Origin of the sequence: Thermoactinomyces sp. CICC 23799 (assembly GCF_016055145.1) — a bacterium.
GTDB lineage: Bacteria > Bacillota > Bacilli > Thermoactinomycetales > Thermoactinomycetaceae > Thermoactinomyces > Thermoactinomyces intermedius.
In genome coordinates, this window is record NZ_JAECVV010000007.1 from 57,672 (window position 1) to 115,342 (window position 57,671).

57 protein-coding genes and 1 riboswitch (1 of these 58 only partly in view) are annotated in these 57,671 nt (G+C 48.2%); of the genes, 24 read left to right on the top strand and 33 right to left on the bottom strand.

Going from position 1 to position 57,671, the window contains the following annotated elements; translation table 11 throughout:
- Window positions 1-5 precede the first annotated feature (5 nt).
- Entirely contained in the window at window positions 6-800 is a 795-nt protein-coding gene (locus I8U21_RS10460) for a DUF2797 domain-containing protein (protein WP_309544835.1), read from the top strand.
- A 6-nt stretch (window positions 801-806) separates the two neighbouring features.
- Here the strand turns inward: I8U21_RS10460 and I8U21_RS10465 are convergent, their stop codons facing one another.
- The 3 genes from I8U21_RS10465 to I8U21_RS10475 form a co-directional block, all read right to left on the bottom strand.
- The gene (locus I8U21_RS10465; RefSeq protein ID WP_181731556.1) at window positions 807-1,364 is read right to left on the bottom strand and encodes a glycerol-3-phosphate acyltransferase; all 558 of its coding nucleotides are present in this window, start codon (window positions 1,362-1,364) and stop codon (window positions 807-809) included.
- Between the two features lie 31 nt (window positions 1,365-1,395).
- Window positions 1,396-2,439: a YkvI family membrane protein gene (locus I8U21_RS10470; protein ID WP_198053863.1), complete on the bottom strand. Its 1,044-nt coding sequence runs from the start codon at window positions 2,437-2,439 to the stop codon at window positions 1,396-1,398.
- Window positions 2,440-2,529: 90 nt separating this feature from the next.
- Window positions 2,530-5,088: a transglycosylase domain-containing protein gene (locus I8U21_RS10475; protein ID WP_198053864.1), complete on the bottom strand. Its 2,559-nt coding sequence runs from the start codon at window positions 5,086-5,088 to the stop codon at window positions 2,530-2,532.
- Window positions 5,089-5,236: 148 nt separating this feature from the next.
- Between I8U21_RS10475 and I8U21_RS10480 the strand changes: the two genes are divergently transcribed.
- The gene (locus tag I8U21_RS10480) at window positions 5,237-5,398 is read left to right on the top strand and encodes a hypothetical protein (protein WP_181731553.1); all 162 of its coding nucleotides are present in this window, start codon (window positions 5,237-5,239) and stop codon (window positions 5,396-5,398) included.
- Between the two features lie 116 nt (window positions 5,399-5,514).
- Here the strand turns inward: I8U21_RS10480 and I8U21_RS10485 are convergent, their stop codons facing one another.
- The 3 genes from I8U21_RS10485 to I8U21_RS10495 all read right to left on the bottom strand — a co-directional run bounded on the left by I8U21_RS10485 (window position 5,515) and on the right by I8U21_RS10495 (window position 9,311).
- Window positions 5,515-6,276, bottom strand: coding sequence for an SDR family oxidoreductase (locus tag I8U21_RS10485; protein WP_181731552.1), 762 nt, complete (start codon window positions 6,274-6,276; stop codon window positions 5,515-5,517).
- Window positions 6,277-6,586: 310 nt separating this feature from the next.
- Window positions 6,587-8,191, bottom strand: coding sequence for an esterase/lipase family protein (locus I8U21_RS10490; RefSeq protein ID WP_198053865.1), 1,605 nt, complete (start codon window positions 8,189-8,191; stop codon window positions 6,587-6,589).
- A gap of 205 nt (window positions 8,192-8,396) precedes the next feature.
- Window positions 8,397-9,311 carry an RluA family pseudouridine synthase gene (locus I8U21_RS10495; RefSeq protein WP_198053866.1) on the bottom strand — a complete coding sequence of 305 codons (915 nt, stop codon included), beginning with the start codon at window positions 9,309-9,311 and terminating at the stop codon, window positions 8,397-8,399.
- A gap of 152 nt (window positions 9,312-9,463) precedes the next feature.
- Window positions 9,464-9,574, top strand: a riboswitch (TPP riboswitch).
- A gap of 77 nt (window positions 9,575-9,651) precedes the next feature.
- On the opposite strand from I8U21_RS10495, the gene I8U21_RS10500 reads away from it, so the two are divergent.
- From I8U21_RS10500 to I8U21_RS10515, 4 genes are read left to right on the top strand one after another with little or no spacing between them, the layout of a single operon-like run.
- A complete protein-coding gene (locus I8U21_RS10500) occupies window positions 9,652-10,641 on the top strand; it encodes an ABC transporter substrate-binding protein (RefSeq protein ID WP_198053867.1) in 990 nt (329 codons plus the stop codon).
- 1 nt (window position 10,642) lies between these two features.
- Window positions 10,643-10,942: a thiamine-binding protein gene (locus I8U21_RS10505; protein WP_181731548.1), complete on the top strand. Its 300-nt coding sequence runs from the start codon at window positions 10,643-10,645 to the stop codon at window positions 10,940-10,942.
- Window positions 10,929-11,693: an ABC transporter permease gene (locus I8U21_RS10510; protein WP_232333928.1), complete on the top strand. Its 765-nt coding sequence runs from the start codon at window positions 10,929-10,931 to the stop codon at window positions 11,691-11,693. The genes I8U21_RS10505 and I8U21_RS10510 overlap by 14 nt, the downstream gene beginning before the upstream one ends.
- Window positions 11,690-12,439 (top strand): ABC transporter ATP-binding protein, encoded by a 750-nt coding sequence (locus I8U21_RS10515; RefSeq protein ID WP_198053868.1) that lies wholly within the window; start codon window positions 11,690-11,692, stop codon window positions 12,437-12,439. Before I8U21_RS10510 ends, I8U21_RS10515 begins: the two co-directional genes overlap by 4 nt.
- 44 nt (window positions 12,440-12,483) lie before the next feature.
- On the opposite strand, the gene I8U21_RS10520 is transcribed toward I8U21_RS10515, so the two are convergent.
- The 7 genes from I8U21_RS10520 to I8U21_RS10550 form a co-directional block, all read right to left on the bottom strand.
- On the bottom strand, window positions 12,484-14,175 hold the full coding sequence (locus I8U21_RS10520) for a transglutaminase domain-containing protein (RefSeq protein WP_198053869.1): 1,692 nt from the start codon (window positions 14,173-14,175) through the stop codon (window positions 12,484-12,486).
- A 134-nt stretch (window positions 14,176-14,309) separates the two neighbouring features.
- A complete protein-coding gene (gene ligA / locus I8U21_RS10525; protein WP_232337620.1) occupies window positions 14,310-16,334 on the bottom strand; it encodes an NAD-dependent DNA ligase LigA in 2,025 nt (674 codons plus the stop codon).
- Window positions 16,335-16,356: 22 nt separating this feature from the next.
- Window positions 16,357-18,540, bottom strand: coding sequence for a DNA helicase PcrA (gene pcrA, locus I8U21_RS10530; RefSeq protein WP_198053871.1), 2,184 nt, complete (start codon window positions 18,538-18,540; stop codon window positions 16,357-16,359).
- Between the two features lie 4 nt (window positions 18,541-18,544).
- A complete protein-coding gene (gene pcrB / locus I8U21_RS10535; protein WP_198053872.1) occupies window positions 18,545-19,255 on the bottom strand; it encodes a heptaprenylglyceryl phosphate synthase in 711 nt (236 codons plus the stop codon).
- Between the two features lie 118 nt (window positions 19,256-19,373).
- The gene (locus I8U21_RS10540) at window positions 19,374-19,694 is read right to left on the bottom strand and encodes a YerC/YecD family TrpR-related protein (protein WP_181731541.1); all 321 of its coding nucleotides are present in this window, start codon (window positions 19,692-19,694) and stop codon (window positions 19,374-19,376) included.
- Window positions 19,695-19,776: 82 nt separating this feature from the next.
- Window positions 19,777-20,871 carry a DUF3048 domain-containing protein gene (locus I8U21_RS10545; protein ID WP_198053873.1) on the bottom strand — a complete coding sequence of 365 codons (1,095 nt, stop codon included), beginning with the start codon at window positions 20,869-20,871 and terminating at the stop codon, window positions 19,777-19,779.
- Window positions 20,872-20,927: 56 nt separating this feature from the next.
- A complete protein-coding gene (locus tag I8U21_RS10550; protein WP_198053874.1) occupies window positions 20,928-21,806 on the bottom strand; it encodes a LysR family transcriptional regulator in 879 nt (292 codons plus the stop codon).
- Between the two features lie 134 nt (window positions 21,807-21,940).
- On the opposite strand from I8U21_RS10550, the gene I8U21_RS10555 reads away from it, so the two are divergent.
- Window positions 21,941-23,164 (top strand): MFS transporter, encoded by a 1,224-nt coding sequence (locus I8U21_RS10555; protein ID WP_232337621.1) that lies wholly within the window; start codon window positions 21,941-21,943, stop codon window positions 23,162-23,164.
- 36 nt (window positions 23,165-23,200) lie between these two features.
- Here I8U21_RS10555 and I8U21_RS10560 read toward each other — a convergent pair whose 3' ends face one another.
- Window positions 23,201-23,890, bottom strand: coding sequence for an LrgB family protein (locus I8U21_RS10560; protein WP_198053875.1), 690 nt, complete (start codon window positions 23,888-23,890; stop codon window positions 23,201-23,203).
- Entirely contained in the window at window positions 23,814-24,257 is a 444-nt protein-coding gene (locus tag I8U21_RS10565; protein WP_198053876.1) for a CidA/LrgA family holin-like protein, read from the bottom strand. The genes I8U21_RS10560 and I8U21_RS10565 overlap by 77 nt, the downstream gene beginning before the upstream one ends.
- Before the next feature lie 216 nt (window positions 24,258-24,473).
- On the opposite strand from I8U21_RS10565, the gene I8U21_RS10570 reads away from it, so the two are divergent.
- Window positions 24,474-24,743: a hypothetical protein gene (locus I8U21_RS10570; protein WP_198053877.1), complete on the top strand. Its 270-nt coding sequence runs from the start codon at window positions 24,474-24,476 to the stop codon at window positions 24,741-24,743.
- A 63-nt stretch (window positions 24,744-24,806) separates the two neighbouring features.
- A complete protein-coding gene (locus I8U21_RS10575; protein WP_198053878.1) occupies window positions 24,807-25,244 on the top strand; it encodes a peptidylprolyl isomerase in 438 nt (145 codons plus the stop codon).
- Between the two features lie 58 nt (window positions 25,245-25,302).
- On the opposite strand, the gene I8U21_RS10580 is transcribed toward I8U21_RS10575, so the two are convergent.
- The 4 genes from I8U21_RS10580 to I8U21_RS10595 all read right to left on the bottom strand — a co-directional run bounded on the left by I8U21_RS10580 (window position 25,303) and on the right by I8U21_RS10595 (window position 29,098).
- Window positions 25,303-25,887, bottom strand: a complete 585-nt coding sequence (locus I8U21_RS10580; protein ID WP_198053879.1) for an N-acetylmuramoyl-L-alanine amidase family protein — start codon at window positions 25,885-25,887, stop codon at window positions 25,303-25,305.
- Window positions 25,888-26,093: 206 nt separating this feature from the next.
- The gene (locus I8U21_RS10585) at window positions 26,094-26,702 is read right to left on the bottom strand and encodes a nitroreductase family protein (protein WP_198053880.1); all 609 of its coding nucleotides are present in this window, start codon (window positions 26,700-26,702) and stop codon (window positions 26,094-26,096) included.
- A 324-nt stretch (window positions 26,703-27,026) separates the two neighbouring features.
- Entirely contained in the window at window positions 27,027-27,917 is an 891-nt protein-coding gene (sigJ, locus tag I8U21_RS10590; protein WP_370527071.1) for an RNA polymerase sigma factor SigJ, read from the bottom strand.
- Between the two features lie 2 nt (window positions 27,918-27,919).
- On the bottom strand, window positions 27,920-29,098 hold the full coding sequence (locus tag I8U21_RS10595) for an NAD(P)/FAD-dependent oxidoreductase (protein WP_198053881.1): 1,179 nt from the start codon (window positions 29,096-29,098) through the stop codon (window positions 27,920-27,922).
- A gap of 135 nt (window positions 29,099-29,233) precedes the next feature.
- Here I8U21_RS10595 and I8U21_RS10600 point away from each other — a divergent pair, with 135 nt between their 5' ends.
- Window positions 29,234-30,364, top strand: coding sequence for an NAD(P)/FAD-dependent oxidoreductase (locus I8U21_RS10600; protein ID WP_198053882.1), 1,131 nt, complete (start codon window positions 29,234-29,236; stop codon window positions 30,362-30,364).
- Window positions 30,365-30,589: 225 nt separating this feature from the next.
- On the opposite strand, the gene I8U21_RS10605 is transcribed toward I8U21_RS10600, so the two are convergent.
- From I8U21_RS10605 to I8U21_RS10620, 4 genes are all read right to left on the bottom strand, one after another.
- Complete coding sequence (locus I8U21_RS10605; protein ID WP_198053883.1) at window positions 30,590-31,597, bottom strand: FecCD family ABC transporter permease; 1,008 nt, start codon at window positions 31,595-31,597, stop codon at window positions 30,590-30,592.
- Complete coding sequence (locus tag I8U21_RS10610; RefSeq protein WP_198053884.1) at window positions 31,594-32,601, bottom strand: FecCD family ABC transporter permease; 1,008 nt, start codon at window positions 32,599-32,601, stop codon at window positions 31,594-31,596. Before I8U21_RS10610 ends, I8U21_RS10605 begins: the two co-directional genes overlap by 4 nt.
- A 64-nt stretch (window positions 32,602-32,665) precedes the next feature.
- Window positions 32,666-33,571, bottom strand: coding sequence for an iron-hydroxamate ABC transporter substrate-binding protein (locus I8U21_RS10615; RefSeq protein ID WP_198053885.1), 906 nt, complete (start codon window positions 33,569-33,571; stop codon window positions 32,666-32,668).
- Window positions 33,525-34,367 carry an ABC transporter ATP-binding protein gene (locus I8U21_RS10620; RefSeq protein ID WP_198053886.1) on the bottom strand — a complete coding sequence of 281 codons (843 nt, stop codon included), beginning with the start codon at window positions 34,365-34,367 and terminating at the stop codon, window positions 33,525-33,527. Before I8U21_RS10620 ends, I8U21_RS10615 begins: the two co-directional genes overlap by 47 nt.
- Window positions 34,368-34,569: 202 nt before the next feature.
- Here I8U21_RS10620 and I8U21_RS10625 point away from each other — a divergent pair, with 202 nt between their 5' ends.
- The gene (locus I8U21_RS10625; protein WP_198053887.1) at window positions 34,570-35,583 is read left to right on the top strand and encodes a S66 family peptidase; all 1,014 of its coding nucleotides are present in this window, start codon (window positions 34,570-34,572) and stop codon (window positions 35,581-35,583) included.
- A gap of 53 nt (window positions 35,584-35,636) precedes the next feature.
- Here I8U21_RS10625 and I8U21_RS10630 read toward each other — a convergent pair whose 3' ends face one another.
- The 3 genes from I8U21_RS10630 to I8U21_RS10640 all read right to left on the bottom strand — a co-directional run bounded on the left by I8U21_RS10630 (window position 35,637) and on the right by I8U21_RS10640 (window position 38,289).
- The gene (locus I8U21_RS10630; protein WP_198053888.1) at window positions 35,637-36,488 is read right to left on the bottom strand and encodes a DegV family protein; all 852 of its coding nucleotides are present in this window, start codon (window positions 36,486-36,488) and stop codon (window positions 35,637-35,639) included.
- 149 nt (window positions 36,489-36,637) lie between these two features.
- A complete protein-coding gene (locus I8U21_RS10635; protein ID WP_198053889.1) occupies window positions 36,638-37,891 on the bottom strand; it encodes an alkaline phosphatase in 1,254 nt (417 codons plus the stop codon).
- A 170-nt stretch (window positions 37,892-38,061) separates the two neighbouring features.
- A complete protein-coding gene (locus I8U21_RS10640; protein WP_181731525.1) occupies window positions 38,062-38,289 on the bottom strand; it encodes an AbrB/MazE/SpoVT family DNA-binding domain-containing protein in 228 nt (75 codons plus the stop codon).
- A 189-nt stretch (window positions 38,290-38,478) separates the two neighbouring features.
- Here I8U21_RS10640 and I8U21_RS10645 point away from each other — a divergent pair, with 189 nt between their 5' ends.
- From I8U21_RS10645 to I8U21_RS10685, 9 genes are all read left to right on the top strand, one after another.
- Window positions 38,479-39,318, top strand: coding sequence for a LicD family protein (locus tag I8U21_RS10645; RefSeq protein ID WP_198053890.1), 840 nt, complete (start codon window positions 38,479-38,481; stop codon window positions 39,316-39,318).
- A gap of 291 nt (window positions 39,319-39,609) precedes the next feature.
- Window positions 39,610-41,475 (top strand): phosphotransferase, encoded by a 1,866-nt coding sequence (locus I8U21_RS10650; protein WP_198053891.1) that lies wholly within the window; start codon window positions 39,610-39,612, stop codon window positions 41,473-41,475.
- Entirely contained in the window at window positions 41,472-42,461 is a 990-nt protein-coding gene (locus I8U21_RS10655) for a DMT family transporter (RefSeq protein ID WP_198053892.1), read from the top strand. The genes I8U21_RS10650 and I8U21_RS10655 overlap by 4 nt, the downstream gene beginning before the upstream one ends.
- Window positions 42,458-43,138 carry an NTP transferase domain-containing protein gene (locus I8U21_RS10660; protein ID WP_181731521.1) on the top strand — a complete coding sequence of 227 codons (681 nt, stop codon included), beginning with the start codon at window positions 42,458-42,460 and terminating at the stop codon, window positions 43,136-43,138. Before I8U21_RS10655 ends, I8U21_RS10660 begins: the two co-directional genes overlap by 4 nt.
- A gap of 340 nt (window positions 43,139-43,478) precedes the next feature.
- A complete protein-coding gene (locus I8U21_RS14975) occupies window positions 43,479-44,984 on the top strand; it encodes a DNA/RNA non-specific endonuclease (protein WP_232337623.1) in 1,506 nt (501 codons plus the stop codon).
- Window positions 44,985-45,461, top strand: a complete 477-nt coding sequence (locus tag I8U21_RS10670) for an antitoxin YezG family protein (RefSeq protein ID WP_037993051.1) — start codon at window positions 44,985-44,987, stop codon at window positions 45,459-45,461.
- 138 nt (window positions 45,462-45,599) lie between these two features.
- Window positions 45,600-46,079, top strand: a complete 480-nt coding sequence (locus tag I8U21_RS10675; RefSeq protein ID WP_198053893.1) for a hypothetical protein — start codon at window positions 45,600-45,602, stop codon at window positions 46,077-46,079.
- Between the two features lie 76 nt (window positions 46,080-46,155).
- Window positions 46,156-46,644: an antitoxin YezG family protein gene (locus I8U21_RS10680; RefSeq protein WP_181731519.1), complete on the top strand. Its 489-nt coding sequence runs from the start codon at window positions 46,156-46,158 to the stop codon at window positions 46,642-46,644.
- A gap of 161 nt (window positions 46,645-46,805) precedes the next feature.
- Window positions 46,806-47,288: a hypothetical protein gene (locus I8U21_RS10685; protein WP_181731518.1), complete on the top strand. Its 483-nt coding sequence runs from the start codon at window positions 46,806-46,808 to the stop codon at window positions 47,286-47,288.
- A gap of 260 nt (window positions 47,289-47,548) precedes the next feature.
- Here the strand turns inward: I8U21_RS10685 and I8U21_RS10690 are convergent, their stop codons facing one another.
- On the bottom strand, window positions 47,549-48,664 hold the full coding sequence (locus I8U21_RS10690; protein WP_181731517.1) for an acyltransferase family protein: 1,116 nt from the start codon (window positions 48,662-48,664) through the stop codon (window positions 47,549-47,551).
- A gap of 478 nt (window positions 48,665-49,142) precedes the next feature.
- Window positions 49,143-49,805, bottom strand: a complete 663-nt coding sequence (locus tag I8U21_RS10695; RefSeq protein WP_198053894.1) for a class I SAM-dependent methyltransferase — start codon at window positions 49,803-49,805, stop codon at window positions 49,143-49,145.
- Between the two features lie 199 nt (window positions 49,806-50,004).
- Here I8U21_RS10695 and I8U21_RS10700 point away from each other — a divergent pair, with 199 nt between their 5' ends.
- Both I8U21_RS10700 and I8U21_RS10705 read left to right on the top strand, forming a co-directional pair.
- The gene (locus I8U21_RS10700; protein WP_198053895.1) at window positions 50,005-50,583 is read left to right on the top strand and encodes a TetR/AcrR family transcriptional regulator C-terminal domain-containing protein; all 579 of its coding nucleotides are present in this window, start codon (window positions 50,005-50,007) and stop codon (window positions 50,581-50,583) included.
- Window positions 50,584-50,934: 351 nt separating this feature from the next.
- Window positions 50,935-51,798 carry an AraC family transcriptional regulator gene (locus I8U21_RS10705; protein WP_181731514.1) on the top strand — a complete coding sequence of 288 codons (864 nt, stop codon included), beginning with the start codon at window positions 50,935-50,937 and terminating at the stop codon, window positions 51,796-51,798.
- Window positions 51,799-52,154: 356 nt separating this feature from the next.
- Here I8U21_RS10705 and I8U21_RS10710 read toward each other — a convergent pair whose 3' ends face one another.
- The 5 genes from I8U21_RS10710 to I8U21_RS10730 form a co-directional block, all read right to left on the bottom strand.
- The gene (locus I8U21_RS10710) at window positions 52,155-53,402 is read right to left on the bottom strand and encodes a DUF4153 domain-containing protein (protein ID WP_198053896.1); all 1,248 of its coding nucleotides are present in this window, start codon (window positions 53,400-53,402) and stop codon (window positions 52,155-52,157) included.
- A gap of 62 nt (window positions 53,403-53,464) precedes the next feature.
- Window positions 53,465-53,689, bottom strand: coding sequence for a helix-turn-helix domain-containing protein (locus I8U21_RS10715; RefSeq protein WP_181731512.1), 225 nt, complete (start codon window positions 53,687-53,689; stop codon window positions 53,465-53,467).
- A 10-nt stretch (window positions 53,690-53,699) separates the two neighbouring features.
- The gene (locus tag I8U21_RS10720) at window positions 53,700-54,152 is read right to left on the bottom strand and encodes a DUF2975 domain-containing protein (RefSeq protein ID WP_181731511.1); all 453 of its coding nucleotides are present in this window, start codon (window positions 54,150-54,152) and stop codon (window positions 53,700-53,702) included.
- 357 nt (window positions 54,153-54,509) lie between these two features.
- Complete coding sequence (locus I8U21_RS10725) at window positions 54,510-55,346, bottom strand: nucleotidyltransferase domain-containing protein (RefSeq protein ID WP_181731510.1); 837 nt, start codon at window positions 55,344-55,346, stop codon at window positions 54,510-54,512.
- A gap of 88 nt (window positions 55,347-55,434) precedes the next feature.
- The gene (locus I8U21_RS10730; protein ID WP_198053897.1) at window positions 55,435-56,172 is read right to left on the bottom strand and encodes a MerR family transcriptional regulator; all 738 of its coding nucleotides are present in this window, start codon (window positions 56,170-56,172) and stop codon (window positions 55,435-55,437) included.
- A 372-nt stretch (window positions 56,173-56,544) separates the two neighbouring features.
- Here I8U21_RS10730 and ahpC point away from each other — a divergent pair, with 372 nt between their 5' ends.
- Window positions 56,545-57,108, top strand: a complete 564-nt coding sequence (gene ahpC, locus I8U21_RS10735; RefSeq protein ID WP_181731508.1) for an alkyl hydroperoxide reductase subunit C — start codon at window positions 56,545-56,547, stop codon at window positions 57,106-57,108.
- 14 nt (window positions 57,109-57,122) lie between these two features.
- Window positions 57,123-57,671 carry the start of an alkyl hydroperoxide reductase subunit F gene (gene ahpF / locus I8U21_RS10740; RefSeq protein WP_198053898.1) on the top strand. It continues 978 nt past the right edge of the window, so 549 of the gene's 1,527 nt are visible here — the first part of the coding sequence; its start codon is at window positions 57,123-57,125; its stop codon lies off the right edge, out of view.

Genomic DNA, 57,671 nt, shown 5'->3' on the forward strand with positions numbered 1-57,671 from the left:
TTACAGTGAAATGCACCGGATTTTTAGAGCCGCTGAAGCATCGCCCTTCCCGGCCTGTACAATATGAGCTGAAAGTGGATGACCAAGTCATCCCTTTGAACGATTATTTGGGCAGGGAAATGGAAATCCGATTTCTGGATGAGTTAAGATGCCGGTATTGCGGTCGGAAAACCAAAAAATTTTACGGCAACAACAGCTCATGCTTTCCTTGTTTTAAAAAACTCCCGATCAATGACCTTTGCATCGTCAAGCCGGAATTGTGCCATTTCCAGCAGGGAACTTGCCGGGACAACGCCTTCGGTGAGCAACATTGCATGTGCCCCCATATTGTTTACCTCGCTTTATCCAGCGATATCAAAGTCGGCATCACGCGAAAAAGCAACCGGTTCAACCGCTGGATCGATCAAGGGGCGGTACAGGCATTGCCCATTTTGGAAGTGGCCACACGCAAAGACGCCGGCGAAGCGGAAATCTTCCTTTCCCAATTCATCACGGACAAAACCAACTGGCGCAAAATGCTGAAAAATGAAATCAACGATGCGGATTTGTATGAAACCCGGAAAGAACTGATCAAAAAACTGCCGGAACGATTCCAGCCTTACATTCTTCCTGAGACGGAAATTCATGAATTCACTTATCCCCAGCTTCAAGTTCCCGATAAAATCACTTCCCTGAACTTTAAAAAACAACCGGCTTTCCGCGGGACATTGATCGGCATCAAAGCACAATACTTAATCTTTGACACCGGAGTGTTTCAGGTGCGCAAACATGCCGGATACAAAATTTCCATTTCGCTTTGAGCATTTTTAATGTATCCGGCGAAAGAACTTTTTAAACCGGTACGGCGGTTCCAAATTCCGGCGGATGTGCCGCCAATTCGGCTTCATCCTAAAGAGAATGAGGCTACCCAAAACCAAAATGACCAGCCAGGCATAAAAATGGGTCACCAGAATCAATCCGAGAACAATCATCGCCATGGTTGTAAGCAATGTGGACAAAAACAGATAACGGGTAAACAGCAAACTGAAAAAATAAATAATGATTCCCACCAAAACCAGCACAGGGCTCAAAATCAGCAATGCTCCCGCGGCGACGGTCAATCCGTAATTCCCTTGAAAACCCAAAAACACAGAATACATGCTGCCGGCGACAACCAAGACCGCCGCCAGGCACGCTCCCGGCCAACCTCCCAAAGCCATGCCGAAAAGGGTGGCCGCCATTCCTTTTACCAAGTCGATCACAATCATTAAAAAATATTCGCGCGGCTGCAATCGGGACCGGAACGGATGCTTTCCCAAAGCCCAGAGATGAAGCGGCAAAGCCCCCATCAGATAAGCGCCGGCCACGATATACACAAAATGCATGCCGTCCCCTCCTTCCCCGCTTTTTAACAATTTATGCTGGCAAACGGCAAAGTGCCAACCGGATCAGGGTCATCAGCCCGGCATAACCGAAAAAAGGGTACAAAAACCCGATCAACACCGGAAAACCGAACAAGGAAAACAGATAGCCCAATCCAAAGATCACGGCCATCACGGTCGCCGGACGGTACGGAATCCATGGTTTCAAACTGACCGTCAACCCGTATACATTACCGATGAGAGTTGTCAAAATCTCCGCCCACATCACCAACAAAAAAAAGTATTTGAGCCCGGCACCCAAACGGCTGATGACAAAAGCCATGGGAATCTTCAGATGAGACACATCCGTCCAATATATCTGCATGGCGAGGTTGCTGGCAAAAAGCATCAACCCCAATCCCAAGCCGCCCAACAGCCCTCCCGCCATCACCACAGGCTCATCGGCCACTTTGGCCCCCAACGGAATCAAGACCGCCTGCATCAACGACAAATTATAAGCCACGTAAATGAGGGACGGCACCAGCCAATGATAGCGGGACGGCCCCAATGGAAAGGGCATATAAGAAGACCAATCCGCTGTCTTCCAGGTATGAAGCGCAACCATTCCGATAAACAGAAGCATCATGGGAACGACCAGGGAATTGACCGACAAGATGCCGTCCATTCCCCTTAAAATCACGACATATGCAATGAAGATCGTCGCCAGGACCCCCAGATGAAAAGACAAGCCAAGTTGTTCTTCAAACAAAGCTCCCGAGCCGGACAACATGGCGGTTGTGATGCCGAATAACATGAGACTGATCAACCGGCTCATCCATTTCCCCCAATATTCGCCAAACAAATAACAGTTGAAATCTTCATAAAAAGGGGTGCCCAACCGGCTTCCCAAAAGAAGCATGCGAACCCCCAGCCACGAAAACATCCCGACGGCAAACAGGACTGCCCAAATGCTGTCTTTCCCATGAGAAGTAAAAAACTGCATGATTTCCTGTCCGGAAGCAAATCCGGCCCCCACCGCGGTTCCCGCATAGACAAAACTGATCCGGAGAACCAAACTCCATCGCCTCAGTGACCACATACAACCCTAACTCCTTTGTCCGACTGTCAGGACTAGTTTATGATCACAGGCATAAGAAAAGACCAGCCAAAAACTTGGCTGGTCTTTGGATTACCAGGGCCATCCCCCTTTGTTGTCATCTTTGTTGCCATTGTCACCGTTATTTCCGTTATTTCCGTTATCTCCCTGGTCATCGCCGTTGCCGGGTCCGGGGAACGGGAAGTTATTATTGTCGTCTCCATTGCCCGGATTATTCGGATCTTCCGGTTTCTCCCCATCATCCGGTTTTTCTCCCCCTTGCGGGGCCAGCGTAACGGAAACGACACCGGATTCTTTTTGTTCGTTTTTCTCCGTGTCAATGGCCACCACTTTATAGCGGTAGGTTTTGGAGGCAGGTTGCCCTCCTCCGCCGAAGATATTATCCAGGAAGTTTCCTCCTTGCGGCGGTTGCACGGGATCTTTATATTCTCCCACGGTTCCGGGCAATTCTTTAATCATCTGGAAGTCTTGCCCTTCTTCTGCACGCCATACTTGGAATTTGACGCGGTCTCCCTGGGCACCCCACTTCAAGAGAATACCGTCACTTTGTTGTGACGCACTTAATTGAGGTTGTTTCAACTCAAACGGCGGTTGCGGTTCAGGTGCGTTAAACTGGAATTTCTGAGGTTTCTCCCCTTCCAGTGCTTTGTTCATCACATAACCGAAGATTTTCGCCGGTGCGCTTCCCCCGGTCAGGTATGGGTTGTCCTGTCCGCCTTGGGGATAGAACACGTTGACGGCCATCACCATATTGGGGGTGTACCCGACAAACCATCCGGCTTGCCCGCCTTGGATCGTACCGGTTTTTCCGGCAACATCCCAGTCGTTATGCAAGGCGGCTTTTTTACCGGAACCTTCGGTAATGACATTCTTCAACATGCGGGTCATCCAATAAGCGGTCTTTTCATCAAAGACTTTGGTTTCTTTTTCATCTTTTTCTTTTTTGGGCTCCAACTCTTTGTCACCTTGCACCACTTTCCGGATGGTGTACGCCTGCTTGTAAGAACCTTTATTCGGGAAGACGGAGTACGCTTGCGCCATTTGCTTGGAAGTAACCCCTTTGTTCAAACCTCCCAGAGCAAGCGGTGCATATCCTTTATCCGCCGGTTGCAAATCCAGGCCCAGTTTTTGCCCGTAATTATAGGCCCGTTCCAGTCCGACTTCTCTCAGCAAGTGAATCGTCGACAAGTTCAGCGAGTTGGCCACCATGTATTTCATGCTGACCTCGCCCTTGGGACCTCCCGAGTAGTTGCTCGGATTCCAGTCGCCGGCAAAGTCCACCTTTTTGTCTTCAACCGTGAAATATTCATTATAACCAAGATCCTGAATCGCCGGGGAATAAACGGTCAACGGTTTGATCGTCGATCCCGGTTGCACTGGATCGGCCACCGCTCGGTTCCGGTATCCCGGTTTGTATTCACGGCCTCCTCCCACGGCCCGGATCAGCCCCGTTTTGGGATCAATAATGGTAATCCCGGCGTCGGCCCCCTTCAAGGATTCTCCTTCATTATTGGTAAACAGCGAATCATCTTTCAGGGCCTCTTCCACCGCTTTTTGGGCTTTCAAATTCAAACCGGTATAAATATTGAGTCCCAGTTGTTCCAAATCTTCTTCATTCAAGCCGTATATTTCTTCCAATTCATCAATGACCAAATCTTTATAAGCATCAAACTCGTTTTGTTTCAGATATTCTTGTTCACACTCTTTACAAGTATCCAGTGGCTTTTGTGCCAGCCTTTTGGCCTCTTCTTCCGAAATCATCGGCTCCATCACGTCATCCAACGGCATGACCATCGTCAAGACGACGTTCCGGCGCTCGATGGCTTTTTCCGGATGTTTCAGCGGATTATACTTGTTGGGCGCTTTGGGCATTCCGGCCAGCATGGCCACTTCTTGCGGCTCCAGTTTTTCTTTAACCGGATCCTTGCCGAAATACACCTTGGAAGCCAGACGCACACCGGCTACCCGGCCACCGAACCCGATAAAGTTCAAATAAGCTTCCAAAATATCATCTTTGCTGTATCTCTTTTCCAGATTCAGCGCACAACCCAGTTCCTTGATCTTCCGGGTCATGGTCTTTTCGGCATTTTCCAAGATAATGTTTTTACAAACCTGTTGGGTGATGGTACTTGCCCCTTCGGCCGCACCCATGGCGATGATGTTTTTGACCACAGCCCGGGACAAACCTTCAAAGTCAACCCCGATATGTTTATAGAAACGACGGTCTTCCGTTTTGACAAAAGCGTCGACCAGCATCGGGTTTTTTGCTTTTAACTGTTCAATATCCGCCCACTCACGCTGTTTCGTACCAATGGTGGCAATCACTTCATCATTGGCATCATACAGCTTGGAACTAAATGGCATATTTTCTTTTTGGATTTTTTTCAAATCATAAGTGCCTTCGCTTAACATAATGGCTGAACATCCGCCCACCATCAGGAGCAAAGATGTCACCAATACCAATACAAGCCATTTCCAAGAAAGAAATCTCTTCCACCCGGTTTTGGGCGGTTTGCGTCCGCCGCCGCCACCTGAACGGGAACGCGAACGGGGACCCACTCGTTCACTGCGTGAGCGCGGGGGCATCGGGCTATAACCACTTTTCATGCTCACCCTGCGAAAATCATCCATCGATTACCCTCCCGAAACCATTGTTCTATCCAATCCATGCTTCCACCTTTAAAAAAGCACGAAAACCAATAGATAATTTGACAATAAGACTGACCAATTCCTGCACATCCGCTTTTGTGCTATGATAAACGAAAAGGTGGTGAGCGTCATGCACAAAAAAGCTGCGGTTTTTTCCAGTCGGTTGACCGGGATCATCAGCCTTTTCCTTACTTTCTATTTATGGAAAGTTGCAGGAATCACCGGTCTGATCGGCGGACTGGTCAGTGCCGGCTGTTGGTTTGCTTGGAGTTGGTTTCTCCAAAAGAAGTAAATCTTTGTTCTCTCGAATACTTACCCATTATAACGTAAGAGCCTGCAAAATGGTTTGTCATTTTTAAAAAATATTACAGCAATATTACACGAATCTTATGCTCATTCTACATAATATCACGTGTTGATGAAACCCCCAGTCACTGGAATCATGGCACCGGTGATAAAATCGGAATCGGGATGGACCAAAAAACGGACCACACGTGCCACATCCTCCCCGGTGCCCGGCCTTCCGACCGGGGTGCGTTGGTCTTCCTTCCCCCTCGCTTCGCAAATAGGTGCTTCTTTATAAGGATCGCGAATATCCCCGGGCAGAATCATATTGACGGTAATTTGATGGGCCGCTTCCTCACGGGCCAGCGTTTGCGTCAACACCGCCAATCCCGTTTTTGCGGCGGCATAGGGCCCGTAACCGGTCCAGCCGAACACTTTATCCGCTTCCGGATACCCGAAGGTAATGATCCGCCCTCCTCCCTGCCTGCGCATCATCGGAATCACTTCCCGCACCAGATAAAAAACGCCGGATAAATTGCCGTCGATCATGTCACGCCAATGTTCATCCGTAAAATCGATCACGGGCGTTTTCTTGAAAATAAACGGTCCGGCTGTGCAGACAAGGGCATCGATTCTTCCCAAATCTTCACGGACCTTACCGACCATGCGCCGGATATCCTCTTTGTTGCTGATATCGCCTTGGAGAATGATCGCTTCTCCTCCATTTTTTTCGATCTCTGTTTTCAATTTTTGCGCCGCACTCCGACTTTGTCGATAATTGATCACAATCCGGTAACCATCCTCAGCCAGCCCTTTGGCCACCATCACGCCCAGGCCTTTGGGGCCACCGACAACCCAGGCTACCGGCTTTTCTTTTTGCGCCATGAATCATTCATCTCCTTATTCAAAACATTTTTATGTCCGGTCATTTGGAAATTATGATAGCATCCCCGGTCACCCCGGTCGCAAATTTTGTCTCTTATTATAATACATGGCTGTAATACATGGCGTTTTGAGTCCCCTCCGAAAATTGCCCGTTTCTCCCGGCCGGAAAACCGGTTCATACAAAAAAGACAGCAGGCAACAATTGGATACATTGCCCGCTGTCTTGCGCGGTTTGTTTTAAAACATTCCCTGCTGACGCCGCCAAAATTCTCCGGATGCCAGCTTACAGACGCGGCCACCACCCGTCCGCTCACGGATGCCCGATGTAAACCGACCGGATGATGGTGCGTGCAAAAGGCGTTCCGTCGGCTTTGGTTCCCTGAAGATCGATGGTGACATTGTAGGTGCCCGGCTCTTTCAACCCGATACGGTCAGTCAGATCCGGTACATTTTTCCGGATTTGTCCGACGGTGATGTTTTCGGTATGCATTTTCTCCCCCCGCGGGGAAATCACTTGGATGGATGCTTGCAGTTGTTTCAAATCCGGGTTTTTCCAATTCATCTGTAAAGGGATACGGCCGGAAGCGGCTTTGGCCGGAAGGGCGAACGAAAGGGTATCTGTTCCGGAATAGGTGGTGATCAAGAGATAAGCATCGGTTTGCGGACTGTTCATTTGCATCGTCCAGTTTCCGCTTTCCACCTGGTTTCCTTTCAAATGAAACATCTGCACGGTCGCCCCTTGAAAGAAGGTTTCATCCGTTGCTTGGGAAAATACGCTGCTGGTTTCGGTGTAAACTTTACCCGATGGCGAGGTCAACCGGACTTCCACTTCAGGGGATTTGGTAAGCACGGTAAAAAGGATTTCTTGCGAACCGGCATCCACCGGAATCGTTTCTTCCGCTTGCGTTCCTGCCGTCAACGGCCCCCCTCTGACAAAATGGTCGGCGCTTTCTTCCTTCATCCGGGGAACATCCGCCCGGGTTTGCACCACCTGACCGGAGCGAAGCACGGAATCGATTTCCGCAAAGGCGACGGTTCCGGTCCGGATGGCATCATGATCCACATCCTTGGTAAACAGATGGTTTCCGTAAGGAAGTTCGGTACTCCAGACATTCACCAACCCGTCATTGTCTCCATGGGAAGACAAGTAGAACCCGCCAAACCACAAGGCCGACAAACCGGGTCCCCAATTGGTGCCCGCGGCGGTGTAATAAACGTTTTTATTTGCATCGGGATGACTGTCGGTTTGTTCGCGATACTTTGCCATTTCGCCCGTTTGCAAGGAATAAGTCGCATCCGACCGCTGTCCCAGCAACTCTGCCAGCCACCCGGCCCAGGAACTGTGTGCCAAATCCGCCAGATGCGAACCGTGATGCGGGGAGCCCAAGGTGACCACTTTGGAAACATACGGATACGCGCCATAATGAATCAAGGCCGCCTGCGTGTCGGGACCGCCTTTGCTGTGAGCGACAATATTCACCTTTTGTCCGAAATGATCATAAATTTCCTTCAACATCCGGGCCAGCAATTCCCCGTTATCCCACTGGCTGGACGGCTTTCCGCCGGCATCATACAATTGGACAAAAGCGGTCCGGTAACCGTGGTTGTATGCGGTTTCATACATGTCATTCAACCCGTGGTAATTGGTCTCACTCCACCAGTTTTGAGCTTTTCCGTTCATTCCTTGGACAAAGACGACGGGAAGCTTGTTCGGGTCGGCATTTGGCGGGGTGGCTCCCAAAAACCAGGTTCCGGGGGTGGTGTCTTCAGAAGGAGGGGGCAACTGATTGCTGATCACATTTCCCATCGGTTGGGGAGGGGGAATTTCCTCACTTTCGGCCCCGACCCATCCGGCGGGCAAAAACATGCTGAAGGCCAACAACAGACAAAGCAGAAAACACCAAGGCCGGCGCAACACAATCTCCTCCTTTTTTATTATACAGAAGATTGCGACATTTATTTTCTGAAACCGTTGCCTTTCCAAGAGAACATGAGATCTTGCAAACCATTTTTCAATATTGATTATATCGTATTCTATAAAATTCCACAAATAAAATTTTGAATATTTGAAAATTTAACAAGATGCAGACCCGGCTTGGTCCCTGCCAAGTCTGCATGCTTCAACACACTCCGGCTTTCAATGTTTCGAGCAGTTGCCGGATATCCTCCGGAAGCGGGGACTCCCATTCTTTCCATTCATGCCACCGGGGATGAAGCAAACGGAGGTAAGAAGCGTGCAAGGCTTGCCGCCCGATCAGATGTTGGTCATCCCCGGTCCCGTACAAGGGATCGCCAATGATGGGATGCCCGATGGATGCCAAATGAATCCGGATCTGATGCGTGCGGCCGGTTTCCAACCACAAACGCAACAAGGTGGCTTCCCGGAAGCGCTTGACGACCTGAAAGTGGGTGACGGCCCGGACGCCTTCCTCAGAAACGACGCGTCCCCCTTTTTCCTCCGGCAATATTTGAATGGGCTTGTCGATGGTGCCGCTGTCAGTTTCCACCTGCCCGTGGACAACGGCATGATAGCTTCGTTCATAATGTTTTTTTTCCATTTGGGCCGCCAAAAAAGCATGCGTGTATGCATGTTTGGCCACCACCATCAGTCCGGATGTGTCGCGGTCCAGCCGGGTCACCGGCCGGAACTTTCTTCGTTCCCCTCTTTGTTCCCAATGGTAAATCAACCCGTTGGCCAAAGTGCCTTCCTTATAGCCGCGCGTGGGGTGGACCACCAGACCGGGCGGCTTGTCAATCACGATCAAATCTTCATCTTCTTCGACAATGTCAAAAGGAACGGGTTGGGGGAGCACGGTTTCCGATTCCTCTTCCATATAGCGGATTTCAATCCGGTCCCCTTCTGTGACCCGGCTCGTAAAATACCGCTCTTCGCCGTTGACCGTGACCAACCGGTTCCTTTTCAGGCGGGTCATCATTCTTTTGGAAAAACGGTACTTGTTGCGGAGAATTTGTTTCAGCATTTTCCCGTCTTCTTCTCCGGAAACGACATGGGTGAATTGAATCTGGTTCTTCATGAAACACCTCAAAAAGACATGATGATTCCAAACGTTTCTAGTATAGCACGGGTAAAATCCACGAGAAAGAATCCCTTTTGTAAATAATTGTAATCATATATAATAGACAATGATTTCATCCATTCGTTATAATGATGCCAAAACCACAAAAAATACCTGCAAAGGGGAGCCGGAGATTGGCCGGCTGAGAAAGTGTACCGATACACTGACCCTCACAACCTGATCCGGATTATGCCGGCGTAGGGATTGCGCATGGTTTCAGACAAGAACAAGCATCCCTTCATCAGGGGTGCTTTTTTGTGTCTTCCCCTTTGCATGCAACCAGGAAGGAGTAAAAAACATGAAACAACGTCTGGTGCTCACGGCACTTTTCACCTTGTTCGCCTTGTTACTTTCGGCATGTTCCGGAACCGGGGTCCCTTCCAAACAAACGGTCAAAATCGTGCTCGACTGGACCCCGAACACCAATCACACCGGACTGTACGTGGCAAAAGTAAAGGGCTATTTCAAAGAACAAGGGCTTGATGTTCAAATCATCCAACCCGGCAACAACGGCGCAGAGCAAATGGTCGCTTCCGGGCAGGCCGATTTTGGCGTCAGTTTTCAAGAAAACGTCACCCATGCCCGGACCCAAGGGATTCCGATCGTTTCCATCGCGGCCGTGTTGCAACATAACACTTCCGGCTTTGCCTCTCTCCGTGACAAACAGATTCAACGACCGAAAGATTTTGAAGGCAAAGTCTACGGCGGCTTCGGTTCGCCGGTTGAAAAACAGATGCTGACTTCTTTGATGGAAAAAGATCAGGCCGATGCAAACAAAGTCAAAATCATCAACACCGGAAACGTCGACTTTTTCCAAGCGTCCAAACAAAACATCGACTTTATGTGGATTTATTACGGATGGACCGGCATTGAAGCCGAATTGCGCGGCGAAAAGCTGAACATGGTCTACCTGAAAGATTATGACCGTGCTCTGGACTACTACACCCCGGTTCTCATCACCAGCGAAAAACAAATCAGCCAAAACAAAGAAACCGTTCAATCCTTTATGAAAGCCGTCAGCAAAGGTTACCAGTTTGCCATGGACCATCCTGATCAATCGGCTGACATTCTGATCCGGGAAGTGCCGGAATTAAATCCCGAACTGGTGAAAAAAAGCCAGGCGTGGATCAGCCCCCGTTATAAGGATGATGCCAAAGTTTGGGGATGGCAAAAAGAAGAAGTCTGGGCAGGCTATGCCAAATGGCTGAGCGATCATCACCTTTTGGAAGGTAAATTCGTACCAAAAGAAGCCTTTACCAATGAATTTTTGCCGGAAGGAGGAAACTGAATTGGCCCAAGCACTGGTCAGCCTTCAAATCCTGCCGCGAACCCCCCGCGGGGAAAATGTGATTCCTTATGTGGACCGGGCGATTGAACTGATCGATCAATCCGGAATCCGTTACCGCGTCGGCCCTCTGGAAACCACCATGGAAGGGGAATTACCCGAACTACTGAAAATCGTTGAGAAAGTCCATGAAGAAATGGTGAAAATGGGTTGCGGCAGCGTCCTGGCCCAAGTGAAAATTTTGTACCAGCCGGACGGTATTTCGATAAGCGAGTTGACGAAAAAATATGATGAACATCGTTAAACGGTGCATGCCTGTCTGTTTCGTTCTTTTTCTGTTGTTCTTATGGGAAATGTCGGTTTCCCTGTTTCACATTGAACCTTGGGTGCTTCCGTCCCCTTCGGCAATCGGCAAAGAATTTCTCACATCGGCCCGGCAATTGCCCGCTCCCGTTTGGGCAACTGCGAGCATTGCCATCAGCGGCCTTTTCGCCGGGACAGTCATCGGCATTTTGACCGCCGGCGTGCTTCATTTATTTTCAACCCTGCGCCGGATGGTTTATCCGCTGATCATCTTGTCGCAAAATATCCCGATGATTGCGTTGGCGCCATTGCTTGTGATGTGGTTCGGGTTTGGCGTCTTTCCAAAAATTCTGGTGGTTGCCTTGATCTGTTTCTTCCCTGTCACCGTCTCGCTGTTGGGCGGATTGGCTGAAACGGATCGCACCCTTCTGACCTATTTGAAAATGGCCGGCGCTTCCCGGATGCAAATTTTTTTCAAATGTGAATGCCCGTCGGCTTTGCCGGCCTTTTTTTCCGGTTTGAAATTATCGGCCACCTACAGCGTGATGGGAGCGGTCATCGCCGAATGGCTGGGAGCGGAAAACGGGATCGGGGTGATGATGCAGCTGGCTTCGTCCACTTTCCGCACCGACCGTGTCTTTGTGACCATTTTGTTGGTCGCCGGATTAAGCCTTTTCTTTTTCGCTTTGATCACGCTCTTTGAACGGGCGGTAACGGTGTGCAAAGGGAATCAAAGGAGGGCTTCCCGATGACTTTGGAAGTGAAAAACATCACGTTTTCTTATGGCAACGGACCGGTCATCGCCGGCCTTTCCTTACGGGTCGAAGAACAGGAATTCGTTTCCTTGATCGGGCCGTCCGGGAGCGGAAAAAGCACCTTGTTCCATCTGATCGGAGGCTTGGAAAAACCGGCGGAAGGTGAAATCACTTGGAACGGGCAGTCCATCGTCGGCAAACGCGGCAACTTCGCTTACATGCCGCAACAGCCGTCCCTCTTCCCGTGGCGGACCGTGTCGGAAAACATCGCTCTTCCCGGTGAATTGAACCATCAAAAAATGAAACCGGAGCAAATCCGCCGGTATTTGGAAAACGCGGGCTTGAGCGGGGCGGAATCGCTGTATCCCCATGAACTGAGCGGGGGAATGCAACAACGGGTGGCATTTTTGCGCACCTTGGCCAGCGGAAAGGACTGGCTGCTTTTGGACGAACCTTTCGGCGCATTGGATGCCCTGACGCGAACCCACATGCAAAAATGGCTTGATGCTTTGTTGAAAAAAGAACGGCGCACCGTCCTTTTCATCACACACAGCATTGAAGAGGCGTTGCTCCTTTCTGATCGTATCTATGTTTTGACGAAACGCCCGATGCAGGTGTATCAAGAGTTGAAGGTCCCATTCCCCAGGGAAAACCGTTTTTCCCTCCGGGGAGATAAAACATGGGAATCCCTCCGGAAACAGCTGGAAGACTGGTTGTTGCCGGATGCGTCGGGAACGGATTAAATAAACGACGGGGAACGGCATGCGCGTCCGTTCCCTGTTTTTTGTCAATAAACAATGCCCGTGCGGCGGTGCGTTTTGTCCAACAAGGAAGAAGGAGGATCAAAATAACGCGAATCATATCTTTTTTGAAACGTTCCCTCTTTCGTTATGTACCCGGAACCCCATGTCGGATCCATCACCAGCCAGCGCCCGTTTACCCGGACTTCCACCCAGGCATGGCGTTGGCCCCCCGCTTTTCCTTCCACAAAACGGGCCGGCAAACCGGCAGCTCTTAAAAGCGCAATCGTCAAAAACACATAATCCTGGCAAATGCCTTTTTTTGTGCGCAACGACTTGATCGCGCTGTCCGACCATTGGAATTCATTTTTCCGATACTTTTCCATGTCGTACATCATGTTTTTGGCAACATAATCATAGATGGCCTTTGCCTTTTCCCTCGGTGTGGAAGCTCCGTTCACCAGTTGCCTGGACCGGTTTTGAATCTCCGCACTGTCGGATTCGATGCCCCTGGACGGAAGCAAATACCGGAGATCCTGCTTTGCCGAACTGTTCACCTCAAACCGGGCCACTTTAAAAAAACGGAAATAATCCCGTTTCTCCGTTGTGATTTCCGGAACATACAGGTTCACCTCATATTTTCCGGGGCCAAACCGGAGCCATATCCGGTCATCAAAGCGGAAATCATTCACCGGCAGAAAATAGGTTGCCTCTTCTCCCTCTTTTTTGGTTTTGACAATCAGATGGGTGGTCTCTTTTGCATAAGGTGCCGTCGCATCAATCCGTCCGGCAATGCGGTAGGACAAACCGGCCGTATCGCCGCTGGCCACCGGCGTTTCCAATTGGATGCCCCTTTGGGCATAAAGTTCGGTATAGGCAACCGGTTCACGCTCGATGTTTTTCGTGTGATCAACATACAGCGTGGCTCCTTCCCGAAACAACCCCCATTTTTCCCGGTCGGGAACCAACACCTTCAGCTGATGCACCCCCTGCCCGAACAGCAAAGGGATTCGCTCCTCAAACTTCCCGTTGGTCACCCGGATGACCCGTTCCCAGGAATGATTTCCTTTTTTCAATTGCACCAGCAGTTTTTTCACGGATTTTTTGACCTCTCCGCGGATCCGGACGTCCTCATCCGACCTGACATACCCTGACAGCGGGGAAGAGAGCTTCAGTCCCGCTTCCCGGGCTTGCATGCTGTATGCCACATCCCGTGCCAACGTGTCGGAAGCATTGCGGACGGTAAAAGCCGCCATCAAATAAAAGTATTCTTTTTCTTCCCGGTCCGGAAGCCGGAGATAAACGCGATAATCCCCTTTCCCCTGAAACAGCCGGAGATTTTTCCTGAACCGCCCGTTTTCCACGGGAATGTATTCATCGTGTGTTTTGGGCAATCCCGGTTTGGGCTTTCCCTGATACTCGATGTGCACCCACAGGTACGGAACTGCCAAGTTTTCTGTCTTCCCGATGCTTCCGGAAACCGTAAAAACGGATTCGGCCTGCACCAGTTCCCATTGAGGCTGATCCAGTTTGGCATTCAGTTTTTGGGCATAATCCTCCAACCGGATTTTTTCTCCGCCTTGAACTTCCAAACCCGGATTGGCCTGTTTGCTGAACACCAGTTTTTCCGATCCCCGGCTCCATGTCCGGTCCCATGCCTCTTTTTCCTGATATGCGGCCACTCCGAGCAGACAAGCCGTCAACAACGCACAACCTGCCGAAAACCACTTCCAACTCATACCTTCTCCGGCCTTTCACAATTTTTTCCTTTGCTATTCCATTTTCTTTTGCATTGTGAAAAACCCTTCTTTTTCGCCGCCGGTTTAAACCAAAAAAAGCAAAAAGGCCGGGGTCTTTGAGACCCCGACCTTTTTTATACCCGCACTTCTTCCGGCAAATGGCTCAACAACGTTTCTTCATCCCAAATCGTCACATCCAATTTTTTCGCTTTGTCCAGTTTGGAGCCCGCTTTTTCGCCGGCGACCAACAAATCGGTCTTCTTGCTGACGCTTCCCGTGACATTGGCCCCCAACGATTCGAGCAGTTCCGTGGCTTCTTTGCGGGACATCCTCTGCAATGTTCCCGTGATGACGACCGTCTTTCCGGCCAGCGGTGATGCGGCAACGACTTTTTCTCCATCCGCCCCCGGCCCTTTGTACTCCATATTCACGCCGGCTTCTTTCAAACGGCTGATCGTTTCCCGGACTTCGGGTTTTTCCATGTAGGTGACCACACTGTCGGCCATTTTCGGTCCGATCTCATCCAAGGCGAGCAAATCTTCCACACCCGCCTCCATCAGGGCATCCATGTGCTTGAAGTGTTGCGCCAGAATTTTGGCCCCTTTGGCTCCGACAAAGCGGATCCCCAGTCCGAACAACAACCGTTCCAGCGAATTCTTTTTGCTTTCTTCAATCGCGTCCAACAAGTTTTGGACCGATTTTTCCCCCATTCTCTCCAGCTGTAACAAATCTTCTTTTTTCAGGTAATAAAGATCCGCCACGCTTCGCACCAAGCCGTGATTAAACAGCTGGGTCACCACTTTTTCACCCAGCCCTTCGATATTCATCGCACCCCGCGAAACGAAATGAATGATGCCTTCCCGCGTCTGCGCCGGGCATTTGGGATTGATGCAGCGAAGCGCCACTTCGCCTTCAAGGCGGACCAACCCGCTGTCACACTCCGGACAGCGTTCCGGCATGGAAAACGCCTTTTCTTCACCGGTGCGTTTTTCGGTGAGAACGCCCACCACTTCCGGAATAATGTCTCCTGCTTTTTTCACCACCACATAATCATGGATCCGGATATCTTTTTCCCGGATCAAATCTTCGTTATGCAAAGAAGCCCGTTGGACGGTGGTTCCGGCCAGGCTGACCGGTTCCAACACGGCCGTCGGGGTCACCACCCCGGTCCGGCCGACATTCAACGTAATGTCCAAAAGGCGGGTGACGGCTTCTTCTGCCGGGAATTTATAGGCAATGGCCCAACGGGGGCTTTTGGCGGTGGTCCCCATCTGTTGTCTTAACGCAAGGTCATCAACTTTGATCACAATGCCGTCAATCTCGTAAGGAAGATCCGGGCGGTTCTTTCCCCACTTTTCGATGAAAGCCAGCATTTCCTCCACGGACTCCACCGTCTGCCGGGCCGGATTCACCTTAAAGCCCAACGCTTCCAAAAATTGAAGCCCTTCGGTGTGGGTTTGGACGGTATGGCCTTCCAACCGTTCGATCTCATAAACAAACAAATCCAGCGTCCTCCGGGCCGCCAATCTGGGATCCAGCTGGCGAAGCGAACCGGCTGCCGCATTGCGCGGGTTGGCAAACAAAGGTTCCCCGTTTTCGGCCCGTTCCCGGTTCAAACGTTCAAAAGCCCGCCGTGGCATGTACGCTTCCCCGCGAACTTCGATGGAAAGTGGTTCGTTGATGCGCAAAGGCAGGGACCGGATCGTTTTTAAGTTTTGCGTGATATCTTCCCCGGTGATGCCATCTCCCCGGGTGGATCCCAAGACAAAACGGCCGTCTTCATATTGGACGGAAACCGCCAACCCGTCGATTTTCAACTCGCAAACATAACGAACATTTTGGCGGTCGGCCACTTTTCTCACACGCTCGTCAAAGTCACGCAAATCCTGCTCGTCAAAAGCGTTCCCCAAACTGAGCATCGGAGTGGTGTGCTCGACTTTTTCAAAATAAGGAAGCGGTTCTCCGCCAACCCGCTGGGTGGGGGAATCCGGGGTTTTCAGTTCGGGAAATTCCTCTTCCAATGCCATGAGCTCGCGCATCAACCGGTCATACTCGGCATCGGAAATGGCCGGATCATCCAAAACATAATACCGGTGGTTATGTTCATTGATTTCATCATGCAATTCCAGCACGCGTTTCTTTGCCTCTTCCAGCTTCAATCCAACTTCATCCTCCTGTTCATCATTCTTTCGTGATGGGAGCATATTTGGCCAATAATTTTTTCACCCCGACCGGAGCGGGAAATGCGATGTTCAACTCCATGTCTTCGCCTTCCCCCTGCACTTTGACGACCGTGCCGACCCCCCATTTTTTGTGGACGGCTTTGTCCCCGACCTGCCAGTTGCGTTCCGGGTTGGGTACCGGCCGTGAAACTTTCCGGAAGCCCCGGCTTGGCGTTGGCGCTTCCTTTTTCTGTCCGGCTTCTTCAAACAACTCTGCCGGAATTTCGCTTAAAAACCGGGAAGGCAGATTGGAACTGGTTTGTCCAAAAATCGTCCGCGTCCGGGCCCGTGTCAAGTGAAGCACTTTCTCCGCACGGGTCAACCCCACATACGCCAGCCGCCTTTCTTCTTCCATTTCCGACTCGTCATCCAGTGAACGCATGTGCGGGAAAATCCCTTCTTCCAGGCCGACCAAAAAGACATGTGGAAACTCAAGCCCTTTGGCGCTGTGCAATGTCATCAACGCCACGGATTCGGCGTTTTTTTCCTCCTCTTCATCCAGCTGGTCCACATCCGAAATCAAAGCCAAATCCGTCAAAAAGCTGATCAATGTTTTGTCTTCATTTCTTTTCTCGAACTCTTGGGCGACCGATAAAAATTCATCAATGTTTTCCAGCCGGCTCGCCGCTTCGATGGTCTTCTCTTTTTTCAATTCTTCCCTGTAGCCGCTTCGTTGCAACACTTCTTCCGTCATTTCCACGGCCGACAGATATTCGATCATGGCATGAAGCTCGCGCACAAATCCGACAAAGGTTTCCAACGGCTTCAGGGTCCGTTTGGACAGTCCGATATGCTCCATCTCCAACAGCGCTTCAAACATGGAGATGCCGTTTTGGGCTGCGTAATTTTGGATTTTCTCCAACGAAGCCGCTCCGACACCGCGACGGGGCACATTGATGATGCGGGAAAGGCTCAGATCATCGTGTGGATTGACAATCAGCCGCAAATACGCCAACAAATCTTTAATCTCTTTCCGTTCGTAGAACTTGATGCCGCCAACCACGGTGTAAGGAATGTTGGATTTCATCATCACTTCCTCGATCACCCGTGATTGTGCATTGGTCCGGTACAACACGGCGTAATCAGAATACCGTTTTCCTTCTTTGATGCCGTTTGAAATGGTTTCGGCAATATAGAAGGCTTCTTCCTGCTCGGTACCGGCTTCAAACAATTGAATCTTGCTTCCTTCCTCATTGGCCGTCCACAATTCTTTGGGTTTCCGTTCGGTATTGTGGGCAATGAGATGATTGGCGGCTTGGAGGATGTTTTTGGTGGAACGGTAATTCTGCTCCAGCTTGATTTGCACCGCATCCGGATAATCCTGTTCAAAATGGAGAATGTTCCTTATATCCGCTCCCCGGAAGCGGTAAATCGACTGGTCCGAATCGCCGACCACACAAATATTCCGGTGATGTTCCGCCAGCATTTGAACCAGCACATATTGGGCATGGTTGGTATCTTGATACTCATCCACGTGAATGTACTTGAATTTTCGCTGGTAATACCCTTTCACCTCGGGTCGCGACTGAAAAAGCCGGACGGTTTCCAGCAACAAATCGTCAAAATCCAGGGATTGATTGGCCCGCAATTTTTCTTGGTATTTTTCATAAACATCCGCCGCCACCTGTTCGAAAAAGTTGCGCGCCCCCTGCTTCATTTCTGCCGGTCCGGCCAATTGGTTCTTCGCATGGCTGATTTGATTCAAAAGGGAACGCGGCTCAAACTTTTTAGGATCCAGATTTTCTTCCTTTAAAACTTGTTTAATCACGCTCAATTGGTCTGAGGTGTCCAGAATCGTGAAGTTGCGCGACATTCCCAGCTGGTCAATATCCCGCCGCAAAATGCGCACGCACATCGCATGGAAGGTGGAGATCCAAATCTCTTCCGCCCGGGGTCCCACCAAAGAGACAATGCGTTCTTTCATTTCGCGCGCCGCTTTGTTGGTAAAGGTAATCGCCAAAATATTCCAGGGGTGAACCTGTTTTTCACTGAGAAGATAAGCCACGCGGTGTGTCAAAACCCGGGTTTTCCCGCTTCCGGCCCCGGCCACGATCAGAACGGGGCCTTCGGTGGTTTCCACTGCCTTTTTCTGCATCGGGTTCAAGCCCTCAAGCAACGTCTCCGTCGACAACTGGTTAAGCATCAGCTCACCCTTTCTCCTGCAACTTTGTTTCTTTGACCCATGTCACGGTTTGAACCGCTTTTTCCACATTGGTGTAAACCACATTGCCCACGACCACGGTATCGGCCCACCGGGCCATGGTCTTCGCCTGCTCTTCATTGGTGATGCCTCCCCCGTAAAACAATCGGGTTCGCTTTAATCGCCGGCGGATGGCCCGCACCTTTTTTTCCTCGCCAAAGGTTCCGCTGTATTCGACATAAAGCACCGGCCACCGGAACAGATTTTCCACCAAATCGGCATAGCCGGCCGCTTCTTCTTCGGTCAGACCGGCTTTGGCCTGTGTCAAGCGGCTCACCTTGGCCTCGGGATTTAAAATCACATATCCGAGCAAAAGAACCTGCTCCCAGGGAATGCTGCTCCCGTAACGCCGGATGGCCTCCAGGTGCGCCCCATGAATCCACTTAACTTGATCGGTGTTTAACACCGATGGAATGAGATAACCGTCAAATCCGGGTACAATCGCCTTCATCGTCGAAATTTCCTGCACACAAGGCACTTGATATTTCTGTATCCGTTCAAGCAATTGCCATGTGTTTTCAAACGTGATTCCATCCGTTCCCCCAACAATAATCGCATCGGTTCCGGATTGGCAAATCTTTTCCAGTGCCAGATCTGAAAGCCGCCGGTTGGGGTCCAATTTAAAGACATGTCTCCATTTCTTCGCTTTTTTTATCATGATTTTCCCCCCGCCCGAAACCTACAATCCCTATTATACACTGCAAAGAAAATGAAAAGAAAACAAAGGCTGTGATCCGTACAGGAAAACACAGCCTTTCCGCAAAAAACCATCCGTTTTATCGTTTTTCAGGGGATTTTTCTTCCTTCGCTTCTTTTAAACGTTCCAAGGCGAGCAAATAACCGTCGGTACCATAGTGGAGACAGCGTTTGACACGGGATATCGTTGCCGTGCTGGCGCCCGTTTCGGTTTCAATCTGGTTATAAGTGCAACCATCTTCGAGCATCCGCGCCACTTCCAACCGTTGCGCCAGTGACTTGATCTCCCCGACAGTACATAAATCTTCAAAAAACCGGTAACACTCGTCAATGGTTTCAAGTTGCAAGATCGCCTGAAAAAGTTGATCCACTTCTTTTTTGTTCAGTTTATTGAGTTGCATTCATCATTCCTCCCCCAGGTAGAAGGAAGTCCTTTCGCCCTTTAAAGTTATGCCTCTGATAAGTATAGCAGAAAATGAGAGGTTATTGGAGAAGAACCTCCCCGGTCTCCGGCAAAACATTGACCCATGTTTTCCCGGGCAGCAACGTGCATTCTTTTCCGTCCCGGTAAGGAACGATCCATCCGTCCCGGTATTTCCATTCAATCGGGACCGCCTTCCCCTGCTGCAGCAAATAACCTTTCCCCTGCCCGGTGATATCCACCGACCGGTGTCCCACATAATCCAACACCTTGTGTTTGGCAAAAATCACGAGCACATTTTGCATGGTAATCGGTTCCCCGGTTTCCCGGTCGGTTTGCATCTCGCCTTCGGTATAGCGGACATATTGTTGCTTGGCCGGATCATATTGATACCCGGCTTCGTACAATTTATGGTAAATGAGACGGACCTTCCCGGCGGCCTTTCCCCCGCGGGTGACCGCTTGACCGGAAAACTGGTAAGCCGGTTTTCCGCTGTAATCGGGATAATCCCGTTGCTTTGCAACCCGGCTCAAATCTTCCAACCGGGCATACAGGTTATGTGGCGGTTTGCGAAAATCGACGCGGAAAAAATATTTTTCGTCTTGATGGACCCCGTCGATCGCCGGCTTTTTCTCTTCACGGATCCGGTTCAACGCGGACGGGGAACCGCCGGCATGCGCCACCACCGCCCCGGTTCCGTCCGCCAGGTCCAGATAATAATCCCGGACACTCCGGACCGGACCGATCACCCCGTTCAACCGGTTGTAATAAAAAGCCGCGAACCGGGTGATCTCTCCTTCTGCCAAAATCTCCACCACCACATCGGCCCATTGCAATCCGGATTGCGGACGGGCCGCGGGATGGTTGTTGATCATGACCATGATCACGGGTTTGGGTTCCTCTTTCACAACGGGGGTGCCGGTGATGGGGCTCATCAAACTTTCCGGCTTTTCCGGCCGGGTGACGGGGGCGGAATCAGGCTGACAGGCAACCAGCAGGACAATAAGCAAAAGACTCACAATTACGAAATTTCTTTTCACCAAATCCCTCCACTTGAAATCGATATTGAATTCTTCGTTTTCAAACGGCTTCATCCCTTCCTGTTCAGAAAACCCGCTGACAGGGTATGCAACAAAGCAAAGTATGGCAATGGGCAAACAGCCAGGCCTCCGCCCGTAAAAATGAAAACCGCTGTTTAAAATCCGGCTGCACCTCAGGTTGCAAACCATTCAATCACATGGGAACGAAACCGCTCGGCGGAAGGGGATAACGGATTGTCTTTTAACCAGGTCAATCCGATCTTCCGGTAACATCTTGGATTCCGGACAGAAATCTTTTTGATCTTGGACTCGCTGATGCCCTGGTATTCGGGAATCAACGTCACGCCCAATCCGGCAGAAACCAGCCCGGCCAATGTTGACACATCTTCGCCTTCAAACTTCATGACCGGGGTGAACCCGGCTTTCCGGCAAAAATGGTTGATCCGTTCCCTCATCTCCAATCCTTCCCGGAAACCGACAAAGCTTTCGCCGCCAATCTCCTTCAGATCCACGAAATCTCTTGCAGCCAGCCGGTGGTTCGCCGGAACATACAAAAACAATTCCTGTTCCATCAACGGGTGCCACTCAATGCCAGGCGGAAACGCGTACGAACTGATCAGGCACAAATCAACCTCCCTGGCCTTCAACAGCTCCACACTTCTTAAAATGGTGCTTTGGATCAGTTGAATTTCCACCCGGGGATATTTCCGGTTAAAGCTGTGGATCAACTCCGGCAAAACCGTGACGCCCAATGTGCGGAGAAAGGCCACCGAAACCTTCCCGGTATCCGGGTTTTTCAATTGTTCCATCTCCTGAACCCCGACGGAGATTTCATTGAGCGCATTTTCCACCCGTTTCAAAAAAACCCGGCCGAAGGCATTCAACTTGACAGAACGGCCGACCCGGTCAAACAGCGGTACCCCCAACTCTTCTTCCAGTTTGGCCATGGAACGGCTGAGAGCCGGTTGGGAAATGCCCAGCCGGTTTGCCGCTTTCCGGAAGTGCTCGGTTTTGGCTACTTGACAAAAGTATTCCAGCTGCTGCCATTCCATTCTGCAACAACCTCTTTCTCTTTGTTGATAGCAAAAAATTATCATTTAAATAAATATAATGCAATAGACACATCACCCTGCCGGAAGTACACTAAAAAACAAAGCAACAGCTACACATTGAGGAGAGGTGCTTCATGAAACATGTTGAATCCGGCAGCAGTGAATATTACCGGATATTTGTTTGCATGCTGTTGGGGAGCATGGTGACTTTTGCCCAGCTGTATTATCCGCAAACATTGATCAATACGTTTGCATCCCAAATGGGCATCTCCCCGTCTCTTGCCAGTTTGTCAATTTCTCTGGCCACCTTTTCGCTGGCCATCGGAATGTTGATTCTCACGGTTTTTTCCAATGCCTGGGGCCGGAAAAAAATCATGGGAGTGTCTTTGTTGTTGGCATCCTTGGCGGGAATCGCCACGTCATTCACTTCTGATTTCAAAGCCCTGGTTTTTTTGCGGGTTTTCCAGGGACTGGCGATGAGCGGGTTTCCATCCGTTGCCATCACTTATCTGAATGAAGAAATCTCGCCGAAACACATCGGGCGCATCATGGGGATTTATGTGAGCGGCAATGCCATTGGCGGTTTCTTCGGGAGAATATGGGTCAGTGTTTTTGCCGACTTTTATTCCTGGCACGCAGGCGCCCTTGCGCTGGGGATTTTCAGTTTTTTGTGCAGCGCGCTGTTTTTCGTATTGCTTCCCGAATCCAAACATTTCAAAAAAGAACAACTTTCTTTTCCCAACTGGATTTCGGGCATGATCGGCGGAATGAAAAACAAAAATCTGTTGTGCATTTACGCTATGGCCTTTTTGCTGCTCGGCGCCTACATCACATTGTTTAACTACATCGCTTTTCCTTTGTCCAATCCTCCGTTCCAATTGAGCCAAACGGCGATTGGCTTTTTATTTATTTTTCAACTTTCCGGGTCGTGGAGTTCGTATTTCTTTGGGAAACTGACGGAAAACCACTCGCGCTCCTCCCTCTTGATCAGCGGGGTGGTCATGGCATTGGCCGGCGCCTTGTTAACCTGCACCGGAAATCTCTTTTTGTTGATGGCCGGCTTGATCTTGTTTGCAGCCGGTTTTTTCGCCGGACACAGCCTGGCCAGCGGATGGGTCGGGGTGATCGCAGAACCCCCGATCAAAGTGTACGCTTCTTCTTTGTACCTGTTGTTTTATTACACCGGCTCCAGCCTTTTGGGATGGATCGGAGGGTTCTTTTTGACCCACTTTGGTTGGTACGGGGTGATTCTCATGGTCTCCGTCCTCTTGATCGCAACCATATTGCTGACCCTTGCGTTAACCCGGGCGATTCGTCTTTCGCACAAGGAAAATTCCATCCGCCTCACATCCGGTTGAAAACGGAAAAACAGGAACCTGCGCAGGTTCCTGTTTTTAATGCAAAAACCGGAGCAAGACGGGAATCAAAACGGAAGTCAACATGGCACACAGGGTCATGGCCACCAAACTGGCGGTTCCTTCCTTTTCCCCGGTCTCCAGCGCTTTGGACGTTCCAATCGCATGGGAAGCACTGCCCAATCCGATGCCTTTGCCCAGGTAATGGGTGATCTTACACCATTTCATCAAATACGGACCCGACACCGCCCCGACCAGTCCGGCCACAATCACAAACAAGGCGGCCAGAGAGGGGATGCCTCCCGAAAGTCCGGCCAAGTCCATGGCCACCGGCGTGGTCACGGATTTTGGCAACAACGTGTAAAGAAGGCGGCGGTCCAACCCGAATGCCTCCGCCAAAAAGTATCCGCTCAACACAGCGGTGAAACAACCGGAAATCACACTGACCAGTATCGGAGCAAGATAACGTTTCACAATCCGTCGGTGGCGATACAGCGGAACCGCCATCGCCACCACCGCCGGACCCAGAAACCCGTCCAGCCACCGTCCGCCGGTCATATAGGCATCATAAGGAATATGGAATAAAAGCAAAAAGCTGATCAAAACCGCTGCCGAAGTCAAAAGCGGAAGCAAAAACGGCGACGGAAAGCGTTTATACAGAAGTTTCATCACGATGAACACCGCGAGCGTGACACCGACGGATATGCCCCCGCTGATCCATTCGTTCATCCACACCCTCCTTTCGCTTGGCAAGCCATTGTGCCAGCCATCCGGATAAACACATGACCAGCACGGTACTGATGACAACCACGGCCATGGCTTGCAACCCGTGTCGCCTCAAAAAACCGGCATATTCGATCACCCCGATGACAGAGGGCAGAAACAAAAGCGGCAACCAAGAGAGCAATACATCCGCCCCTGATTGCAGCCAATGGACCCGGACCAAACCGGTGGACAAACAGATGAACAAAAGAAACAATCCGATCATACTGCCCGGGATCGGGACATGGGACTTTTGTTGGATCCACACGCCTGTCTCATAAAAAAGGTAAATCCCGCCGATTTGCAAAACGGTTTTTAACATCTGCGCAAACATGGATGAACCCTTCTTTCTGTGTATTCACTTTTTTGGCGAGATTGTTATATAACAAAAGAACAACCTTCTATCTTTACTATCACACAAATAACCCGGACCCGCAATACGCTTCCCGTTCTTATTCCCCAAGGGCCCTTTCAGACGGTGACTTATTTCACTGTACTTTTTTTTCATCGTTGGTACAATAAAGAAAACCTCAAAATCAGGGGGAATTCGATGGCTTATCCAGTGGAAACACGCGGGGTGGAAGAACAACAACACCCGTTTTATGTGATTCGTTATGTCATTAAAAACGGAGACGAAGAACTTCTTGCCAGCGTTGCGCGTTATGTCCATACCAGACAAGGGGGAAGAGTGCAGTTTCTGGAGCCCGACTTGAGAAAAATCAGGAGCATGCCCGATCCCGTCAAGCAAATGTCGGAAGTGGAAAGAGTCATCAAAAATGAAGGAGCCCGTTTGGCCGAAGAAGCAAAAAACAAAAAATGACCGCTTCTTTTCCTTGCGAAAACGAGGTAAAATAAATACGTCCATCAACGAGGAGTGAATCCAATGACAGTCAAAGGCGAAATTTTGCTGGAAAACGGAGGAATCATCGAGATCGAATTTTTCCCGGATGAAGCTCCCATCACGGTCAATAACTTTCGCAAACTGGCCAATGAGGGCTTTTACAACGGGCTCAACTTTCACCGGGTGATTCCGGGATTTGTCAGCCAGGGAGGTTGCCCCAACGGGCTGGGAAACGGTGATGCCGGATACACCATTCCTTGCGAAACGGAAAACAATCCGCACCGCCATGTGGCCGGAGCCGTATCGATGGCGCATCGCGGGAAAGACACCGGATCTTGCCAATTTTTCATTGTCCATAAACCCCAGCCGCATTTGGACGGGGTGCACACCGTTTTCGGCATGGTGACCAAAGGGATGGAGCATGTGCTGAACATGCAGCCCGGAACGGTCATGACAGAAGTCAAAGTCTGGGAAGAATAAATAAAAAACTGCCGGCCTTTTATTCAAGGCCGGCAGTTTTTTTATGCCCCGCTCACGTTCACCGGATTCTTTCTTTCTTTTGGCACCGGTGAATCCGGGCGATTCCTTCCGTAATCGTTTCCGCGTATTGATCCAAAAACCGGGCGTCTGAAAGAAGATGATTTTCCCGCATGTGGGTGATAAACAACGAAGCAACCGTGATTGCAGGCATGTTCACCCCGCGCAATTCCTGGATTTTCCCTTCCGCCGTCTCTGTGTCATTTTTCTTTCCCAAGTCCATCACGCCGTATTTTCTTAAAAAACCCGTCAGCTGATTATGAAGCCAGCACTGGATTTTTCTCTCTTCCAATCCTGCAATCACGCTCACATAGGAGGCAAACCCGGACATGGTGGGATCGGGGGAAGCATTGGTATGGATGCTTAAAAATAAGTCCGCATTCTGACGGTTCGCCCACTCGATCCTTTCCCGGGCACTTACGTCGGTATCCACAGACCGGGTCATGGTCACGGACAACCCTTCATAATTTAACAACTTGCGGCGAACGCGAAAAGCAATTTCCAAGCAGACATCTTTTTCGGCCAGAGAATACCCCACCGATCCCAAATCCTCTCCCCCGTGTCCCGGGTCAAGGCACACCAGCATGATTCTCACCTCGCGTAAGTCAATGCTCCATGTTCATACTTTTTCCCCACATCGCTTCTTAAAAAACACGGATTCCCAAAAGGATATGAACAAAAACAAAACACCGGATGCGTTTCGGTGCCTCTTTTGCAATAAAAAACAAGGAGGGACCGGTCTTCTTCCGAACCCCTCCCGTGTTCCGGTTTTCAGTTACATCGGAATACGGTTTAAAAACTTTCCTTCACCACAACCTGATCCAAAGGCAAACGGGTCGTCGGCCGGGCCGGAGCCACCGCTTTGCCGATCGTGATCAGCATAACGGGCGCATAACGATCCGGAACCCGGAATTCCTCCACAAATTTTTCCCGGTTAAATCCTCCGATCGGACAAGTGTCATACCCTTTGGCCTTGGCTGCCAACATCAGCTGCATGGCGGCAAAACCGGCATTCAAAAACGCCTCATCCCGGGCGAACCGGTCATTTTGATAAGCTTTTTCCACTTGGCTGATCATTAAATCGTAAATGTCTTTACCAGCATCCTTATAGACGATTTTGGCGGTTTCATTCGCTTGCAGGTCTCCCAACACAGCCACGGTGGCTGCCGCTTCCACCACTTGCTCTTGATTGGATGCAATGGGCAGCAGTTTTTCCTTCATCTCTTTGGAGGTAATGACGAGAAAGCGCCAATGTTGCAAGTTCCAGGCAGAAGGAGCCCGGGTGGCAATCTCCAGAAGTTCATTCAATTCCTCTTCCGGAATGTTTGCATTCGGATCATATTTGCGAACCGTGGAACGCGCTTTCATCACTTCAATCGCATCCATGGTTTTTGTTGACATTCAATCACCCCGATTTATCTAAATAAAAATTAGACAGAAAAACATACTTTCATATTACTTAATATATCAAAAAATTATATGTCAAGATAATCAACTTGACAACCGACTGTTTCCATCCAAATCCCGGTCAACTCCCCAACCCATCCTATCATGTCCATCTGCTCCCTGATGGATGCAATGGCGGCAGATCTCTCCGTTCCTTTCGCCCTCCATTGCCCGGCAGATGGCCGATCATCCCTGCCATGGCACAACCGCCGGCATCGTGGCACATCGGATATCATTTGAAAAAACATCCCCGGCCAGCCGGTAAATGGCAGCCGGGGCCTAGAGGTTTTTAAACCATGTGAGTTTCTCCGGATTCCGCACCAGATAAAGTTTCTTCATTTTCCCTCCCTCCAGTTGAAACAAGGCGACAGTCATTTGTCCACCCGCACGGATCAACAGTCCGTCCTCTGCATTGATCCCGATCACCCTGTATTGCACACCCTGATATTTTCTCAACAATCCCAACAAGAACCGTGCCACCTTTTCGGCAGAAATGACCGGCCGGAAGGCAGCCGTCACTTTTCCGCCGCCGTCAGATGTTACAACGACATCTTCCGCCAAGAGGGAAAGGATTTTTTCTACATTTCCTCGACGCAATTCTTCAAGAAACTGTTCAATCCATACTCTTTGGTTTTGCCGGCGGCGAATCGCTTTCCCCGGATTTCCCACTTTCCTTCTCGCCCTGCTCAAAATTTTGCGACAATTCCCCTCGCTTTTCTCCACGATTTTTCCAATCGAGGCATAATCAAAAGACAATGCTTCCCGCAAAACAAAAACCGTTCTTTCAACAGGGGTCAACCGTTCCAACAACACCAACATCCCATAAGACAACATATCCTTTTTAAGTAACATGGCACCGGGATCTGCAACATATGTGGGGACCGGTTCCGGCAGCCAGGGACCGGTATATTGCTCCCGCCTTTTTTGGGCAGAACCCAGATAATCATAACAACGATTGACGATCATTTTACAAAGATAATTCTTGGGATCGTACAAGCGCTTGAGATCCAAACCGGTCAGTTTGACAAAGAGATCTTGCACCAGATCTTCCGCATCAGCCATCGAACCGGTCAATTGATATGCAATGGTGCAAAGCAAAGGTTTGTATTCTTCATAAAGTTGTTTTATTGTTTCCCCATATCCTTCTCCCCTCCTGTGCCCCCATTTCACTTTTATTTTACGTTACTTGCTTTCTTCCATGTCCATTTTCTGATGAACCTGCCGATTTTCCCCGCCAGGATCCAATCGATTCCGCAGTATTCAGCCCAGACCAAACCTTCTTTTTGACCTAAACTGATACAAAAAAAATTTCGGCATCTCCGATGAATCGGAGCAGGCTTTTTTTTCAAATCAGCTTCAATAACTTCTCCCAGTCGTTTTGCTTGCAGGATTCCTTCTTTGCAAGTCATCCCGTCTGCTTTTCCATTCTCCGGATCGATAACATGTGCACAATCCCCGATACTGTAGATGGCACTTTTCCCTGACACCCGATAAGAAGCATCCACTTTCACTTTTCCCTCCAAAGTAAGCGGCAGTTGACATTGGCGCAAAACCGGATGGGGCTCAAGCCCCAAGGTCCAAATGGTGAACCCGGCAGAAAGTTGCGTGCCATCGGAAAGTACCAGCTTTCCGTCTTTCTCATACAAAGCTTTGCGTTGATGGAGGACCGTAACACCTAAATTGTTCAGCTTGGCTTCCAATTTCCGGCCCAATTTCTTTGGTCCGTTCATCATCAACCTTTCTTCCGCATTGATCAAAAAAACCCGGACCAACGCGGGATCCATGCCCAACCGAACTGCTTCTGAACGCATGGCCTGTGCCAATTCCGCAGATGTCTCCACTCCACTGATTCCGGCACCTGCCACCGCAACAGAGAGCAATCGTTTTCGTTCGGCCGGGTCTTGCTCGTTTACCGCCTTTTGTAAATGCCGGCGCCACTTGGTTCGTATCTCTTCCGATGCGGATAAATCGTGCAATGAAATTCCGCCTTGTTCCGGATCCGGCCTTTTCACCACACTTCCCACGGTAATGACCAACAGATCATAGTCCAATGCTTGCTCCTTTTTCTCTGCATCACGAAAAAAGATCCCCTTTTCCTGGCTTTCGATGGCTACAAGCTCACCTTGAATGCGCTCCACCCTTTCCGGGAGAACCTCTTCCCAAGCCAAGGCAATCTTTTCAGCTCTGGCAGCCGGTTGAAATAACAGGACTTTCTGTACATAAAACGGCTTGGGATCAATCAAAATCAACCGGAAGGACTTGCCTGCTTTTCTCATCGCCTGACCGATCTCTTTTAAAGCATGAAGGCCCACATGCCCGCCCCCTGTCACGACACAAGTGATTTCCTTCATTCCGCCCATCCCCTTTTCCCTGTTTAATAATAAAACGAAACAGACGGTGTTTTTGTGACAGACTCCACCACGACTCAAGTTTGTTTCCCCAAACCGGTATAATGGAAAACGAATCCTGAAAAAGAAGGGTTGACCATGAAAAAAGTGATTGTCATCGGAGGCGGAATTTCAGGCGCCTCCGCCGCGTACCAATTGACCAAACTGAGTGCCGATGTGAAGGTTACGATCATCGACCGCAAAGATCCGGGACAAGCCACCGACGCCGCCGCCGGAATCATTTGTCCCTGGTTGTCACAGAGGCGGAACAAAGCCTGGTATCAACTGGCAAAAAAAGGGGCCCGTTTTTATTCGCAACTGATCGCCGGGTTGGAAAAAGACGGGGAAAAACAAACTGGTTACAAAAAAGTCGGCGCGCTACGCATTCATACGGATGCAAAAAGGCTCGCCAAAGTGGAAGAGCGGGCCGAAAAACGCCGGCAGGACGCACCGGAAATGGGCAAGCTCACCCCGTTGCCACCCCAAAAGACACGGGAACGGTTTCCTCCGCTTGCCAGCCATTTTTCGTCCCTGCATGTGGAAGGGGCGGCCCGCGTGGATGGCCGCGCCCTCCGCGACTCCCTGCTCCGTGCGTCACAAAAAAACGGTGCATCGTTCATCCGGGGAAGCGCCTCGCTCTTGCACCAGGGAAAAAAGGTGACCGGCGTCCGGGTAAATGACAAAGAGGTGATTCCGGCGGATATCGTGATTGTCTGCGCGGGAGCATGGGCAAAATCATTGCTTGCCCCGCTGGGAGTAAATTTTTTGGGCACTTTCCAAAAAGGGCAAATCGTCCATTTGCAATTGCCTGACACGCCCACCAACCATTGGTCGGTCATCATGCCGCCCAATGATCAGTACATGCTGACATTGGAGGATCACCGGATCATTGTCGGGGCAACCCACGAAAATGATTTGGATCACTTTGACACCCGGGTCACTGCCGGCGGCTTGTTCGAAGTGCTTCAAAAAGCGCTGGACGTCGCCCCCGGACTGGAACACAGCACCTTGCTGGAAACCAGAGTCGGCTTCCGGCCCTATACCCCCGGGTTCCTTCCTGTCATCGGCCCGCTTCCCGGATGGGACGGCATCCTGCTGGCCAATGGACTGGGAGCTTCGGGACTGACGATGGGGCCTTTTATCGGAAACCAACTGGCCAAACTGGCGTTGGGATTGGAATTGGACATCGATCTGTCCCTGTATGATGTCAAAGGAGCACTGGAACTTTGATTCCGGTGCTCCTGAACGACATCCGCCCCTTCATCCACAACCAATATTTTGATCCCCGCCAATTGTTTCATCATGCCGGGTCACCGCCTTTCTCTCCAAATCATTTCCATTATCCGGCCTGAAGCTGAAATTTCCCTTAAAAAAAACCGCGCTTTCATCCCTGTCGGAACAAAAGCACGGTTTCTCTCACGGGCCTGCAGGATAAGGCCAACAAAAACGGATTTTTTATTTCCGGAGCAACAGGTAAACAAAATAAGGCGCTCCGATCAGCGATGCCACGATTCCGGCCGGAATGCCGTCCGGTTCCAAAAGATTGCGTCCGATGGTATCAGCCGACAAAAGCAACCAGCCGCCAATCAACAGGGCGATCGGCAAAAACAGCTGATTTCTCGGTCCGATCAAGGCTTTCGCCAAATGGGGAGCCATCAAGCCGATAAAAGCAATCCCGCCGGTGACGGATACGGCGGAAGCCGCAAGCGCCACAGCCGCAAAAAGCAGGAGCATCCTTTCTTTTTGCAGGGGCAATCCGACTCCGATGGCAACCGGATCATTAAAACTCAACAGATTTAATTGATTGGCTTTGTAAAACGTAAGCGGGATAAACACCAACAGCCAGGGGAGGAGCGCCCAGATAAACGGCCAATCGTCCCCCCAAATATTCCCGTTGAGCCATCGTGCGATAAAATCCACTTTTTCGCGCTCTGCCGAGGAAACAATGACCAGCATCGCCCCGGAAAAAGCCATGTAAAATCCCACACCTGTCAAAATCAAACGGGCCGGCTGAAGCCCCGCCCCTTTTTGATAAGAAAACACATAAAGAAGGATGGCGGTCAACATGCCGGATAAAAAAGCCACGACCGGCAGCAGGTAGATAAACGATCCGGCTTCCACCGGGAAAAACAGAAAAAAGACGGCCACTCCGACACCGGCGCCGGAATTGATGCCGATAATGCCGGGGTCAGCCAGATCATTTCGCGTAATTCCCTGCAAAATGGCTCCGGACACAGCCAAAGCCATTCCGGCAAGGAGGGTCACCACGATCCGCGGCAGGCGAATCGAATAGAAGACAAATTCTTCTTTAAAGTTCCCATCCCCCAAGAGAATCGGCAAAATCCGGTCGAAAGAGACCGAGGAACGGCCAAGCCCCAGGCTGAGAACCATGGTGATCCCCGTCAGGACAAGCAAGATCCCGATGATGATTTTTTGTTTCTTTAACACGGAAGGATGGATCATAAAACGGTTCTCCCTCCTTTGCGCACGATCAACAGGAAGAAGGGCAGCCCCAGTATGTAAACAATGGCCGACACCGGCGTCTCAAACGGGGCATGGATCGTCCGGCCCAGCGTATCGGCCAGAAGCATGAATGCAGCCCCGCACACGGCGGACATGGGAAGAACAAAGCGGTAATCCGTGCCCACCACCGCCCTGACGATGTGGGGAACCATCAAGCCGATAAAAGCCATGTTGCCGGCAAGCGCCACCGCGGCTCCGGCAAGGATGGTGACCACCATGAACAAAACCGCTTTGATCTGCCGGGTCTTTTGCCCCAATCCAACGGCCACCTCCTCATTCAAACTGAGGATGGTCAACTGCCGGGAGAAATAAAGAGCAATCAAAATGCCGGCGGCAATAAACGGAATGATCACTTTCAGCTGTTCCCAGGAAGTCCCGATCAGTCCGCCGGCTGTCCACATCGACACATCTTTGGAAATTTTGAAATACAATCCGATGGCTTCCGCAATCCCTTGCAAAAAGACCGTCACCGCCGCTCCTGCCAACACGATTTTAAAAGGCGAAAAACCGCCTTTTTTCACCGCACTGATGCCGAACACCAGGCACACCCCCGCAAAAGCCCCGACAAAACAGGATATGGTAAGGACAAAGTAGCCGGCTGAGGGGTGAAAAGCAAGCAGGAAAGCCAATGCCGCATTGGCTCCGGCCGTCAGGCCCAGCAACCCGGGATCGGCCAACGGATTTCTTGTCAACCCCTGCATGACGGCGCCGGCCACCGATAGTGCCGCTCCGACAAAAACGGCCGCCACTTCACGCGGCAAACGGATCTCCCGGATCATCGTGATCGTCTCCGTCTTTTCCCCGCCGGTGATCGCCAGCCAAACTTCCCTGAGACTGGTATCCGCCGCACCCAACACCATGGCGATGACAAAAGAGAGAAAAAGAATGGCCACCCCGGCCGTCAATTTCAAAACAAACGGAAAAGAACTTTTGTTTTTCAACATGTTGATCTCATCTTTCTATCATCAGGAAGAGGCACCCTGTCCCAGGGCCCCTCTTCCCCGCATGTTACTGGTTTAAGAAGGATTTTTTAAAGAAATTAAGCTGATATTCCAAAGTCAGGGGATCATTGAAGAAGAAACCTCTCGCATCGACTTCAAACACGCGGTGATTTTTCACCGCCGGGATGTTTTGGTAAGTTTCGGTTTTCTCAAACGAGGTGTCCGCATCTTTGTATTTGCTGAAAATCACATAATCCCCGGCAAAATCGCGTAGCACCTCGGGCGAGATGGCATAATAGCCCGGTCCCAACGCTTTTTCTTTTACTTTCGGGGGCATTTTCAGGCCCATTTCCTGATAAAGGATTTCCGTTCCCCGGCCCCAGTTATCCCCGAAAACATACAATTGTTTATCAAAGTTCTCGATCACGGAAACCGTTGCATCTTCGCCGATTTTGGCTTTGATTTGCTCTCCGGTTTTCTTGGCTTCCGCTTTGAATTGGTCAATCCATTTGCGGGCTTCCTCTTCTTTGTTGAGAAGCTTTCCGATTTCCAGATGCTGTGTCAGGTAGTCCAACTTTCCATAGGTATAGGTCACGGTGGGAGCGATTTGTTTCAGTTTATCCACGTTTTTCGTGGTGGAAACACCGATAATCAAATCCGGATTTAACTCGATGATTTTCTCCAAATCTTCATCGCTGACCACTTCCGCATTTTTCAGCTTGTCTTTGAATCGGGGATTGTCTTTTGCCCAAGAATCCACCCCGACAATATTGCCACCAAGCGCCATCACGTTCCCGGCAAATTGCGAAAGCACCACGATGCGTTTGGGATGTTCCGGAACCTCGACGGGCCCGTTTTCCGATTGGTAAGTCACGGTTTTGGATGAACCGTTTTTTGCACTTTCATCCGCCGGATCTCCGCACCCGCTAAGAAACAGTGCCAGTCCGAGCAGCAACGGCCATATTTTCTTCATAAGCGTCTTCTCCTTTGATCAGATTATATGTCAAGCACATCGGTTTACCAGTGCGCGGATCTTTTCCGATTTCCGCATCAATATGAAAAACTTCCCTCAGCACATCCCGGGTGATGACCTCTTCACCGGTCCCGCTTTTTACGATTTTCCCGTCTTTCATCGCCACGAGAAAGTCCGCAAAACGGGCCGCCTGATTCAAATCGTGCAGGACCATGACAATCGTGCGTCCTTCCTCTTTATTGAGCTTTTGCAAAAGCTCCAAAACCTCGAGCTGATGGGCCAGATCCAAATAAGTGGTGGGTTCGTCGAGGAAGATGATATCGGTTTCCTGCGCAATGGCCAAAGCAATCCAAACCCGCTGTCTCTGCCCGCCGGATAAAGCATCCACCGGCTGATATTTGAATTGCTCTGTACCGGTGACCTTGAGTGCCCAGTCAATCACCTCGATGTCCTTTTTGCTCAGGCGTCCAAATCCTTTTTGATAAGGATATCTCCCGTAAGAAACCAGTTCCCCGGCCGTGAGCCCGGCCGCGCTCTCCGGATTTTGGGGAAGAATTGCCATTTTTCTGGCTAAACTTTTTGTGTCTTCCTGCGCAATGCTTTTCCCGTCCAGGATCACCGCCCCCGACTGATATGCGATGATACGTGACATTGCTTTTAAAAAGGTCGATTTCCCGCATCCGTTCGGTCCGATGATCACCGTGATCTGATGGTCGGGAATCTGAATCGTCAAATCCCGGACAATCGCTTTCTCCCCATAACCAACCTGCAAATGTTCGGTATAAAGGCGCCCCATCCTGATGCCCCCAACATCTGTATTTTATCATTGATAATGATTATCAATTTAAAGTCCAATAATACTATAAATCGTTTTCTTATCAGCGTCAATAAAAAAGCTGCCTTTTCCCGGAACAGTTCTTTCCTGTAAGCAGGATTCAGCACACCACTCCCTTAAAACATACATTAGCTTTCCAAAAACCAAAAAAGGGGGAAATCCGGTGATTCAATATCCTTCGTGGACCGAAGGGGCAACCATCGGGGTCACCGCGCCGTCATCCGGCGTGCCGCGGGAATTGCATGCCATGTTTGAACTTTCATGCCGGCGGATGGAAGAAAAAGGATTCCGTGTCCGTTGCGGCAAAACCGTCCGGAAACAGCATAAAGCAAAATCGGCTCCTGCCCGGATCAGGGCCGGGGAATTCCATCAAATGATGCAAGACGATGCGATCCACATCATTATCCCGCCATGGGGCGGGGAACTTTTGATTGAGATGCTTGAACATGTCGACTTTCAAAAAATCAAGAACAAATGGGTGATGGGCTATTCCGATACCAGCACGTTGTTGTTGGCCATCACCTTGAATACCGGAATTGCCACGGCTCACGGCCCCAACTTTGTGGATTTGCGGGGGGAATACTGGGATGACACCACCGCCATGTGGAAAAACGTGTTGGCCACGGGAAAAGGAAATTCCGTCCTGCAGCGATCTTCCGCATATTATCAAAAGAAATGGCAGCACGACCGCCCGACACCCTGCCTTTTTCACCTGACGGAGCCGACTTGCTGGAAGACCGTTTCCAACCAAAAAGAAATCATCAAAGGCCGGTTGCTCGGCGGATGCATTGACACCATCCGGCATTTGACCGGCACGCCTTACGGTGACGTGGAAAAATTCAGAAAAAATCACCTGGATGGAGAACCGGTGGTGTGGTATCTGGAAAATTGCGAATTGACAACGGTGGATTTGAGAAGGTCCCTCATGCAGATGAAGTTGGCCGGTTGGTTTAACGCATGCTCGGGGATCTTGTTCGGGCGCAGCCATTCCAACCACCCGGTCCAAGACTACACCGTGGAAGATGTTTACCAAGAGCTTGCCGGAGAACTTCAAATCCCAATCATTTACGATGTTGATTGCGGCCATGTTCCGCCGCAGATGACCTTCATCAACGGGGCCTTTGCCGAAGTGGAAAGCGAAAACGGAAAAGGATGCGTCCGGCAACATTTCATATGACCGGTTCCAACAAACCTGCCCGTGTGAGGGCAGGTTTTCCTTTGATCAACCGTTTATTTTTTGCTTTTCCGTTTGAACAAAATCCCCAGTGTATTGGGACCGCAATGGCTTGAGATGGTACAACCGGCCTTGGTGACGATGATCTCGTCAAAATCGGCATATCGGCGGACGGCTTCCTTGACTTTGGCGACGGTTTCTTCCGAACACCCGGAATGCGTGATAAAGATCCGTCTTTGGTCGATGTCCTCTTGTTTGCCTGATAATTTGTCTTTGACATAACGCTCCAGGCAACGGTCAAAGTTGCCCCGGTATTTCTTCCCGACTTCCATCCGCCCGTCGATCACTTCAATGCTCGGCTTGATCCGGAGCAAGGCCGCCCCCAACGCTTCCACTCCCGAACAGCGTCCGCCTTTTCTCAGATAATCGAGGCGGTCAATCACAAAACTGGCATCCACTTTGGGAATGGTCTCCTTCATTTTTTCGCAGATCTCCTCCGCTTTTAACCCTTCCTTGGCCATGAGCGCCGCATCATATACGAGATGGCCGCTGCCCGTGGAAAGATTGCGCGTGTCAATCACATGGACATTGGAAAAGTTCTCTGCAGCCAACACCGCATTTTGATAAGTCGAGGAAAATTCCGCGCTGAGGGAAAAATGGATGACGGCTTCATATTTTGGGGAAAGTTCGGAAAAAACCTTCTCGTACTCATAGGTGTTCACCGCTGCCGTTTTGCAGGTCTTCCCTTCTTCGCCCACATACCGGAAAATCTCGGCCGGCGTAATGTCCACCCCGTCCCGGTATGACTTGTCATCAATCAAAACATTCAAGGGCACCAGCGTGATATCCATCGCGTTTAAGATTTCAGGAGACAGATCACAAGTGCTGTCTGCCGTGATCTTAATCATTTTCATCACCACTCTTTGCTGTCTGAACCGTTCAAACCGGTTTTTCACCTGACCATTCAGTCAAACCGATTTTATAATACCCTGTTTTTTCTTGTCAAAACCAAAGCACCTCCCCGGACGGAAGGCGCTTCTGAACTATAGCTTGTTTCTTACTTCATCAACTTCACAATCACATCATGGATGCGGGTGTTCTCATAAGCCCCCTGCAACATCTCCGCTCCTGGTCCCATGGCGGTTAAAGGAATGCTTACCGCCGAATGTCCTCCGGTTGTCCAATCCACCATAAACTGCTGATCGGAACCGGCTACCGGGAAAGGCCCGTCTTCACCGGACACGCCGTCCCCCGACTCGTCGGAGTCATCCAATCCTTCAATCGTAAAACCGCCGGTTTCATGGTCACCGACGACAATGACCAAGGTATCCCCGCGTTTTTTGGCAAATTCTTTGACATGCGCCACCGCTTTGTCAAACTCCTTGCCGGCTTCGATGGCCAGTCCGGCATTGTTCACATGGCACATGGCGTCAATCCCTTCTTCTTCCACCAGCAAGAAAAATCCGTTTTTGTTTTTGGACAGCGTTTGAAGGGCTTTATCCGCCATCTCGGTCAAAGAAACCGCCGGATTATAGCGATCCCCGGCCTCGGTGTCATATTGGAACATCTCTTCATTGGCAAACAAGCCGAGAATCTTGGAACCGTTCGCTTTTTGCAACTCTTCCCGGTTTGCGACATACTGGTATCCCAGATCTTTGGCCCGTTCCACCAGATTTCCTTCGGTTCCTTTGCTTTCTTCAGAAGGGTCTTCTGCCGGATGGTCCGGATGCCGGCCGGGGTTGCCTTCCGGATACCAGTAATCTTCTCCACCGCCCAAGATCACGTCAGGACGGCTTTTCTCCAAAAACTGCCGGGCGATTTGACTCTGGTCATCCCGGTCTTTCACATGGGAACCAAATGCCGCCGGGGTTGCATCCGTGACTTGGGCGGTGGTCACCAGTCCCGTCGCTTTTCCCCGTTTTTTGGCCGTTTCCAATACCGTTTCCACCGGATTCTGTTCCAGGTCGACACCGATGGCGCCATTGTAGGTCTTCACGCCGGTGGCCATCGCCGTCGCCGCCGCTGCCGAGTCGGTCACAAACTCTTCGGGGTCTGCGGAATTGGTGTGTACAAAGCCTGTATACGGCATGTCATCCATGGCTGTTTTACCGTGCAGACCGACACTGGACAGCCGGATGGCATCCCGTTGGGCCCTGCCCATCCCGTCACCGACCATCAATATGACGTTTTTTGGCTGCGGCTTTTGCTTTCTGGCCACTTCCTCCTGTCCGGCCCAGACTTGGGAAAAGGAGACGGCAGAAACCGTGACAACCATCGCCAAAGCCGCCCCTAACCAACCGCGTTTGTTCATGCTAAACCATCCTTTCCAAAGAAGTCGTTTTATGTTTACACACTATCCAAAAATTCATTTATATTCTAAAATATTTAAATATAAATAGGATGAATTCCTTTTTAAAAGCTTGTAAATTTACCACTCAAAACAAAAAAGCACCTCGTTCTTGAGGTGCCTGCATCAGACTTTCACTCATCTTTTTTCGGCCACTGCGGAACCGTCTCAAACACATCTTTGAATGCGTCGGATTTCATGACGGCAATCCCTCTTTCAACGTCTGCAAACAAAAGCAAGGTTTCGCCCGGTTGGATGTCAAACATGTCCCGGATCTCCTTGGGGATCACGATTTGGCCTTTGGTTCCGACCTTTGCGGTTCCGGCGTATTTCCCAACCGGTCCTTTCTTCTTCTGATTCATAGGTTCCTCCTTGTCTTTATCGTAAACCGATCCCGAACGATCAACCATTCACTTTGTTTCCATTTATTGAACCCCAATATTATCTTAATAAACTCTTCCCGTTTTTCAAAACCGGAACCCCTGCCCTTCCGTCTGACGAATTCCAAAAACGGAGTTCTGTGCTACAATTAAGGATTGAGGTGGTTGCAAGTGAAACTCTCACCAGAAACAATCCGACAACTGCAGAAAAAACAACTTGAGATTTTGCTGGAATTTGACAAGGCGGCAAGAAAAATGGGCCTCTCCTATACTCTTTCATCCGGAACCCTGTTGGGGGCCGTTCGTCACGGCGGGTTTATCCCATGGGATGACGACGCGGATGTGGCGATGCTCCGGGAAGATTACGAACGCTTTTGGAAGGAAGGCCAAAAACACTTGCCGGATTATTTGTTCATCCAACACTATGAAACAGACCGCGATTATCCGCACAACTTTATCAAAATTGTGGACACGCGCACCCGCCTTGTCGAGCACACTACCTCCCGGTCGGATATCAAACGGGGTGTTTTCATTGATATCTTCCCCATCGACCGCATCCCCGACAGCCGGATTCTCCGCACACTCGACCGGATCTGTCTCACTTTCATCTACTTCACCCGATATTCGGTCACACTGAAATTCCAAAAGAAAAGCCACAGCCGCATGAGAAAAATCGCAAGCTGCCTGCTCCGCCCGCTTGGCAAGGCGTTGGGCGTCCACCGGCTCAACCGATGGGAAACCCGCATCAAAACCAAATACAATCACCATTCAAAATTTGAATATACTTACGGAGACAACTCCATTCTGGTTCCCACCGAGATCAAAGACTCCATGATTTTGCCCTTCAGGATTTTTCAAGACCTCGAAGAAATCCGGTTCGAGGGGCACTCTTTCCTGGCCATCAAAGACCGGGACCGCTATTTGCGGACGCTTTACGGGGATCATTACATGGAATTGCCTCCCGAAGAAAAGCAAAAGCCCAAACACACCTTCACCGAATTACAATTATGAGGGTTGATTCATTCATTTTTTGACCAAAAAAGAGGGATGGCTTTCACCGACGAAAGCTTCCCTCTTTTTTTCACGCTTTATGAACTCTGAATAAAATCCTTTTAACAGCCGCTCCCTGGAAATCTCCCATTTCACGCCACATTAATTTCTCAAAAAAAGAGAGTTATGTTAAAATAAATACATTCAAAAATTGAATATGTTTCTCGTTTCATCTTGTCCATACGTTTTCATCCCGTCTGCCACACTCCGCCACAACCGATTCATCACACCATTCAAGCAGGAGGGATGTCCATGGAAGATCAACTCAAAGTGCTTGAAACCATCAACAAACATGTGCAGGTGAATCAAAAATCGATCGGGCAACTCTGCCATTTTTCCGCCGGCAAAGTCAATTATCTGATCCGCGATTTGATGGAAAAAGGCCTGATCGACACACGGAAACATGGACGCAGCACCCAATACTACCTCACCAAAGAAGGCATCCGCCTTTTGAAAAACCGGTATGCTTCTTACCAAAACAAAAAAGTGGATCTTCACGGCGGGAAAACAACCAAAGTGAAAGAAGCCGTCATTCTGGCCGCCGGCGAAAACGATGAATTCAATCTTCCGGTAAGTCTCTTGCCGCTGAACGGCACCACGCTGTTACAACGCAACATTGACATTTTGAGAAAGCACGGGATCGAAAAAATCATCATCGTCACCGGATACCAAAAGGAAGCCTTCCAATCGTTAACTGATCAAGAGGGAATCGTGTTCGTGGATAACCCGCGCTACCAATGGACCGGGTCGATGTCCTCTCTGGCTTGTGCCAAATATGCCGTTTCCGGGGATTTCATCGTTCTCGATCACGATATTCTGGCGGAGGAACAAGCCTTCAAACAGCTGATTCACAATGAACAACGCGACTGCATGCTGATTGCAACCGAAAGCGGGCAAGGCAACGAGGCCTATGTGGAACTCCGCAACCAGAGTATCTTCAAAATTTCCAAAGATCTTCACCAATTGAACCGGATTGACGGCGAAATGGTGGGCATCAACAAAATCTCATATGATGTCTATCAACTGATGCTGGAAGAATACAAAAACAACCAGAATCCCTATCTCGATTATGAATACCTGCTGTTGGATGTTTCCCGCCAGTACAAAATCGGTTATTTGAAAATCAATGATTTGATCTGGTCCGACATCGACACGAAGGAGCATTATATCCGCATTTTGAATCTGGTGCACCCGCGATTGAAGCGGAAAGAAGAAACCTATTTCATCCATCAATTAAAAGATACGGTTTCATCCGCCATCGGGATTCCGGAGGATGACATCACCGGGGCTGTCCCGTTGGGAGGCATGACGAACAAAAACTACAAAATCAGCGTGGCCGGAGGAAAGGAATATGTTCTTCGCATTCCGGGCGCCGGGACGGACCAAATGATCGACCGCCACCTCGAAAAAGAAAACGCCATGCTGGCCGGCGAGCTCGGAATTAACGCCAAAACCCTCTACTTTGATGAAAAAAACGGCGTGAAAATTTCCGAGATGATTCCGGATGCGGAAACGCTCACTCCCAAAATGGCCCGGCGCGAAGAAAACATGCGGCTGGTGGCCAACCTTTTGAAAAAGCTCCACACCTCCAACGCGCCGATGAAAAACAAATTTGACATCGGACAGGTCAAAACCAAGTATGAGCGGCTGGTCGACGAGGTGAACGGAGGTTATTTTTATCCGAACTTCCGCAAATTGAAAGAAGAAGTGTTGAAGATCAAATTGATGTTTGACGCCATGCAGGTTCCTCTCGTCCCGTGCCATAATGACACCTTGCCGGACAACTTCATCAAAAGCGGGGACAACCGGCTTTACCTGATCGACTGGGAATATGCCGGGTTGAATGATCCCGTCTGGGATTTGGCTGCCTACTCGCTGGAATCTTCCCTGACCCGACGGGAAGAAGATCTCTTCTTGTCCTATTATTTCTCCGGAGAGATCACCGAAAAAATCCGGATGCGCATGCTGATGCACAAGATTTTCCAAGATTACATCTGGAGTTTGTGGACCATCTACAAAGAAGCCAAAGGGGACAACTTCGGGGATTACGGCATCATGCGCTACAACCGGGCCATTGCCAACATCGAGTTCTTCTTGTCAAAGAAGGTGTCTGCATGAAACGGGCCGGTGCAGCTTTCGGACTCTTGTCGGGGATCATGTGGGCGTTGGACACGGTATTCATCGGAGCGATCCTCTCCCGCGATCTGTTCGCCTCCTCCGGGCAGGCATTGTTCCTCGCCCCGCTGGTGGGGACTTTTTTGCATGACGCTGCATCGGGCTTGTGGATCGCCGGATATTTGTCCCTGAAGGGGGAACTGAAGAAAGCACTCGCAAACATCAAAACAACCGGCGGATGGTATGTCATTCTGGGCTCGATCCTTGGCGGCCCGCTTGGAATGACCTTTTATGTGCTTTCCATCCACCACCTCGGTTCCTCCTATGCCGCTTCGTTCTCCGCGGTTTATCCGGCCGTCGGGGCCTTCTTCTCTTTTCTGCTTTTGAAAGACCGTCTGCGCCCCAAAAACTGGTTTGGGCTTTTCATCAGCATTTTGTTCATCATCCTGCTCGGCTCCTCGGGAACAGAGGATGCTTCCGTTCCGTCCCGGCTCGGATTTTTGTATGTCCTTCTGTGCATTATCTGCTGGGGATTGGAATGCGTCCTGGTTGCTTATGGAATGAAAAAAGTCCAAATTTCCCCGGAGCAATCCATCCTGCTGCGCCAACTGGTTTCAACGGTCACCTACTGCACCGTCATTCTTCCGTTCTTTGGCGGTTGGCACTTTGCCGCCGATGTCATGGCCAAAAAGGAACTGTTCTTTCTCGCTCTCGTTGCTTTGGCCGGATCGGTCTCCTACCTGTTTTATTACAAAGCCATCCGGGCCATCGGTCCCGCCAAGGCCATGGGACTGAACATCTCTTATTCCGGCTGGGCCATCTTCTTCGGCTTTCTGTTTTTCGGCGAAGCCCTCTCTCTGAAGATGATTGGTTACAGCCTCATGATCATCCTGGGTTCCGTGCTGACGGTGGCTGAAAAAGATGAACTGAATCTCACGCACTTTTTGAAAAAATTCCGGAACCGGACCATGAAGGAGGTGAAACGATGAAAGCCATTTTGCTGGCAGCAGGAATGGGGACCCGGCTTCGCCCGCTCACCTTGACCACCCCGAAATCCCTCATCACCGTAAACGATGAACCGCTGTTGGAAAGGCAAATCCGTTTTTTAAGGGAAACCGGTGTCCGGGATATCGCGGTGGTGACGGGATACCTGCACGAAAAATTTACTTATTTAAAGAAGAAATTTGCCGTCACGCTGATCCACAACCCGCACTATGACCGGTACAACAACCTCTATTCCATGTACCTGGCCCGGGAATACTTGCCCGGCGCTTATGTCATTGACGCCGACAACTATCTGCGCCGCAATTTTCTTTTGGACAAGCCGTCCACCTCGTTATACTTCAGCGCCAAAAAACCGTTTGTCAACGAATGGGTCCTTCACACGGATTCGCAAAACCGGATCCAAAACATCACCATCGAGGAACAAGGAAATGATTACATCCTGTGCGGCGTCTCCTATTGGAGCGAAACAGACGGCCGGAAACTGGTCAAAAAACTGGAAGAAACCGTCGCAAACGGAGATTTCCAAAACAAATACTGGGATCACATCGTCAAAGAAAACATCCGGGATTTGAATGTCCGTTTGCAAGAAATCGATGCTTGGGACACCCATGAAATCGACAGCCTGGAAGACTTAAAGCGTCTGCACCGGGAAGGATTTTAAAAAGCCGGGTTCAACCCAAGAACCCGACATTCCCCCTGCAGAAATCCCTTCCCCATCTTTTCACCGGCTCATCCCCCACCCCCAAAACACCATTTTCATTTGTTGTATTTAATCCCCTCCCGGAGGATCCCCCGCCTCCGTTTCTTCCTCTTAACCCTTTCCAATATAACCAGGTCATGCAATTTTTCCTGGCTAAAAAACACAAAGCCTCCAATCGTTAAATTTTTTTTAAAATTTTACATGCAGCAGATTTATAATATTTTTATAATTATAATTGTTTTATAGCTTATTATGAATAAGAAAGGAGGAAACCGAGTTACGGGAACCCGTAACTGAACGTATGGGAAAACAATTTTTTCAACTTATACTTATCCTGCTTTTCATCTTTGCAGGATTTAGCATCTGGGGAAATGACATTGTCCATGCCGACGGAGGGATCCAAGTTCCTGAAATCAATGATGATTTCAATCAATTTGAACAAAAAACTCCCGTACAAAAAGAACAGCCGGTATCGTCCCCTCCGGTTGAAGAAAAGAAAGGACTACTTGATTCCATAACCGAACCATTGTCAGAAGCTGCGGATTGGTTCGGGGACAAAATTTCAGGAGCATGGGAATGGACCAAAGAGAAAGCGGCTGCCTTTTGGGATTGGTTTACTGAAATTTGCTCCAAAATAGCAGAAGTCGTAATTGATACACTGTCTGCAGTTTGGGACTGGATCGTCAAATTTAAGGAATACATAGCGTTTGCCGGCGTCTTGATTTTGGGCATTGTCTTGTGCATCTTTGCCACCCCGTTAGGGATTGCCGTACTCAGTGGTATGGCTTTGTCATTTGTGATCAGTATGGCCCTGAATGGTTGGGAAATTAACAAAATGACCTTCTTGGAAGCAGCCATTGGCGGCCTCTTGGGATTGATCGGAGGAGGCATCACGGCAGGAGCTTCCCGGGGCTTGGCCAGTGGCATCGGGCAAAAACTGATCATGGGTGCCAAGAATTCCAAAGTCTTGGGACCTGTTCTGCGCGGAGGACAAAAACTGGTTTCCAAATTGCCGGCACCTCTGCAAAACATGTTTACCAAAGGTGGAGTCATCGGAGCAGTAGAAGGCGCCGGTACAAGCGTCGCAGACGATATTTTGCACGGGCGGAAAATCAATTGGAAAAATGCAGTCTTATCGGGAATAGGCGGCGCAGCACTGGTCGGATTAGGATCATTCATCGTTCCCACAATCATCGATAAAGTAACCACCGCATTCAAAAAATCAGAAACTGTTGAAATCGCAGCAAAACAAGTCGCAGATTGTTTTTCTTATCGATATCAATCAAACAGTTATTTGGCATCCATAGCACTGGCTTCTCCAATTAAATGTGAAAAATATGGAGAGCACTTCACCAAAAGAAATGGCAAAAAAGCTTTAAAAGCAAACATTGAATACACTTCAAATGAAGGCTATAAATATATAACCGATGCAAACGGAAGAATCATAGACATTGAAGCATCCTTAAAATTAGGCAAAGGAAAAAGGAATAATTATGCTCAAAGGACCGTGGGTGGTGATGACAGGTTGCCAGATGACGATGGCGGCCATTTAATAGCGACTATTTTCAAAGGATCTGGTGAAATTGATAACCTGGTCCCGATGAACTCTAATCTGAACAGAGGTGAATGGAAAAAGTTGGAGAACGAATGGAAAGAAGAATTACTTCATAATAATGAAGTTAAGGTCAAAATAAATCCTAAATACATTGGCAATTCAAATCGACCAGATTACTTTAAAATAAAATATAAAATTGGTGATGATCCTTGGGTTGAAATTGAGTTTAAAAATAGACCAGGAGGTAAATAAATGGAAGCTCAATTAGGAAAAATATATCAGCAGATTGGAGAAACCATTGTTGAAATGATTCCCGAAGAATGGGAAAAAGTTTATTTGTATGCGGAAGTGAGTGAAGGATTTAGTTATGTTTACTTTTACTACTACCCTGTAAATCATTCATCCCCTGTTTACTTTTTGGATATTCCCGAAAAATTTCATATCAGCGATACGGAGTTTGATGAAATTAAGCACCAATTATTCGAAGAGTTTGTGAAGTTGTGGGAAACCTTCAGAGAACATAACCAAGAGCCTTGGACCAACCTGACTTTGTTCTTGGATTCATCCGGAAAATTAAAAATCCATTTCGACTATGAAGATCTCTCTCATGCGAGCCCGCGAAAACGCAGAATCATTTGGAGATATCAATATCTTGGAATTGTACCAGAAAATCAGAGGGACAGATCTTTTATAGATGAATATCTAAAACAGAAAAAAGAGGATATATAAAAATGTTTACAGTATCTTTCTCCATAACGTTATCATTGCTTAAAGCACTGCATTTTCCACCGGCTCCCCATTGGCAATGAGGCCGGCATGATTAGTTTAACGAATTTTAACAGACTGGCATTACGGGAGCGAATTCGAATGGATCGTAAAATCAAATCACTTCTCCAAGAAGGAATTAATTTAGAAAAAGAAAATGTCATTCAGCATTTCCGGTATTTATTTCAATATCCATTTCATCCGGATACCACTTTTATCTTGTTGGAAATCAGAGGTGATAGAGGGATTTTTGGTGCAACGATCACACCCATGAACGGATTTGGAAGACAACTCAACATGGATGCTAATGGAGAAGACCCGAAAGTGGGTTCCTTTGGATTCTATGCTTATGAAAAACTGGAGCAAGTGCTTCCACCAGAGGAATTCGAAAAGCTGGAAGAAGATGAAGAGCTAGTGGATGATATGGATGATTATGTAAAAGAATATTTACTTCAGTTTTTTCAAGAGTGTTTTGACCAAGCCGGCGGAAAGAAATCGAAACTCCCTTATTATCTGGGCTATACAAATGGCGATGTCTATGACTTGTTAACAGAAAGGTGGATTGACTCTTCGGTTGAATAACACGAAAAACCGGTTTCTATTGTAGAATTGAAACCGGTTTTCTTTTTTATTTATTTTACGGGGGGAAGATAAATCCATGGATACTCCATTCGAAACCCAATCAGAAAAGCTTTATCAACAAATCGGAGAAACCATTGTTGAAATGATTCCCGAAGAATGGGAGAAAGTTTATTTGTATGGAGAAGTGAATGAAGGATTTTGTTATTCTTTTTTCTACTATTATCCTGAAAACAGCACATCACCTGTTTATTACATGGATATACCGAAAAGGTTTCATATAGATCAGTCTGAGTTTGATAAAGTGCTCTTTCAATTATTTGACCATCTTGAAGAATTGTGGGAAACCTTCAAAAAACATGACCAAGAGCCTTGGACCAATCTGACTTTGTACTTAGATTCATCCGGAAAAATAAAAATCCATTTCGACTATGAAGATCTCTCCGATGCCAATCCTCTGCATCGCCGAATCATTTGGAAGTATCGATACCTTGGAATGATCCCAGAAGAACAAGAGGACAGAGAATTTTTGGAAGAATACTTAAAAAAAGAAAAGGAAGAAAAGTAAAGTCTCCCCTTTTATCTCTTATTTTCATTGATCATGCTCGTGTTTTACTCCGGGTTTATAACAAAACTCCCAAAGTTTTTTGCCGGCTCCCCATTGGCAATGGAGTCGGCATGATTAATTTGACGAATTTTAACTGACTGGCATTACGGGAGCGAATTCGAATGGACCCAAAAATTAAGTTACTTTTACAAGAGGCAATGAATGATAAAAAAGAAAAAGTGATTGCTTATTTCCCTTATTTATTTCAGTATCCGTTTCATCCGGATACCACCTTTATTTTGTTGGAAGTCAGAGGGGATGGCGGCATTTTTGGTGTAACGATTTCGCCCATGAACGGGTGGGGAACCCAGCTTTTCACCGATGCTAATGGACAAGAGCTTAAATTTGGAAATGCTCCCTTTGGATTTTATGCCTATGAAAAACTGGAGCAAGAACTTTCACCAGAGGAATTCGAAAAGCTGGAAGAAGATGAAGAACTCGTAGAGGAAATGGATTCCCATGTTAAAGATTACTTTGTTCCGTTTTTTCAGGAATGCTTTAACAAAGCCGGCGGAAAGAAATCGAAACTCCCTTATTATCTGTACTATCCAAATTCAGCCGAAGCATATGACTTGTTAACAGAAAAGTGGTTAGAAACTTTTTGATGAACATGACCAAAAAACCGGTTTCTATTGTAGAATGGAAACCGGTTTTCTTTTTTATTTTAACTTTCCGAAAAATTTCATATCAGCGATACGGGGTTTGATGAAATCAGGCACCAATTATTTGAAAAGAGTTTGTGCCTCCAGAGAACATGACCAGGAACCTTGGACTAATTTGACTTTGTTTCGGGTTCATCCGGAAAATCAGAGGGACAGGAAACATTTTGGAAGCATATCTAAAAAAAAGAAGCCGGCTCCTCGAATCAAACGGGAGCCGGTTGTTTTACTTTTTTCCTCTTCATCCCGAGCACAAGATAGCGGATGACTGGAATTCTCCGCAATCCCTCATAGAGGAGAAACGTGCCGGGCAGTTCGATGGCCAAGGCCAAAAAGTAATTCAGGGACTTCGGCAAGGGACTGAAATGGTGAACATAGAAACAAACCACCTGAACGACCAAGTAATGCACCACATAAAAACCGAAGCTGGATCGGGTCATATAGGATGCAAAAGCGGACGTTTTATTAAACCAGGCTTTGCCACAGCCGAGGATCGCAAGGATGGCGGCCCACAGATAGCAGTTGGTCAAAAAGCTTGTCAGGCACTTTGTGGAGACGAAACTTTCCCCAAAGTAACGGACGGTAAAGGCCACTCCCAGAATGACGGCCGCCAGCAACATGGGAATCCGGATTTTTTCGACGGCGTTTTGAACCTCATCATGGGAAAAAACAAAGTAACCGATCAGATAAGCTGCGCCATAAATCCCAAATCGGTACGTTGTGATCACAGGCGGATTCAAAACCTGTGCCGCCCCCCAGATGACAAAAACGAGCGACAGGATCATGACGATGTTGATTTTCCCGCAAAAGGCCCAGATTTTGTCGTTTTTATCCATTTTACGGATCAACACCAAGAAGACAGAAAATAAAAACAGCATTTGGATAAACCACAAAGGGCCGGTTCCGGCCATGGCAAAAACGGGATAACGCATCCAAACCGGAATGGAATCGAGCCCGCCTCCCCACTTGATATTCAAGTACCCGGAGATCCAGTGAAAGACAAACAAACCCAGGGTGGACGGAACCAGAAGCTTGTTCACTTTGTCTTTTAAAAATTCCCGGTGGGTCCGCTTGTAGAGCGCATACCTGGCGCTGATCCCGGCAATTAAAAAAAGGATGACCATAAACCACGGATAAACGATATAAGAAAACGTATCAAACGCGCGTACCCCGGCATCATCTGCAACCGGGAAAGGCACGCCGACCGTGTTGAACAGATAAAACACATGGTAAATCAAGACCAAAATCACTGTTACCCAGCGAATATTGTCCAAATAATGGACTCTGCCAACCTTATGGATATCAGACTTTACGCTTGTCATCATGCTTTCCCCTTTGAACCGGCGGTGCCGGCCTGATGTATTTTCGCTTTTATCTTTTGCCCTCATCCATGATTTTTTTCTTTGGTGCGTCTGGTATAACTAGTATTACTAGTATAACAAATTATACTTAAGGGTATTATTTTTGTCAAAGGAATCATCCTCTTGCCCTCATTTGCGGCGATCATATCCATGATTTCCGTTACAAATCCCTGTAGACATATCTTGAAGAGTGGTGCCGGATGCTTGTGTAAGGATAAGACATGCAAGAATGAAAGACATTTTCATCAAGGAAGGAATCGGAGAGAAGTTGAATGAGATGAATGGTGAAATGGAAGACAAAAAAAAAACGCCAATCAGGCCAGATGTTATCCCCTGGATTGGCAGGCGGTTTAACGGAGCGCACGGAATCGACGTTTCCGCTTTTCAGATACAACCATTCATTTTGTGAATCAGCTTTCGCCAGAGCAACCCGTTTCATTTACTTATAAAGATAGACATACAAACTGATACCTTCTTTTTTAATCTTGTAATTTTCAAAACACGATTCGTTGATTAATCGCTCAAACTCTTCTTTGGTGTATGCGCCTTGCCTCAGAAAAGTTTTAAATGAGAACTTTACAAAATATTTGTCAAATCCTTTCATGCCTGTCTTCTTGATTTCATTCTCTATATCTTCTGCGGTGGCCTCGTGATTCATGTCGATGATCAGTGCGGTTCCGCCCTGTTTCAGTACTCTGTGCATTTCATTCAATGCTTTTAAGGGCTCCTTGAAGTTTTTGAATGCCGCACTACATACCACAAAATCGAAAAAATTGTCGTCACAAGGCAAACTGGATGCATTTCCTTCTTTAAAATCAACAAATACACCGGCTTTCTTTGCGTTGGCTTTTTCAATTTTCACAAAATCGGGACTGATCTCGACACCCGTTACATGAAAACCTCTCCCTGCAAGCTCGATGGCCAAATAACCCGGGCCGGGGGCGACTTCCAAAATCTTTGCGTTTTCGCCAACATGCGATGCCACTTCATTGGCATATTCCCGCATTTCTGCCAGCCGGTTCTTACGCGTGTTTCGGTCATACCATTTGGCCGCCAAGCCATAGATCCCGACATCTTTCTTTTTTCTCCCGTTCTTGATCATGCCTTTCACCATCCCTTTTCAACCGGAAATCAATCTGCCAGTCACCGGTGCAAAGTCCCCCTGCCTTGGATGGATTGATAATCCGGTTGCAACAGGTTATAATGCAATCACCTAACATTGTTAGTCCGCTTATACTGCCAGTATACAATCTAACACCGTTAGTGTCAATGTTTCTAAAATATTCTTTTGGAGTGATTGGATGACCATAACCAAAGAAGCCATTATCAAAGCATCTCTGGATCTGTTAAACCGGGATGGCATAGGGAATTTGACAATGCGGGCACTTGCGAAGGAGTTAAACATCAAGGCGGCTTCCTTGTACTGGCATATCAAAAATAAACAGGAATTATATGATTTGATCGCAGAACACATCACCCGGGATGTAACTTTGCCCGAATCAATCGACCATGCCGAAGAAGCATTAACAGCCATTGCCTTGGAATTCAGGAGGGTTTTGCTTCATACCCGGGATGCGGTCGATATTTTTGCGCAATCTGTCCCCAAAACCCCGGCCAGAATCAAAGCCATCAAATTTGTTTTATCTGCCCTGACCAAGCTCGGGGTATCTGACAAAAACTGTATGACTGCGGCCAATCTCATCAATAATTACATATTATCGTTTGTCGCCGATGAAATCCGGGCAAAGCAGCTTTCTTCAGAGGAACTGGAACAGTTTGAAATGCTTTTTGGCAAGCAATATGCATTTGATTCGGACTTTGAACGGCAGTTCCTGTACGGGTTAAACGTGTTACTGACAGGATTGTTACATGTGAAATAGACATGAGACGGACGCCGGTTGCTCCTTCTCGCAATGATCAACTCTTCAATGCCCCCACCAAAAAGACCATGCTTACAGTGAGATTTGGATTCCGGTCAAAAAACGAAAATAAACAAAACAAAGGGGTTTTCCGGACAAGTGACGGAAAACCCTTTGTTTGTCCCATTGCAACTTCCTCAATGGCAACTCCCTTGTACCAACATCACACCACCGGTTTTAAAAACGATTGAAAACGTATACAACGGACAATGAGGTACTCGTTTGATGATCCGATCTTTTTCGGATGAAAAAAGTCGAGCGGCAATGAAAGGCGTTTTGTTATGATGTGGATGCCGAAGGGGGGAATACCATGTGTTAAAAGAATTGAATGACGTGATCAACTATATTGAGGATCATTTGACCGATGAACTGACTCTGGAATCCATTTCGGAATATGCCGGGGTTTCGGACTACCACTTTCGGAAGATATTTTTTTATCTTACCGGCTTTACTCTGAGTGAATATATAAAAAACCGGAGATTATCGGAAGCCGGCATGGACTTGTTGCAAGGAGAGACCGTGACCGATGTGGCTTTGAAATACGGTTATACCCTCGACGGCTTTACCCGGGCTTTCAAAAAATGGAGCGGTCATTTGCCCTCGGATGTCGTCAAGAACGGCGTCAGCCAATCTTTTCCCAAACTTTCATTTGTCATCACAGTCAAAGGAGGCCATGCCATGGAGTTTCGAATCGAAGACAAACCGGCGTTTAATCTAGTCGGTGTCAAGAAACGGGTTCCCATGCAATTCAAAGGAATCAACCAAGACATTGTCAAACTGGCGGAAAGCATCACGGATGAGCAAAAAGAAGAAATGCATTCGCTTCAAAACATCGAGCCTTATGAAGTCGTCAATGCTTCTTATGAAGCAGATGCTGACTTCTTAAAAGAAGAAGGCGAATTGACGCATATGATCGGAGTTTTGACGACGAAAAATCAGGTGAGTGACCGGTTGGATAAGGTGACGGTGCCTGCATGCACTTGGGCCGTCTTCCCCAATGAAGGGCCCTTCCCTTCCACACTGCAGGAAACCATGGCCAAAGTGTATTCCGAATGGCTCCCCTCTTCCAATTATGAACTCATCAATGCCCCTGCTTTTTCCTTTTCCAAACGGGATCAAAGCCAAAAAAATCATGCTTACAGCGAGATTTGGATTCCGGTCAAAAAACGAAAATAAAACAAAACAAAGGGTTTTCCGGACAAGTGACGGAAAACCCTTTGTTCGCAGATGTTTATATATCATTTGATATATATTTTATACATATCTTTTGTATGCTTTGTTCTGTTTTCATTGTATTCCGGGGAATCCAATTCAAGCAGTTCCGGCATCTCCCGGGACACTTCCCGGAACAATGGTTGACATTTCATTTTTTCAAGCAATGGCTCAGTACCATCCGGATCTTCGGGAGAATTGTTGGAAACTTCCTATTCCAACTTATCTGTTTAAAACTCCGGTACCTTGTTCTGATCATCTGCAATGGGTGACTCCTGGCGTTGTGCTGACATCCGGATGTGCGCCCGATTGTTTTCTGATTAAAAAATCAAAGGAAAAGCAAATGTAACAAAAGCGGCCCAAAGTCCGTAGACCGGCAAATATTTCGTCACGGCCTCCTGGATGGTTGAAGGTCCGGTTTTGCTTTGCAGAAAACGCAAATAGGACAGCATAATCCAAATCAGATTGGCCCAGATCAGTATATTTACGCCTAAAGCAGCAAACCTGTTAGGCGATATCCCATAAGAAGAAAGCCTGAACACGATGGCTGATAAAGCCACACTGTCAACGGCAAGCGAAAGAACAATCAGGGCAAAATTGATATAATCAAAAATATTCTTTTTCTCGTCTGCGCCACTTTCCGTAATGGAAAAAATGGTGACAGCCAGTACACTAAGGAGCATTCCGTTGAAGGATATGAGAAAATCGCGATCCAGGAATGGATTCTTTCCGACCCAAATCACCGTTATAAGATAGCCAAACAATGTGGCAAGTACAAGAGGGCTGAAAATTTTGGCTATATATGGTGCAATATTTATAGCAAGTTTAAGGTGGTTTCTGGATATCAGGTATGCAGCCACAACAGCGAGAGCGGCAGCACCAAATGAAACAACATTTTTAAAATAGAATTCAGATATATCCATCCCGACAAATCTGAATAACTGCATGGTTAATGCTGTCAGCAACATTCCGCTGATTGCCATACTGGCGTAGAGGATGCAAAATTCCCCATTCCATTTCAGATAGGCTAATCTTGCACTGCCTTTTCCATATTCATTTCCTGTAAATGCCACACCCAATAATCCCCATAAGAAAACGGGAAGGTGCAGATAAACAAGGAAAATGCTGTCTTTCATCTCCAGTGGCAGCATATTAAGATAGATTCCGCAAATCAGGAATAATGATCCAAGAGTGTAAAGAATATTTTTTTTGGGTTTACTATTGTATACAAAACAGGCGGCAATAAATGGAAACAACCCGAAAACAAGGTTAACCGGGGCTATTGTTTGCTGTTCGACAAAATGCCAAATGATCCTGGTGCTTATCCCGGCCATAATGGCCAAAATGGTCGTAAATACAAAATCTTTTGGTAGCAAGGAAACTTTTTCTCTAGTTTCTGTTTCCTTAAAATGCAATCTTTCATACCAAACAGCAAGAACCGGCGAATCAGGATTTTGTTCCCAGGCGTATAAGAATGCCTTTCTGAAAGCTTCGGGGTCTTTCCTGTACATTCTCTCCAGTTCATGAGGGTTGGCCATATTTTTAATAATCGGATTGTTATGGTCCATGGTGATATCTCTCCAAATAACAGTTATATCAATCCCTGCTTTTCTGCATCAATATTTATACCTTATGATCCTTGACTCTCTTCATCACTTCGATATTCCAAAATATCTCCAGGCTGACATTCCAAAGCCTTACAAATCGCATCTAAAGTTGACAAACGAATCGCTTTTGCCTTTCCATTTTTCAATACAGACAGATTGGCCATCGTGATTCCGACCCTCTCCGAAAGTTCGGTTAAACTCATTTTCCTTTTGGCCAACATTACGTCAAGATTGATGATAATCGCCAAGTTATTCACCTCAGACCGTTAAATCATTTTCCGTTTTTATCTCTATGGCTTCTTTTAAGAGTTTTTGGAGAACAGCAGCAAAAACTGCAATCACAGAGGAAGCAAATATAAATATAACCGGGAATCCCACGAGACCTGGGGCATCATCTGCATCCGCCACTGGAATTAAGAACGGGATGACTGCCACATATAAGATGCTGATTGTGACGGCACAGTATTTGATATACTTTAATGCTTGTACAGATAATTCCGAGAAAGCTTTGTTCCTGTCAATATAGCTTAACAGCTTTAAAGCCTGATACAGAGCAAAGAAAAACGGGATTATTGTTGCATACACAGTGATTAAAACGGGATAAGGCAAATAATTTGCAAAAGAAGGCAACCAAAATACAGACAGAGCAAGGATGGGAATTCCAATAAGAATAACAGCGATCTTTAAAAAGAGTGTGGAACCTCGTTTCATAGAAAGCACCTCACTAATGGATTATCGATTTTATCCTAATGCATTTTTTATCGTTTTGCAATAAATAATTATCGATTTTAAATTCATTTTTATCGTTTTAAGATATGAAACCTCCGGTCTGAAGTGCATGGCTTTTGAGAATCCCCACAGCTTACAGCGAGATTTGGATTCCTGTAAAAAAATAAAAATGACCGAAAACAAACCCAAACAAAAATCAGGGTTTTCCAATGGAAACGGAAAACCCACTTAATTACACAGATAGTTAATATATCATTTGATCTATATTTTAATACATATATTTTGCATGATTTTTTATGATTGATATGTAAAGCCGATTCATCTATCTGTTTGTTATATTTATTCTCCCTCTGTTGCATGCCCGGCTGTTTGTTTCACCTCGTGATAAAGCTGCTCCGCCTTGTCGCAGCATTCGGGAAGGGAAGTTCCAAGGGCTTCGAAAATCCGATTCACCTTCAAGCGGTAGTTTTGCGGTTTGTATTCAAACGTTTCCACCAGCTCCACCGCTTTCTTTTCGTTGATGCAATATTGACGGTTCAAAGCAAACAACACCTGATTTAAACAGGAAACAGCACGAAAAATCTGACCGGCCACATAATATTTGTCACCCGTTTTCGCATTGGCTCTGGCAAATTCGAGAGAAAATCCGGCTTCAAACAAGAAAAAACGGATCATGCTCTCCTTTAAGGCATCCGGATAAATTTCCGCCTGTTTCTTCAACTTCACAAACCGGTTACTTTTGGCGTACAGGATTTGGCTGATGGCCAATTCGCCGCGATACATGGCACTGATATAGCCGTGGGGATGTCCGGTCTGGTAATTGGCGGTTACGATACCTTGCCCGGTTTCATCCATGATTTTCTCCACCCGTTTCATGTCACGTAAAATCAGATCGACATGATACCCTTTTATGATTAACCAACCGCCACCATTCACCCATTCTCCCCATGCCCCGGGAGGCACAACCAGGTTGCTGCGATGCCCGTCATCCAACGCGGTTGCCAATGGATTGAGCGCATCCAAATCGAAGGACTCCGGATCATAATAGATCCCGATATCGATATCGGAATCGGGCAAGTGGTTGCCTCTGGCGCGGGATCCCCCCAATACAACCGCTTCAACAAAAGGCAAAGAGGATAATTTTTCGGTCACTTCTTGTATGATCGATTCCACCACGTTCAATCCCTCCTTCTGATGAACATTCATCCCCATCCTTATAGAAAAAGACCGCCAATCATTCTGACGGCGGTCCCGGTCGGATTGTTTAACCGGACGCATAATTCTCTGCTGCACAGAAGAGATAATAACTCAAGCCGGTCTGTTGCGCTTCCATTTGCTTCCGGTGAAAATCATCCATGATGAAAAACCGGGCTTGGGCCAAAAATCCTTTTGCATCCATGTCCATGTCTTTTTGAAGGAACCGGATGTGTTTTTCAACCGCATCCCGTACCCGCTTGTCGTTGACGCTGATGCCGTTTCTCAAGGCGGATGCCATAAACGACATAAATTCAATCGCTTCATTCGCCTTTTCGTTCATCGTGTCAGCACTGATTTCGCTGGAATCGATTTCGTAGCCGTAGTTTTTTTGCAAATACTCATTCTGCTCTTTCATCGCTTCTTTCCATTCTGTTTCATTCAACCCGGAAAACATCTTATCCTTTCTCATCGGAATTTCCTCCTTTTCATGCCGGATGGTTTCCTCCAATGTCCGCAAAATGCCGACCAGTCTCCGCTCTTTTTCTTTTAAGAGGGAATGCTGCTCCAACAGACAACTCAGCCGGTCCGTTTGCTGATCCAACAAGTCTTTGATTTTCTTCAGCGGAAAATCCAACTCGCGATAAAATAAAATTTGCTGCAACCGTTTTAATTCCTGATCGCCATAATACCGGTAGCCGTTGTCGTCCACTCGCTTTGGCATCAACAGTCCGATTTTGTGATAATGGTGCAACGTCTTCACGGTCACACCGGAGAGTTTCGCCACTTCTTGCACGGTATAAGACACATTGCTTCACCTCCCGCCATCCACTCTAAAGTCTCCCCCAAGGTCAGGGTCAAGAAAATTTCCGCATTTTTTTTATTCATCAAAAGCGCATGATTACTATTCATGATGAGTTATGATAATAATAAATAAAAGATGAAAATGAAGACGCTTCAACCAAAGGGGAACCGAAGCTCAGCCCTGCATCCGGAAGCGGACGGAGCCCGGCAAACCGCTTTTTTGGCGGCATCGGGGACCGTTTCAATTGTTCAGTTACTTAAACGTTGACAACAAGATAAATTATAATTATTATTAAATAGGAATTAATTAAAGAAGCGAGCCTTCAATCCCCACGAAGCGCTTCATATATCTTAAAAAAACAGGAGGAAACAAGCCATGTCTTTAATCGGTAAAAAAGTTGAACCTTTCAAATTGCAAGCTTACAGAAATGGTGAATTCGTCGAAGTGACCGAAGAAGATTTCAAAGGTCATTGGAGCGTTGTTTGCTTCTATCCGGCAGACTTTACTTTTGTTTGCCCGACCGAGCTTGAAGACTTGCAAGATCATTATGAAACCCTGAAAAAGCTGGACACGGAAGTATTCTCTGTTTCCGCTGACACCCATTTCGTACACAAAGCATGGCATGATCATTCCGAAGCCATCAGCAAAATCACCTACACCATGATCGGTGACCCGGCTCATGTGCTGATCAACATGTTCGATGTATTGAGAGAAGAAGAAGGTGTGGCTGATCGCGGTACCTTCATCATCGATCCGGACGGCGTGATCCAAGCTGTCGAAATCAACGCTGACGGCATCGGACGCGACGCAAGCACCATCGTGGACAAAATCAAAGCCGCTCAATACGTACGCAACCATCCTGGCGAAGTTTGCCCAGCAAAATGGAAAGAAGGAGAAGAAACCCTGAAGCCGAGCCTTGACCTGGTTGGAAAAATCTGAGGAGAGCGATATACATGCTGGATGCAGAAATAAAAACACAACTGGAACAGTATCTCCAACTATTGGAAAACGATATCGTTCTTAAAGTGAGCGCCGGCTCCGATAAAGTATCCCAAGACATGCTCGCCTTCGTGGATGAAGTCGCGGGCATGTCCCCGAAAATCAAAGTGGAAAAAACCACATTGGAGCGCACGCCCAGCTTTAGCGTGGACCGTGTTGGAGAAGATTCAGGAATTGTCTTTGCAGGAATTCCTCTGGGTCACGAGTTTTCTTCCTTTGTGCTGGCTCTGTTGCAAGTCAGCGGCAGACCGCCCAAAGTGGAGCAAAGCATTATTGACCAAATTAAAAATCTTGATGGCGAATACCACTTCGAAACGTATGTCAGCCTGAGTTGCACCAACTGCCCGGATGTGGTGCAGGCTTTGAACATGATGAGTGTTTTGAATCCGGGTATCAAACACACCATGATCGAAGGAAAAGCCTATCAGGAAGAAGTGGAAAGCAAAGACATCCTGGCTGTGCCCACGGTATACCTGAATGGCGAATTTTTCGAAAGCGGACGG

Coding starts and splice junctions, on each gene's coding strand:
- I8U21_RS10465 (WP_181731556.1), bottom strand. CDS start 1,364: ATGCATTTTGTGTATATCGTGGCCGGCGCTTATCTGATGGGGGCTTTG.
- I8U21_RS10470 (WP_198053863.1), bottom strand. CDS start 2,439: ATGTGGTCACTGAGGCGATGGAGTTTGGTTCTCCGGATCAGTTTTGTC.
- I8U21_RS10475 (WP_198053864.1), bottom strand. CDS start 5,088: ATGGATGATTTTCGCAGGGTGAGCATGAAAAGTGGTTATAGCCCGATG.
- I8U21_RS10480 (WP_181731553.1), top strand. CDS start 5,237: ATGCACAAAAAAGCTGCGGTTTTTTCCAGTCGGTTGACCGGGATCATC.
- I8U21_RS10485 (WP_181731552.1), bottom strand. CDS start 6,276: ATGGCGCAAAAAGAAAAGCCGGTAGCCTGGGTTGTCGGTGGCCCCAAA.
- I8U21_RS10495 (WP_198053866.1), bottom strand. CDS start 9,311: ATGAAGAACCAGATTCAATTCACCCATGTCGTTTCCGGAGAAGAAGAC.
- I8U21_RS10500 (WP_198053867.1), top strand. CDS start 9,652: ATGAAACAACGTCTGGTGCTCACGGCACTTTTCACCTTGTTCGCCTTG.
- I8U21_RS10510 (WP_232333928.1), top strand. CDS start 10,929: ATGAACATCGTTAAACGGTGCATGCCTGTCTGTTTCGTTCTTTTTCTG.
- I8U21_RS10515 (WP_198053868.1), top strand. CDS start 11,690: ATGACTTTGGAAGTGAAAAACATCACGTTTTCTTATGGCAACGGACCG.
- I8U21_RS10520 (WP_198053869.1), bottom strand. CDS start 14,175: ATGAGTTGGAAGTGGTTTTCGGCAGGTTGTGCGTTGTTGACGGCTTGT.
- pcrA (WP_198053871.1), bottom strand. CDS start 18,540: ATGCTTAACCAGTTGTCGACGGAGACGTTGCTTGAGGGCTTGAACCCG.
- pcrB (WP_198053872.1), bottom strand. CDS start 19,255: ATGATAAAAAAAGCGAAGAAATGGAGACATGTCTTTAAATTGGACCCC.
- I8U21_RS10540 (WP_181731541.1), bottom strand. CDS start 19,694: ATGCAACTCAATAAACTGAACAAAAAAGAAGTGGATCAACTTTTTCAG.
- I8U21_RS10550 (WP_198053874.1), bottom strand. CDS start 21,806: ATGGAATGGCAGCAGCTGGAATACTTTTGTCAAGTAGCCAAAACCGAG.
- I8U21_RS10555 (WP_232337621.1), top strand. CDS start 21,941: ATGAAACATGTTGAATCCGGCAGCAGTGAATATTACCGGATATTTGTT.
- I8U21_RS10560 (WP_198053875.1), bottom strand. CDS start 23,890: ATGAACGAATGGATCAGCGGGGGCATATCCGTCGGTGTCACGCTCGCG.
- I8U21_RS10565 (WP_198053876.1), bottom strand. CDS start 24,257: ATGTTTGCGCAGATGTTAAAAACCGTTTTGCAAATCGGCGGGATTTAC.
- I8U21_RS10570 (WP_198053877.1), top strand. CDS start 24,474: ATGGCTTATCCAGTGGAAACACGCGGGGTGGAAGAACAACAACACCCG.
- I8U21_RS10575 (WP_198053878.1), top strand. CDS start 24,807: ATGACAGTCAAAGGCGAAATTTTGCTGGAAAACGGAGGAATCATCGAG.
- I8U21_RS10580 (WP_198053879.1), bottom strand. CDS start 25,887: ATGCTGGTGTGCCTTGACCCGGGACACGGGGGAGAGGATTTGGGATCG.
- I8U21_RS10585 (WP_198053880.1), bottom strand. CDS start 26,702: ATGTCAACAAAAACCATGGATGCGATTGAAGTGATGAAAGCGCGTTCC.
- I8U21_RS10595 (WP_198053881.1), bottom strand. CDS start 29,098: ATGAAGGAAATCACTTGTGTCGTGACAGGGGGCGGGCATGTGGGCCTT.
- I8U21_RS10600 (WP_198053882.1), top strand. CDS start 29,234: ATGAAAAAAGTGATTGTCATCGGAGGCGGAATTTCAGGCGCCTCCGCC.
- I8U21_RS10605 (WP_198053883.1), bottom strand. CDS start 31,597: ATGATCCATCCTTCCGTGTTAAAGAAACAAAAAATCATCATCGGGATC.
- I8U21_RS10610 (WP_198053884.1), bottom strand. CDS start 32,601: ATGTTGAAAAACAAAAGTTCTTTTCCGTTTGTTTTGAAATTGACGGCC.
- I8U21_RS10615 (WP_198053885.1), bottom strand. CDS start 33,571: ATGAAGAAAATATGGCCGTTGCTGCTCGGACTGGCACTGTTTCTTAGC.
- I8U21_RS10620 (WP_198053886.1), bottom strand. CDS start 34,367: ATGGGGCGCCTTTATACCGAACATTTGCAGGTTGGTTATGGGGAGAAA.
- I8U21_RS10630 (WP_198053888.1), bottom strand. CDS start 36,488: ATGATTAAGATCACGGCAGACAGCACTTGTGATCTGTCTCCTGAAATC.
- I8U21_RS10635 (WP_198053889.1), bottom strand. CDS start 37,891: ATGAACAAACGCGGTTGGTTAGGGGCGGCTTTGGCGATGGTTGTCACG.
- I8U21_RS10640 (WP_181731525.1), bottom strand. CDS start 38,289: ATGAATCAGAAGAAGAAAGGACCGGTTGGGAAATACGCCGGAACCGCA.
- I8U21_RS10650 (WP_198053891.1), top strand. CDS start 39,610: ATGGAAGATCAACTCAAAGTGCTTGAAACCATCAACAAACATGTGCAG.
- I8U21_RS10655 (WP_198053892.1), top strand. CDS start 41,472: ATGAAACGGGCCGGTGCAGCTTTCGGACTCTTGTCGGGGATCATGTGG.
- I8U21_RS10660 (WP_181731521.1), top strand. CDS start 42,458: ATGAAAGCCATTTTGCTGGCAGCAGGAATGGGGACCCGGCTTCGCCCG.
- I8U21_RS14975 (WP_232337623.1), top strand. CDS start 43,479: ATGGGAAAACAATTTTTTCAACTTATACTTATCCTGCTTTTCATCTTT.
- I8U21_RS10670 (WP_037993051.1), top strand. CDS start 44,985: ATGGAAGCTCAATTAGGAAAAATATATCAGCAGATTGGAGAAACCATT.
- I8U21_RS10675 (WP_198053893.1), top strand. CDS start 45,600: ATGGATCGTAAAATCAAATCACTTCTCCAAGAAGGAATTAATTTAGAA.
- I8U21_RS10680 (WP_181731519.1), top strand. CDS start 46,156: ATGGATACTCCATTCGAAACCCAATCAGAAAAGCTTTATCAACAAATC.
- I8U21_RS10685 (WP_181731518.1), top strand. CDS start 46,806: ATGGACCCAAAAATTAAGTTACTTTTACAAGAGGCAATGAATGATAAA.
- I8U21_RS10690 (WP_181731517.1), bottom strand. CDS start 48,664: ATGACAAGCGTAAAGTCTGATATCCATAAGGTTGGCAGAGTCCATTAT.
- I8U21_RS10695 (WP_198053894.1), bottom strand. CDS start 49,805: ATGATCAAGAACGGGAGAAAAAAGAAAGATGTCGGGATCTATGGCTTG.
- I8U21_RS10700 (WP_198053895.1), top strand. CDS start 50,005: ATGACCATAACCAAAGAAGCCATTATCAAAGCATCTCTGGATCTGTTA.
- I8U21_RS10710 (WP_198053896.1), bottom strand. CDS start 53,402: ATGGACCATAACAATCCGATTATTAAAAATATGGCCAACCCTCATGAA.
- I8U21_RS10720 (WP_181731511.1), bottom strand. CDS start 54,152: ATGAAACGAGGTTCCACACTCTTTTTAAAGATCGCTGTTATTCTTATT.
- ahpC (WP_181731508.1), top strand. CDS start 56,545: ATGTCTTTAATCGGTAAAAAAGTTGAACCTTTCAAATTGCAAGCTTAC.